This is a genomic window from Tahibacter sp. (assembly GCF_032229445.1).
In the GTDB taxonomy this organism is placed as follows: Bacteria; Pseudomonadota; Gammaproteobacteria; order Xanthomonadales; family Rhodanobacteraceae; genus Tahibacter.
In genome coordinates this window covers 1-57,671 of record NZ_JAVTWC010000039.1, presented here as the reverse complement: position 1 = coordinate 57,671, position 57,671 = coordinate 1, and the positions used below count along the sequence as shown (strand labels likewise).

Annotated in this window: 45 protein-coding genes, 1 tRNA gene and 1 pseudogene (1 of these 47 running past the window's edge); 31 read left to right on the top strand and 16 right to left on the bottom strand. The window is 65.0% G+C overall.

What is annotated here, in order from left to right; all coding sequences use genetic code 11:
• From RUU78_RS08565 to RUU78_RS08555, 3 genes are all read left to right on the top strand, one after another.
• Positions 1-870, top strand: partial view of a serine/threonine-protein kinase gene (locus tag RUU78_RS08565; RefSeq protein WP_313915602.1) — the end only. It extends 1,713 nt beyond the left edge of the window; the window shows 870 of its 2,583 coding nt (coding positions 1,714-2,583); the start codon falls outside the window, past its left edge; it ends in the stop codon at positions 868-870.
• Between the two features lie 92 nt (positions 871-962).
• Positions 963-1,412: a hypothetical protein gene (locus RUU78_RS08560; RefSeq protein WP_313915601.1), complete on the top strand. Its 450-nt coding sequence runs from the start codon at positions 963-965 to the stop codon at positions 1,410-1,412.
• Positions 1,413-1,613: 201 nt separating this feature from the next.
• Positions 1,614-1,970, top strand: coding sequence for a hypothetical protein (locus RUU78_RS08555; RefSeq protein ID WP_313915599.1), 357 nt, complete (start codon positions 1,614-1,616; stop codon positions 1,968-1,970).
• A 130-nt stretch (positions 1,971-2,100) separates the two neighbouring features.
• On the opposite strand, the gene rlmB is transcribed toward RUU78_RS08555, so the two are convergent.
• Positions 2,101-2,847: a 23S rRNA (guanosine(2251)-2'-O)-methyltransferase RlmB gene (rlmB, locus tag RUU78_RS08550; RefSeq protein WP_313915598.1), complete on the bottom strand. Its 747-nt coding sequence runs from the start codon at positions 2,845-2,847 to the stop codon at positions 2,101-2,103.
• Complete coding sequence (rnr, locus tag RUU78_RS08545) at positions 2,844-5,345, bottom strand: ribonuclease R (RefSeq protein ID WP_313915596.1); 2,502 nt, start codon at positions 5,343-5,345, stop codon at positions 2,844-2,846. Before rnr ends, rlmB begins: the two co-directional genes overlap by 4 nt.
• Before the next feature lie 132 nt (positions 5,346-5,477).
• On the opposite strand from rnr, the gene RUU78_RS08540 reads away from it, so the two are divergent.
• A tRNA-Leu gene (locus RUU78_RS08540) sits at positions 5,478-5,562 on the top strand.
• 447 nt (positions 5,563-6,009) lie between these two features.
• Here RUU78_RS08540 and RUU78_RS08535 read toward each other — a convergent pair.
• Positions 6,010-8,259 (bottom strand): hypothetical protein, encoded by a 2,250-nt coding sequence (locus RUU78_RS08535; protein WP_313915594.1) that lies wholly within the window; start codon positions 8,257-8,259, stop codon positions 6,010-6,012.
• An 812-nt stretch (positions 8,260-9,071) separates the two neighbouring features.
• Between RUU78_RS08535 and RUU78_RS08530 the strand changes: the two genes are divergently transcribed.
• The 4 genes from RUU78_RS08530 to RUU78_RS08515 all read left to right on the top strand — a co-directional run bounded on the left by RUU78_RS08530 (position 9,072) and on the right by RUU78_RS08515 (position 11,743).
• Positions 9,072-9,539, top strand: coding sequence for a hypothetical protein (locus tag RUU78_RS08530; protein ID WP_313915592.1), 468 nt, complete (start codon positions 9,072-9,074; stop codon positions 9,537-9,539).
• A 61-nt stretch (positions 9,540-9,600) separates the two neighbouring features.
• On the top strand, positions 9,601-10,617 hold the full coding sequence (locus RUU78_RS08525; protein ID WP_313915590.1) for a sigma-70 family RNA polymerase sigma factor: 1,017 nt from the start codon (positions 9,601-9,603) through the stop codon (positions 10,615-10,617).
• Positions 10,614-10,967 carry a rhodanese-like domain-containing protein gene (locus tag RUU78_RS08520; protein ID WP_313915588.1) on the top strand — a complete coding sequence of 118 codons (354 nt, stop codon included), beginning with the start codon at positions 10,614-10,616 and terminating at the stop codon, positions 10,965-10,967. The genes RUU78_RS08525 and RUU78_RS08520 overlap by 4 nt, the downstream gene beginning before the upstream one ends.
• 398 nt (positions 10,968-11,365) lie before the next feature.
• A complete protein-coding gene (locus RUU78_RS08515) occupies positions 11,366-11,743 on the top strand; it encodes a hypothetical protein (protein WP_313915586.1) in 378 nt (125 codons plus the stop codon).
• Between the two features lie 170 nt (positions 11,744-11,913).
• Here RUU78_RS08515 and RUU78_RS08510 read toward each other — a convergent pair whose 3' ends face one another.
• Positions 11,914-12,582: an SOS response-associated peptidase family protein gene (locus RUU78_RS08510; RefSeq protein ID WP_313915584.1), complete on the bottom strand. Its 669-nt coding sequence runs from the start codon at positions 12,580-12,582 to the stop codon at positions 11,914-11,916.
• A gap of 1,113 nt (positions 12,583-13,695) precedes the next feature.
• Positions 13,696-14,175: an Hsp20 family protein gene (locus RUU78_RS08505; protein WP_313915582.1), complete on the bottom strand. Its 480-nt coding sequence runs from the start codon at positions 14,173-14,175 to the stop codon at positions 13,696-13,698.
• A gap of 457 nt (positions 14,176-14,632) precedes the next feature.
• Between RUU78_RS08505 and RUU78_RS08500 the strand changes: the two genes are divergently transcribed.
• A complete protein-coding gene (locus RUU78_RS08500; RefSeq protein ID WP_313915581.1) occupies positions 14,633-16,069 on the top strand; it encodes a serine hydrolase domain-containing protein in 1,437 nt (478 codons plus the stop codon).
• A gap of 104 nt (positions 16,070-16,173) precedes the next feature.
• Complete coding sequence (locus tag RUU78_RS08495; RefSeq protein ID WP_313915579.1) at positions 16,174-16,449, top strand: hypothetical protein; 276 nt, start codon at positions 16,174-16,176, stop codon at positions 16,447-16,449.
• A 115-nt stretch (positions 16,450-16,564) separates the two neighbouring features.
• Here RUU78_RS08495 and RUU78_RS08490 read toward each other — a convergent pair whose 3' ends face one another.
• Positions 16,565-16,996, bottom strand: coding sequence for a hypothetical protein (locus RUU78_RS08490; protein WP_313915577.1), 432 nt, complete (start codon positions 16,994-16,996; stop codon positions 16,565-16,567).
• A 292-nt stretch (positions 16,997-17,288) separates the two neighbouring features.
• Entirely contained in the window at positions 17,289-18,392 is a 1,104-nt protein-coding gene (locus tag RUU78_RS08485) for a DUF2235 domain-containing protein (RefSeq protein WP_313915575.1), read from the bottom strand.
• 498 nt (positions 18,393-18,890) lie between these two features.
• Between RUU78_RS08485 and RUU78_RS08480 the strand changes: the two genes are divergently transcribed.
• The 4 genes from RUU78_RS08480 to RUU78_RS08465 all read left to right on the top strand — a co-directional run bounded on the left by RUU78_RS08480 (position 18,891) and on the right by RUU78_RS08465 (position 22,266).
• A complete protein-coding gene (locus tag RUU78_RS08480; protein WP_313915573.1) occupies positions 18,891-19,340 on the top strand; it encodes an SRPBCC family protein in 450 nt (149 codons plus the stop codon).
• 637 nt (positions 19,341-19,977) lie between these two features.
• On the top strand, positions 19,978-20,835 hold the full coding sequence (locus RUU78_RS08475) for a PA4780 family RIO1-like protein kinase (protein WP_313915571.1): 858 nt from the start codon (positions 19,978-19,980) through the stop codon (positions 20,833-20,835).
• A gap of 250 nt (positions 20,836-21,085) precedes the next feature.
• Entirely contained in the window at positions 21,086-21,556 is a 471-nt protein-coding gene (locus RUU78_RS08470) for a DUF1456 family protein (protein WP_313915640.1), read from the top strand.
• 134 nt (positions 21,557-21,690) lie between these two features.
• Positions 21,691-22,266, top strand: coding sequence for a nuclear transport factor 2 family protein (locus RUU78_RS08465; RefSeq protein ID WP_313915569.1), 576 nt, complete (start codon positions 21,691-21,693; stop codon positions 22,264-22,266).
• Positions 22,267-22,324: 58 nt separating this feature from the next.
• Here RUU78_RS08465 and RUU78_RS08460 read toward each other — a convergent pair whose 3' ends face one another.
• Positions 22,325-23,923 (bottom strand): SDR family oxidoreductase, encoded by a 1,599-nt coding sequence (locus tag RUU78_RS08460; protein WP_313915568.1) that lies wholly within the window; start codon positions 23,921-23,923, stop codon positions 22,325-22,327.
• A gap of 271 nt (positions 23,924-24,194) precedes the next feature.
• Between RUU78_RS08460 and RUU78_RS08455 the strand changes: the two genes are divergently transcribed.
• The 6 genes from RUU78_RS08455 to RUU78_RS08430 all read left to right on the top strand — a co-directional run bounded on the left by RUU78_RS08455 (position 24,195) and on the right by RUU78_RS08430 (position 29,373).
• Positions 24,195-24,344 (top strand): hypothetical protein, encoded by a 150-nt coding sequence (locus tag RUU78_RS08455; protein WP_313915566.1) that lies wholly within the window; start codon positions 24,195-24,197, stop codon positions 24,342-24,344.
• Positions 24,345-24,486: 142 nt separating this feature from the next.
• Positions 24,487-25,920, top strand: a complete 1,434-nt coding sequence (locus RUU78_RS08450; RefSeq protein ID WP_313915564.1) for a hypothetical protein — start codon at positions 24,487-24,489, stop codon at positions 25,918-25,920.
• A 682-nt stretch (positions 25,921-26,602) separates the two neighbouring features.
• A complete protein-coding gene (locus tag RUU78_RS08445; RefSeq protein ID WP_313915562.1) occupies positions 26,603-27,205 on the top strand; it encodes a helix-turn-helix domain-containing protein in 603 nt (200 codons plus the stop codon).
• On the top strand, positions 27,202-28,029 hold the full coding sequence (locus RUU78_RS08440) for an SRPBCC domain-containing protein (protein WP_313915560.1): 828 nt from the start codon (positions 27,202-27,204) through the stop codon (positions 28,027-28,029). Before RUU78_RS08445 ends, RUU78_RS08440 begins: the two co-directional genes overlap by 4 nt.
• Before the next feature lie 189 nt (positions 28,030-28,218).
• Positions 28,219-28,677, top strand: coding sequence for a DUF3592 domain-containing protein (locus tag RUU78_RS08435; RefSeq protein WP_313915558.1), 459 nt, complete (start codon positions 28,219-28,221; stop codon positions 28,675-28,677).
• 345 nt (positions 28,678-29,022) lie between these two features.
• Positions 29,023-29,373: a hypothetical protein gene (locus RUU78_RS08430; protein WP_313915557.1), complete on the top strand. Its 351-nt coding sequence runs from the start codon at positions 29,023-29,025 to the stop codon at positions 29,371-29,373.
• A 77-nt stretch (positions 29,374-29,450) separates the two neighbouring features.
• On the opposite strand, the gene RUU78_RS08425 is transcribed toward RUU78_RS08430, so the two are convergent.
• Positions 29,451-30,134, bottom strand: a complete 684-nt coding sequence (locus tag RUU78_RS08425) for a response regulator (protein ID WP_313915555.1) — start codon at positions 30,132-30,134, stop codon at positions 29,451-29,453.
• Positions 30,131-31,135 (bottom strand): ATP-binding protein, encoded by a 1,005-nt coding sequence (locus tag RUU78_RS08420; RefSeq protein WP_313915553.1) that lies wholly within the window; start codon positions 31,133-31,135, stop codon positions 30,131-30,133. Before RUU78_RS08420 ends, RUU78_RS08425 begins: the two co-directional genes overlap by 4 nt.
• On the opposite strand from RUU78_RS08420, the gene RUU78_RS08415 reads away from it, so the two are divergent.
• From RUU78_RS08415 to RUU78_RS08405, 3 genes are all read left to right on the top strand, one after another.
• On the top strand, positions 31,100-31,651 hold the full coding sequence (locus RUU78_RS08415) for a hypothetical protein (protein ID WP_313915551.1): 552 nt from the start codon (positions 31,100-31,102) through the stop codon (positions 31,649-31,651). The two genes, RUU78_RS08420 and RUU78_RS08415, sit on opposite strands and share 36 nt — an antisense overlap.
• Positions 31,652-31,820: 169 nt before the next feature.
• A complete protein-coding gene (locus RUU78_RS08410; RefSeq protein WP_313915549.1) occupies positions 31,821-34,544 on the top strand; it encodes a hypothetical protein in 2,724 nt (907 codons plus the stop codon).
• A gap of 96 nt (positions 34,545-34,640) precedes the next feature.
• On the top strand, positions 34,641-35,831 hold the full coding sequence (locus RUU78_RS08405) for a hypothetical protein (RefSeq protein WP_313915547.1): 1,191 nt from the start codon (positions 34,641-34,643) through the stop codon (positions 35,829-35,831).
• Positions 35,832-35,921: 90 nt separating this feature from the next.
• On the opposite strand, the gene RUU78_RS08400 is transcribed toward RUU78_RS08405, so the two are convergent.
• From RUU78_RS08400 to RUU78_RS08380, 5 genes are all read right to left on the bottom strand, one after another.
• On the bottom strand, positions 35,922-36,572 hold the full coding sequence (locus tag RUU78_RS08400; protein ID WP_313915546.1) for a hypothetical protein: 651 nt from the start codon (positions 36,570-36,572) through the stop codon (positions 35,922-35,924).
• A gap of 327 nt (positions 36,573-36,899) precedes the next feature.
• Complete coding sequence (locus tag RUU78_RS08395) at positions 36,900-38,675, bottom strand: hypothetical protein (protein ID WP_313915544.1); 1,776 nt, start codon at positions 38,673-38,675, stop codon at positions 36,900-36,902.
• A 2-nt stretch (positions 38,676-38,677) separates the two neighbouring features.
• Positions 38,678-38,995: a hypothetical protein gene (locus RUU78_RS08390; RefSeq protein ID WP_313915542.1), complete on the bottom strand. Its 318-nt coding sequence runs from the start codon at positions 38,993-38,995 to the stop codon at positions 38,678-38,680.
• A gap of 251 nt (positions 38,996-39,246) precedes the next feature.
• Positions 39,247-40,503: a hypothetical protein gene (locus RUU78_RS08385; protein ID WP_313915540.1), complete on the bottom strand. Its 1,257-nt coding sequence runs from the start codon at positions 40,501-40,503 to the stop codon at positions 39,247-39,249.
• 491 nt (positions 40,504-40,994) lie between these two features.
• Positions 40,995-41,612, bottom strand: a complete 618-nt coding sequence (locus RUU78_RS08380; RefSeq protein WP_313915538.1) for an ECF-type sigma factor — start codon at positions 41,610-41,612, stop codon at positions 40,995-40,997.
• Between the two features lie 565 nt (positions 41,613-42,177).
• Here RUU78_RS08380 and RUU78_RS08375 point away from each other — a divergent pair.
• Positions 42,178-44,481, top strand: a complete 2,304-nt coding sequence (locus RUU78_RS08375) for a right-handed parallel beta-helix repeat-containing protein (RefSeq protein WP_313915536.1) — start codon at positions 42,178-42,180, stop codon at positions 44,479-44,481.
• 251 nt (positions 44,482-44,732) lie between these two features.
• On the opposite strand, the gene RUU78_RS08370 is transcribed toward RUU78_RS08375, so the two are convergent.
• Complete coding sequence (locus RUU78_RS08370) at positions 44,733-46,244, bottom strand: FG-GAP-like repeat-containing protein (RefSeq protein ID WP_313915534.1); 1,512 nt, start codon at positions 46,242-46,244, stop codon at positions 44,733-44,735.
• Positions 46,245-46,413: 169 nt separating this feature from the next.
• Between RUU78_RS08370 and RUU78_RS08365 the strand changes: the two genes are divergently transcribed.
• From RUU78_RS08365 to RUU78_RS08335, 7 genes and pseudogenes are all read left to right on the top strand, one after another.
• A complete protein-coding gene (locus RUU78_RS08365; protein ID WP_313915532.1) occupies positions 46,414-47,901 on the top strand; it encodes an FG-GAP repeat protein in 1,488 nt (495 codons plus the stop codon).
• Between the two features lie 272 nt (positions 47,902-48,173).
• Positions 48,174-51,830, top strand: a complete 3,657-nt coding sequence (locus tag RUU78_RS08360) for a DUF4132 domain-containing protein (protein ID WP_313915530.1) — start codon at positions 48,174-48,176, stop codon at positions 51,828-51,830.
• A gap of 343 nt (positions 51,831-52,173) precedes the next feature.
• Complete coding sequence (locus RUU78_RS08355; protein ID WP_313915528.1) at positions 52,174-52,893, top strand: helix-turn-helix domain-containing protein; 720 nt, start codon at positions 52,174-52,176, stop codon at positions 52,891-52,893.
• Positions 52,894-53,024: 131 nt separating this feature from the next.
• Positions 53,025-55,346 carry a nitric-oxide reductase large subunit gene (locus RUU78_RS08350; RefSeq protein ID WP_313915526.1) on the top strand — a complete coding sequence of 774 codons (2,322 nt, stop codon included), beginning with the start codon at positions 53,025-53,027 and terminating at the stop codon, positions 55,344-55,346.
• A gap of 28 nt (positions 55,347-55,374) precedes the next feature.
• Positions 55,375-55,779, top strand: coding sequence for a SirB2 family protein (locus RUU78_RS08345; protein WP_313915524.1), 405 nt, complete (start codon positions 55,375-55,377; stop codon positions 55,777-55,779).
• A 69-nt stretch (positions 55,780-55,848) separates the two neighbouring features.
• A complete protein-coding gene (locus RUU78_RS08340; RefSeq protein WP_313915522.1) occupies positions 55,849-57,081 on the top strand; it encodes an NnrS family protein in 1,233 nt (410 codons plus the stop codon).
• Between the two features lie 241 nt (positions 57,082-57,322).
• Positions 57,323-57,671, top strand: a pseudogene (locus RUU78_RS08335) (hypothetical protein); the annotation flags it as partial.

Sequence of the window (57,671 nt, the reverse complement as noted above, 5' to 3'; positions counted from 1 at the left end):
GCGCCGGAAGCCATCGCGCATCTGGAGCAGGCCGTGCGCGATACCAGCGGCCGACCGCCCTCGGAGGACGTTGCCAATCTCGCCCGATTGCAGTTGGCCTCGGCGCTGCGCGTTGCCGACCGCAGCCCGGAAGCACTGGCTCTGCTCGATCAGACGCTGGCCTGGCAAAGTGCCGGGCTCGAACCGGATCACCCGCGTCTGACGCTGGTACGCATGTATCGGCTGGACGTGTTGCGCCGGGTGCGCGGCGCCGCCGCCGCCGTGCCCGAAGCGCGCAAAGTGGTCGCGGAAGTCGACCGCATCTACAGTCCGAACAGTACCGTCGCGGCGCAGGTGCGCAACTCGCTTGGGATTTCCCTGTACGAAGCGGGCAAGCGCGAAGAGAGCGTGCAAGCCATCCGCGAATCCCTGACGGCGTGGCGCAACTCGGTTGGCAACGATCACCAGAACACCTTGCGCACGGCATTCAATCTTGCGCAGATGCTGACTGAACTGGGCGACCACGATGCCGAAGCCGACGCGCTCTACCGCGAAATTCTTCAGCGCGGCGAATTGACAACCGAAGAAAGCCGATTGCCGTTAGTGTTCTGGCGCAATCAGTTTGCGCGTTTCCTGATCCAGAGGCAGCGCTCGCGGGAAGCGCTGGAATTGCTGGTCAGTCCGGAGAGCTGGGCGCAGGCCCAGACCGGCAGCGCCAAAGCGAGCCATCGAAGCGCCTATGCGAAACTGCTTGGCGAAGCCGCGACGAATGTCGGCTGCCAGGGTCCCGCAGTACCACCTGAGCTCGCTTCTTTCTGCACACGAGCCAGTGAATTCCTGAGCGCATCCGCGAATTCAACCGCCGGCACAGAACCTGACAATCCCGGCTGAGCCGCCAACTCGATGTTTTCCGAGTACGCTTCTAACGATCGGTCAATCGCGATCGTTTTGTCCCACACACCACAGCCTTAGGGGGGCTACCCATGTTCCGATCCTTCTATTCTTTCGCCTCGTCCGCCTTGGTTGCCGCCGCGTGCCTCAGCAGTGTTCCGGCGAACGCGATCGAGCTTTGCGAAACCCGCTTTCGCACTCTGTGCACCAGCAACTGCTACACCTACTCAGGCCCGATAGTCGAGGGCACGGTCGAGTGTGACAAGCTCAACTTCGTGATTACGCAGGATGCGTTTTCTGCCCCACCGGCCGACCCCATGCTGCAGTGCGACCGCACATCCCAGGGATACGCATGCGAAGCCTGGCCTCAGGGCGAGCAGATCAGCTACGACTGGTACGGCGACGACAACACGGCCATCGTCACGGACATCGTCAATCCGTTCCGCCATTTCAGCTGCAACGCCGGCACGATCAGCGTCGTGGTGACCGGCCCGGGCGGCGGCACCTCGATTGCGTCCAAGACCTTGGCGGCCTGCAACTGAGGCTTTCATCGCCATCGCGTCACCTTTGGTAACAAATTTTTCGCTACTGCATGAGCCCCCAGGGCATTCCTGTCCGAGTAGGAATGATCGGGCTCCGCAACGCCCTGTCGCATCGCAGTCGCCAACGCACCCCTGAGCGTAGCGACTGCGATGCGGTATTTGCGTCGCGAGGCCGTCCATCATCACTTCAGGGGGAAGTGCATGCATCCCGGCCACATTCTGTTGCGCTGCAGTCTCGTCGGACTCGCGCTGATCTTCTCAGGCACCGCCGGTGCCGCAGACCTCTCCTGTACCTCGAGCCACGACGGCTATCGCTGCGAAGCGTGGCCACAGGGCGCGAACTATCGCTACGAATGGCACGTGGCCGGTGGCAGCGTCGCAGAGACCTCCGATGCGGCGCAGCGTCGCGTTAGCTGTCCGCACGGCCACGCCAGCGCGATCGCCGTGAGCATCATCGCCCCGGCCGGCTATGTCGAGACTGCGACCCGACTGCTGCCGGTCTGCACCGACATGCAGGACGCTGCAAGCGTCAGCACGGCACTCGCTTCATCGCTCTGAATTCAACCTCGATCTGACTTCGCACCGCATCGTCGTAACGACACTTCAGCACTCGCCATCACACGAAAGCACATGACGTTGCCGGCGGCACCAGCGCCGGCAACGTTCGTGCAGCAGGGAGTGGTCGCGACTACTGCGGACCGGCGCGCTGGCGCAAGGCCTCGAACAGCGCTACGCCAGTGGCGACCGACACGTTGAGGCTTTCGACCGATCCACGCATGGGAATGCGTACGAGGTAGTCGCACTGCTCGCGCGTGAGCCGTCGCAGTCCCTCACCTTCGCTGCCAATGACCACAGCGATCGGTCCCTTGAGATCGACGCGATAGAAGTCCTGCTCGCCCTCTCCGGCCAGCCCGACCAGCCACACGCCCATATCCTTCAGCGCACGGAGGGTGCGCGCCAGGTTGGTCGCTGCGATGAACGGCACGCGATCGGCGGCGCCCGCGGAGGCGCGACGCACGATGGGCGTGATGCCAACGGCCTTGTCTTTGGTCACGACCACGGCGGTCGCGCCGGCCGCTTCGGCACTGCGCAGGCAGGCGCCGAGATTGTGCGGATCGGTGACGCCGTCGAGCACCAGCACCAGCGCCTCGCGCCCGGCTGCCTCGACCAGTACGGCGAGATCGCTTTCGCTACGTGGCGGCGCTGCGCGGTACTGCGCCACGATGCCCTGGTGGCGAGCACCGCCGGTCATGCGGTCGAGCAGTTCGCGGCTGCGCCCATGTGGCTTGACGCCGAGATCGCGCGCGCGTTCCGACAACTCCTTGAGACGTGCGTTCGCGCTGCCCGTCTCGATAAACAATTCCACAATATTCTTCGGATCGTGGCTCAGCGCCGCTTCGACCGAATTGATGCCTACGAGCAACTCGTGACTCATCGCCGCTTCTTCTCCTGGGATTCGTCCGCGACGAGGCGGAAATCGATCTTGCGGTCTTCGAGACTCGCACGCAGCACCTGGATGCGCACCGCGTCGCCGAGGCGGAACTTCAGGCCGCGGCGTTCGCCGGTCAACAGGTGCCGGATCGGATCGAAATGATAATAGTCGTTCGGCAGTTGCGTGATATGCACCAGCCCCGTGACCTTGGAATCGATCAGCTCGACGAACAGGCCGAACGAGGTCACCCCGGACACGATGCCCTCGAACTCGCTGCCGACGTGCTTTTCCATCCAGGCGCACTTGTAGCGCTCGTCCACGTCGCGCTCGGCCTCTTCGGCACGGCGACCACATTGTGAACAATGGACCGCCATGCTCGCCATGGTCGCCGGCGAGTAGCGATAGTTGGCCGGCTTGCCCTTGGCAATCGCATGGCGGAGCGCGCGGTGCACGAGCAGGTCCGGATAACGCCGGATTGGCGAGGTGAAATGCGCATAGGCGTCGAGTGCCAGGCCGAAATGCCCGCCGCAGTCGGGCTGGTAGGCCGCGAGCGATTGCGAGCGCAGCAGCACCGACTGGATCAGGCTCGCATCCGGCCGCTTCTGGATCTTCTTGATCAGGCCGGCGAAGTCGGCCGGCTCCACGTCCTCGGCCGTCGGCATCTTCAGGTTGAAGTCCTTGAGGAACTCGAGCAGGTCCTGGTATTTGCCCGCCGGCGGCGGTTCATGCACGCGGTACAACGCCGGGATATGCAGCTTGCTGAGGTAGCGCGCGGCCTGCACGTTCGCCGCGATCATGCATTCCTCGATCAGCTTGTGCGCATCGTTACGCGGTTCGGTGCCGAGCTGCACGACCTCGCCCGACGGAGCCAGGCGGAACTTCACTTCGGCACTCTCGAAGTCGATCGCGCCGCGGCGCTTGCGCGCCTTCGCGAGCACTTTGTACAACTGGTAAAGATGCTCGATATGCGGCATCAGACTGCCGATCTGAGCGCGTGCGTCGGGGTCCTTCTCGCCGATTGCCTGCCAGACCTGGTTGTAGGTGAGGCGTGCGTGCGAGCGCATCACGGCCGGATAGAACTTCGACTTGAAGATCTCGCCCTCGGTGTCGACCTGCATGTCGCAGACCATGCACAGGCGTTCCACTTTCGGATTCAGCGAGCAGATGCCGTTGGAGAGGGTCTCCGGCAGCATCGGCACGACGAAGCCGGGGAAATAGACCGACGTGGCGCGCTTATAGGCTTCCTCGTCGAGCGCCGTTTCCGGCTGCACATAATGCGAAACGTCGGCGATAGCGACGACGAGGCGGAAACCACCCGGTACCGGCTCGGCGAAGACCGCGTCGTCGAAGTCGCGCGCGTCTTCGCCGTCAATCGTGACCAGCGGCGTACCACGCAGGTCCTTGCGCCCGGACATGTCCTCGCGGCTGACTTGCGGTTCGACGTCGGCGGCCTCGCGCAGCACGTCGGCCGGCCAGTCGTGCGGAATGTCGTGGCTTGCGATCGCCATCTCCACCGTCAGCGACGGCGTCAGGCGTTCGCCGAGTACGGTCAGCACGCGGCCGATCGGGCCGCGATGCAGTTCCGGCGGCTCGGTGATCTCGGCGACGACGATCTGGCCGGAACGCGCACCGAGTTCCTTGCCCGGCGCAATAAGGATGTCCTGATGTACGCGGCGATCGTCGGGCGCGACGAGCACCAGACCGTCTTTTTCGATGATGCGACCGACCAGCCGCGGCGAGCGCCGCACCAGCACCTCGACGATCGCGCCCTGGCGCCGGCCGCGCCGGTCGACGCCGACGATGCTGCCGAGCACGCGGTCGCCGTGTAGCACCTTGCGCATTTCGTAGGGCGACAAATACAGGTCTTCGCCGCTGGCGTCGGGTTTCAGGAAGCCATAGCCGTCGGGGTTGGCCAGCACCACGCCCGGCACGAGATCGAGTTTCTGTGCGACGCCATAGCCGCCGCGACGGTTCTGGATCAACTGGCCATCGCGCAACATCGCAGCGAGACGTTTCGTTAGCGCGCCAAAATCGCGCTCCTGGGTCAAGGCCAGGCCCTTGGCAATGGCTTCGGCGTTCATGAGCTGGCCCTGCTCGACCAGGAACGCAAGGATTGCTTCGCGACTCGGGATCGGATGTTCGTAGCGCTGCTGCTCGCGCTCGGCGTGCGGATCCGCATCACCCGGCGCGGTCGTGCTCTTGCGGTTCCTCGTGCTGGGCGCGGCACCAACGGGCGCTGCATCTTTGCGCGCACGCTGTACGGATTCGGTGCTGGCCGCCGGCCTGCGCGGCTTGGACGACGCAGTCTTGGGGGGCTGCGCTGCAACCGCAGCTATCGCCGCCATCTTGCGTACCGCGGATGCCTTGGGAGCGGCACCGCCGACGGCAGGTTCTTCGGTGGAGCGCTTGCCGCGGACGGCAGCGGTGTCCGGCATCCAGCCGGGACGCGAGCCCTTCTTGTCGGCGCCGCGCGAAGTCGATGGTGTCCGTGTTTTCTTCATGTGTTCTCTCGTTGAATGGAATCAGCCTCGCCCACCTGCGCAGCGAATGCAAGCAAAGCGTTGACAAGGTCGTCGACGCTCCATATAGTTCGCGGCCTTCGCGGCGCCTAACGGCGCATGCACGAAGCACCTGCCCAGGTGGCGGAATTGGTAGACGCACTAGTTTCAGGTACTAGCGGGGCGACCCGTGGAGGTTCGAGTCCTCTCTTGGGCACCAGATGAAATCCAGAAGGCCCGCCTAGCGCGGGCCTTCTGTCGTTTGCGCGCTGCATCGCGATACCGCGCTCTGCATCCGTGACGCATCGAGGCAGACCTGCCGGCGCTGTCCTGCGGCGGCCGCCTGCTCTCCCTCGTCGCCTATCGCCACTGGCGCGAAAACCAGCCCGAACTCGCGGGCTGCCACGGAAATGACGATAGCCTCGACGAAATCAGGGACACCTCCATGGCGCTGCGCTGTGCCAAGTACCAGCGCTTCATGACCCAGGTCCGCGTGTTGGTAGACAACGTGAACTTGATGCCCGGGGTGCCCTGAGTTTTTTCCGGCACTCATGGGTACCCACGCTATGGGTGCCCGATTTCCCACCCCTCCCGACTTCTCCTCCCCAAAAAGCACGAAGCTCGCGCATGACGCGAGCTTCGCTGGGCCAGCCCGATTGAATGGCGGTTACAGGTCGATGCCGTTGGCAAAGATGACGTCGCCCCCGGTGACGGCAACGACGTTCGAGTATTCCGAGGTGTTGTTGGCGGTGCAGGCCGACAGGATGATGCCGTTATTGCCGAGGAAACACTTCAGCTGCCCCTGCCAGCCGGAGCCGGAGGGCACACTCGTCAACTGTGTGACGTCAGTCGCGGTCATCACTACACGGCGCCCGGCGGAGACGGGCGGCAAGTTGGCAGTGCAACGGCCCGCAGAACACGAGCCGCCGTTGAGAGGCTTGCCGGTGGCATCGGTAGTGACCGTCTGCTCACCCAGGAACACCATCGAGGTTGCCGCGGTGGTCGTGGCAGCATTGATCGAATAGAACTCCAGGCGAAACAGGGCCGGGCCATGGCTGGCCAGTATCCAGCGCACCGTGGTGTTCGGCGTGGTGTTGGCGGGCCCCGCGGCACCGACACACGGTCCGCTGCTGTCGGTGCCCGTGCAGATCCGCGGCGTGTTCTGATCGCGATTGGCGTAATTAGCGGGGAACTCGCTGTGGTCTACGTCGGCGGCATTGGCGTTGTGCTCGAGATCGATATCCACACCCGGCAACGATCTGGCATTGCCGTAGACGCGGTTACGCTGGAACAGATTGGCCCAGCCGCTGGTGTCGCCGCCGCCATTGTAGAGCTTGATGCCATTGCGCTTGTTCGCAACGACCACGTTGCGGTCGGCGGTATTGGAACTACCCACCGATGTCGAGGCGGCCGTTTCGATATGGATGCCATCCACGCCATTGCCCAGGGTCGTGACGTTGGCGAATTTCGGGCTGATGCCTACAAAGTTCTTCAGGACGCTGGTGCTATTGGTACTGCTGCCGCGGATGGTGATTCCGTGGCGTGCGTTCGCCGCGACGATGTTGCCGGTAATGGAGTTGCCGGTGGTGGTGACGATGATGCCGTCGCCTTTGTTGCCGAAGGCGGCGGAGTTGATCGCGGTGCCGGTGGGGAATTCGGCCAATCCGATCGTGTTGTAGATCACCTTCACGCCATTGCTCGCGCCCGTGATCATGATGCCGCCATAGTCGGCCCCCACATCCGGGAAGGCGTTGTTGTTCGCGCCCTTGTTGTCGGAAATCAGATTGACCGGGCCGATCACGAGGGACGTGGAACTCGGATTGAAGCTCGTCGCCGAGGTATCGGGCTTGGAATCGACATAGATGCCGCTCAAGGCGTTGCCGATATGCACCGACTGATTGGCGGCGCTCAGGCCGATCCGGTTGCCCATGATGAAGTTCGGCAGGAATACGGAACCGGCGACGGCGTTGATGCCGTTGCCATTGTTTCCGCTGATGACGTTGCCCGGACCAATCATGTTGCCGAAGGTGGAGCCGACCAGATTGACGCCGTTGCCGCCATTCGCAATCGCGATGTTGCCGGTCAGGTCGGTGCCGATCATGTTGCCGCTGATGAATACCCCGGCGAGGTTCTGACTGAACAGCTCGATACCATCGCCGGCGTTGCCGGCGATGACGTTGCCGGTGATATACACGGGCTGCAGCGAGGCAAGGGTCGTGGCCAACTGGCTCTGGAAGGCGTTGATGGTGGACGCATCCACCGGCTGCACCGGAAATTGCGAGTACAGATTGGACAGGAAACCAGTGCTGGTATCGGGGTAGACCCGCGACGACGAGAGCGAGATTCCATCGCCCGAATTGGGCAGCGCGACCGCACCGGTAACGTTGACGCCGATGTAGTTGCCCGTGAACGTATAGTTGTGGCCGTTGGCGCTGATGCCATTGCCATTGCAGTTGCCGATCACCAGGTTGAAGATCTTCGAACCGGTGGCGCCATCGGCATGACCCAGCGCGGCGGTGCCGGAATCGGTGAGATCCAGGCAGCTACGACCATTGCCGTTGATCGTCACCTTGTTGCCGTTGATGGTGAACGGCGCGCGCAACTGCGGCAGCCCGCCATTGATCACGGTGATCGAGGTGACGCCAACAAAGTTGATGACGTGCGAACCGGAGCGCGTATTGCCGAACATGATCGCGGCGCGCAGTGAGCATTTCGTGGTATCGCCCTGGGTGGCGCACTTGTTGGTGGTTGCCGGATCCTGCACAGCATCGTTGGACACGTTCACGTTGTAGATTTCGGCGCCGGCTTGCACGCTCAGCCCTGCCAGCATCGCACCCACCAGCCACAGCGCCCCGAGGCGCCGCGCGCCGGAGGAAAATCGCTTGCCGCGCGAGCGCGCGGATTGCATCGAGTACATGGTCCCACCCATTGGTTGACATAAACGGAGTTGACGCGGCCGATGTCTGCGCTATCAGCCGGATGCTGTGCATAACGCCCAACGAGAAGAAGACCGAACACTCGGCGATGAAGGCGGGGGCAGGTTCGAATGGCTGGATCAGGACACCCACGATTCGGATTCTTCCGACACCGACGCTGGAACCAGCCCGGCTGATGCGACGGCGCGCAACGTGCCGACCCGACACTGGATCGGATCGACGTGGATGGCGAAGTCGCCAAGCGCATCCAACAGAATGAGCGGACGTCGAATTCCGCGCTTGCCTCCTTTCCCTTCAAGGGGAAGGCCGGGATGGGGATGGGTTCGCCTTGATGCATGCCGTTGACACCATCCCCATCCAACCCTCCGGCCCGTTGGGCGTTCAAGGCAGCCAGAACCTTCAGTTCTTGACGGCTCCCTTTCACCCCTTGAAGGGGACGGCTTAGCGCTCACTGCGCAGACGCCCTCTGGCACTTGATAGGCGCTCTGAGCCCCTGGCTACGCAATCCTCGTATCCTTCGCCGGTATCCCCGGCAACTACGGATCGCCTCATGGCCTCGCCATCACGATATCGGGCCACCGTTTCGAGACTGTGTGGCGTCGGCGTCATGCTGTTCGCGGCTGCGCCGATTTCAGCAAGGGATGTCGCTCCCTGGCGCGACGATTGCCTGGCGCGACTGGAAGTTGCCAACCTTCTGGTGGATCTGAATATCGAGCTGCTCAAACAGCGCAGCGCCACCGTGGTACTCGAATCCTGGTGTCGTGCGCACGCGATGGCGGCTGAGCCACGCATCGTGGCCGATCGCGTGCCGGCCGCTGCCAAGCCCGCGACCGCCGAGCAAATGCAGCGACTGCACGTGAAGGATTCCAGCGAGCTGCGCTATCGGAGCGTGGCGTTGAGATGTGGCAAACACGTGCTCTCGCGCGCCGACAATTGGTACGTGCCGGAGCGGCTCAGCGCCGAGATGAATCGACTACTTGAGACCACCGATGCGCCGCTTGGAAAGGTCGTGGCGGGCCTGCAGCCGACCCGCAGCACGATCGAAGTGCAGACGCTCTGGTCAGCGATGCCCGCCGGCTGGAGTTGTGCGCGATTCGACCCGTCTGCGGAGACGTTTCCCGCGCTGGAAATTCCCTCGGCACTGTTCCAGGTGCGCGCCCTCTTGCGGGGTGCCGATGGCCTGCCGTTTTCCGAGGTGAATGAGGTCTACCAGGGTGCGCTGCTGAATTTCACCGAACCGGCGCGCGAGGGGTCCCGTTAGCCCGCAGTCACATCGCTCGCCCGCGTCCGTCTGTAGCATGGACACCCGAAAGGAGCGCTCCATGACATCCGCCAGCTTTGCGTCCATCGATCGCGATTTCTACGCCGCGCAGGAAGGCGATCACGCCGCGTTCGCGCGCCTCGTCGCCGCCACGCAGCGCATGGTCGCCAGCGTCGCCCTGGCTATCAGCACTGACGTGCAGCAGAGCGAAGAAATCGCCCAGGACGTATTTCTTCTGGCCTGGCAGCGCATGCGCCTGATGAGAGGCCCCGCCAGCTTCCTGCCGTGGCTGCGTCAGGTCTCCCGCCGCCGCGCGATCGATGCTATCCGTTCGGCACGCTACCGCGAACGCACGCTGGACGATTGGGACGAACGTGTCGCGGACGTGGCTGGCGAAGGCGAAGGCATCGCCGAAACGCTGATCGCGCGCCACGACGCGGCGGTTCTGGCGCGAGCCCTCGACGAGATTCCTGCCGACAACCGCGAGGTGCTGCTGCTGTTCTACCGCGAAGGCGAAAGCGGTCGACGTGTCGCCGCCTTGCTCGGCATCAGCGAAGCGGCAGTGCGAAAACGGCTGCAGCGCGCGCGCGAAAATCTGCGCGCGGAAACCCTGCGCCAGCTGGGCGACGCGGCGGACCGCAGCGCGCCGCGCGCCGCGTTTACGCTGCTCGTCAGCGTTACCGTGAATTCGCCCTGCGCGCCCGCGGCCGGCGGAACCGGTGCGTCCGGTCTGACCGCCGCAGGGAAATGGCTGCTCGGACCGCTGGGTGCACTCGCCCTGTCGGTCGGGATCGTTGTCGGGGCCGTGTACTGGGAAATGCGCGGCCACCTGCGCCGCCTTGCCAATGCGCGCGACCGTCGCGCGATGCGCCGCAACGGCTTTGTCTACGCCGCACTGATGGCGACCTACATGATCCTGCTCTGGCATGCGACGCGTTCGGACTGGTCGCAGGAAATGATCCTCATCGCCGGCGGCGGTTTTTCCGTCGCGATCATCGCGCTCGCCCTGCGCCGGGCGAAGCTGCTGGCGAAACCCGCGCCGCAGAGCGGCGTCGCGGCGCAAGGAGACGACGCATGATCGCCTTCCTGATGGGATTGCCTACCATTGCGCCGCGCGCATTGCTGGCACGGATTCAGCAGCGCACCGTATGCGTCTGCGACGTCAACAGCCTGTCGAGCTGGAACGCCGCGCACGTTCCGGGCGCCCGCCGCCTCGACCCGCACGCCTATACCGCCGCCGATCTCGGCGCCGCACCCGGCGCCGGGATCGTGTTCTATTGCTCCGGCCCGCTCTGTCGCAAGGCACCCATCGCCGCACGCCGCGCACAGCAGATGGGCCATACCGATGTCCACGTCATGTCCGCAGGCCTGCGGGGCTGGCTCGATGCGGGCCTCCCCGTCGAGCGCGGGCCGGAAAGCCCGCGATAGACCAGGACACCCACAATTCGGATTCTTCCGCCTGGGTGTCCCGAAGTTGGGGTGTCCCGAATTTGCCGGCGACTGGTTGTCCCGAACTTGCCGTCCCGAACTTGCCGGACTCGTGCGCGCGAGGAAACGCCCCGTTGTGGACGGATCTCGCGACGCACATAGCCAACGGCAGCACCGAAACCCATCGGAGGTGCAGTCAATCCCTCGACGAACCTGGGTAGCGCAAGGGGCAGCAACGACAGCCGGGGCAATCATGGTGTGACGGTCGCGAGCATGGGCGCCAGGCTCCGCGGGATGGAATTGAACTGCGCTGTAACAAGTGCCGCCCGCATCCGAGCCGACGCCGATTCGCCGCACGGCCTGACTCACTCGTTGACCCTCTCGCTCCGGACTATCCGATGAAACGACCGCTACTACTTCTGTTCTGCTTGCTGTTTTCTGCCTGTTCGTGGGCACAGCAGCCAACTACGTTTGTATTCGTGAAAGTGGCGGAGTCCATTCTGCCTATCGCCAGAGGTAACAAATACGAGGACCCGCTCGACGCTGCGCTCAAAGCAGAAGGCCTCGGCGCGGTCACCGGTGGAGGAACTTCTTTGTCTAAAGACAAAGATATCGACTGGGTTGGCGTCGATGTCGAGCTCACCGATGTCACCAAGGGCGTGCCTTTCTTGCGCAAGAAGCTCATCGAGTTTGGTGCGCCAAAAGGCAGTACGTTGGAGTACGAACTCGATGGCAAGAGAATCGAGCTGCCCGTTCACGAAGGCGGCGGCCAGTAGTGGTGTCAGGTTGGCTTCGAGGTTCACACCATCAAGTTAACCCGACCCCGTTTACCGCTGCCATCGCTGACGGGTCAGGTTAACTTCCGCCAGCCACGGCGCCGTTCCGTCGTTCCGGAGGGGTTTCGCGCCGAACGGTCTGCACTGCGTTGCCGATGGACGAATCCCGCCTACCCTTCCGTGTCGACATAGCCCGGGCCATACAGCACTTCGGCGATGTTCGTGTTGCGCCGCACGGTCCGCGCTACCACACGCAGTTGCGGCGGCCGCAGCAATCCCCTCGCCTCGGCCGGTGAGCAGCGCAGCCAGCGCGCGCGATCCTCGACGCGCACCACCACCGGCACGTCCGTGCCGTCGTACGGGTGGACCGACATCGATCGGTAGAACACGCCAAAGGTCGTGATCGCCTTGCCGTCGACCTGCACGCTGTTGCACAGGCCCGCAAAGGTGACGGGCGTTGTCTCGGGCACGAAGGCCAGCACGTCGCACGACCCGGTCGCCGTCCAGCCTGTTGCCGGAATCAGGCAGCGCCGGGGCGGCTCGATCGCGGCCCACAGGTCGCCGGTCACGCTGGACCCCGGCACCAGTTCCGCATCCAGCAACCGATAGCGTGACGCCACCTCGCGGCGTTCGGGGGCGGTGGCCCAGCTCGGCACCAGGCCCCAGACCGCCGGGACGATATCGACGTCCGTCCGGGTGCGCACCAGGATGCGGGCGCGGCGGAACGGGCGCACCACACGGCGCGAGGCGGGCTGCAGGTGCGCAATAACCGCGTCCCAGAGCCGCGTCGACGCGGTCGGGTCGTTGGCGGGCGGCGGGTCGAGCCAGAAGGTGTCCATAGGCGCGGATACGTACATTCGTACGGGTCCGGGATCGTACACCGGCACGGGATCGGTGCCATGTCACAACCCGTAGCGGTGGGGACAGGGCATGGTCTGGCCGGCCAGACCTCGGCGGTACCGGCGTTGTAGGCTCTGGCGCCCCGTGGCTGGCTCACGAGCGCGGCGGAAATCGGTCCGGCCGCAGCGGTGACGCGCCGTCCGCCGGCAGGCGTGCGGGCCGTCATGGCGGGCCTGCCGCCGAGGCGCGGCAGATGCCGCTGAAGGGCTCGCCGCCGCACGTGCCAGGCGGGCGCGCACCGCTGTCTCACCCGACTCCGGCGAAGGACCGTCGGGTGCCGTGCCGGCCAGCCCGATCGACGGGCGAGACCCGCGATCACAGCGCGTCGTGGTCGCTCGCTGCGGCGGTGACTGACTCCCACCCGTCGTTGACTGATCGGTCGTCATGCGCGACGGATTTCGAGTCACGCGTGACTGAAAATCAGCGGACGATGAGTGGCTCGATACTCCACGGAGACTGACAATCAGCCATCGGTGACTGGGGCGCCCATCGTCCATGACTAAAAATCACTCGACGATGACTGGCAGGCGGTCATCGCTGACTGCCCGTCAGTCAGGCGTGAGCGAAAATTACTCGTCGTCGATGGCCCCACCCATCATCGATGACTGAATTTCAGTCTCGCATGACTGAAATTCGGGCATGACGCAGATTAGGACGGGCAGATCGGCAGGCGCTCAGATCAGGCCCCCCACAAATTCGGATTTTCGAGACCTGTCCCCGAACCGTCCGCATGCGCCGTAGCGCCCCGATCGCCATGATCGCCACATGCCACCGCCCGCTCCCACGCTGGTACGACCGGAGCGACGGCCGCTCTCACGGCGTGCAGCGGTACCTGCGGCACGCTTTCGTCTTCGGCACCGCTGACCTGACGTGAAGCAAATGCTGCTTCACTGCCTCGATCATGAAAAATCATCGCGATCGACGGTATCAATCGCGTGGCGCTGAATGAGGCAAACCGGCTGCAACAGGCCTCCGCGCACTGCCAAATGAAAATTGTGTTGCCTCGCAAGAACCCGATGCCGGCGGGGAAAGCCGGCATCGGGTAGCGTCGCTTACGCGACTTTCACGGATTCGATTTGCCGGGCAATTTGGCGCGTATCGCGCGGCTCGTCGCTCCGAATCTCGATGCGCCGGGGTTTCAAGGCCTCAGGCACCTCGCGCTGCAGTTCAATGGTCAACAGGCCATTGGCCAGCGACGCGTGTGCGACTTTCACATGGTCAGCGAGTTCGAAACGGCGCTCGAACTCGCGCTCGGCGATGCCCTTGTGAAGATACGTTCCCTCCGGAGCCTCGCCGCGCTTGGCGCCGGAAACGACCAGCAGGTTCGGACGATCCGACAAGGTCAATTCATCGCGATCGAACCCAGCGACCGCCATGACGATGCGATAGCCGTCCTCGCCTTGCTTGACGATGTCATACGGTGGCCAGTTATCGACTGGCTGGACCCGGGTGGCGGAATCCAGCGCGGCGAATACACGATCAAAGCCGATGCCCGTGCGAAACAGTGGTGAAAAATCGAATGTGGTCCTCATAGCCATATCCTCAGAAGTTCAAGCAACATGGGCATGAAGAAGCGTCATGCTGACGCCCTCACGGCGGACCCGGATGGCGTCCGCAGCCGGCAGATAGGACGCGGCCAAGCGATTTCAAGAGCATAAAATCCTGCCGAATTCAGGAATCGTTTAGGATATCGACTTCCGCCACTAACGGGGCCAGGTTAACTTTCTGCACAAACTCACACGTTAACCGGACCCCGTTTCACTGCGTTTCAGCAGCCGTAATGGGCTGCCGGACCAGCAGAGCGCCCACAGCGTTTCGGACATTTCGCTGGCGGCGTGCCGAATCGTGACCCGCACCAGTCCCCCATGCGGGTCCGGCATCTTCGGCGGGAATGCCCGACGCTGGATGCTCTTTTGCCCGTGCAACACTCGCCCGGCGGACCACGGCGGTCGCGCCGCCCGCTCCCCAATTCCGTTGGAGAAAGTCTGCGTGTTCAGTGGTCTTCGCCTTGCGCTGTTCGGCCTGTTGGTGTGGATTCCGTTCGCTGCCGGCGCTGTGTCGGACGAGCTGGCCGCCCGGCTCACGCGCCAGATGCACATCAACGAGCAGCGCTATGGCATCGCCGGCCAGGCCGTCGAAGTCGTGCACAACGGAAAGGTCATGTTCCGGGGTGCCAGGGGCCAGGTCGACATCGACGGCGCCACGCGCTCGACGACCGACCACATATTTCCGGCGTACTCGGTGAGCAAGCTGTTCGTCAGCACGCTGGTCATGCAGTTGGTCGAACAAGGCAAGGTCGATCTCGACCGTCCCGCCAGCGCCTATTTCCCCGGCCTGCCACCGCGCTGGAACATGATCACGGTGCGCCAGCTGCTCAATCACAGTTCCGGCCTGCCTGAGTATTTCGACGAAACGCAGATGACCGGCACGGCCCAGGCCAATGCCTCGTTCCAGCGCACGCTGCAAGCGGTCTACGCCGCGCTGGCCGACACGCCGTTGCTGTTCGCGAGCGGCGCCGACACGCGCTACACCCAGACCAACTACCTCGTGCTGACGCAGTTGCTGGAAGCGCGCTACGGCAAGCCCTATGCGGAAATTGTCACCGAGCGGATCGTCGGCGAGCTCGGGCTAAAACACACCTTTCTGGGCCGCGACACGGTGCCCAGACAAGGCGTCGTCACGGCCTATCTCGGCAACAACGGCGCGCTTGAGAAACAACCCGATATCGCCTGGCCCGACTATGCGCTGGGCCATGCCGCGCTGTATTCGAACGCTGGGGATCTCTCCACCTTCCTGCAGGCCGTGGCCGACGGTGCATTCGTCAATCAATCCACACTGCTGCAACTGTGGCAGCCGCAGAGCCTGTCCAAGGGCCAGCGAGGCTGGTTCGCTACGGGCTGGGAGGTCGGTGAAAGCGGCGCATATCGCATGGTCGGCCACGACGGCGGTGCGCGGGTGCGTGTGCGCATCCTGTTCAAGGATTCGCTGGCCGGCGATGTCTACACCCTGGTCTATCTGACCAGCGGCAGTCGTCGCAACGTCTGGACCAGAACGCTGCTGGACAGCCTCATGGCCACCGTAGCCCCCGATCAGTTCCGCAACGAAGCCCTGTCCGAGAAACTCATCGGTTTCGCGCTGCAAGCTCCCGACGACACGACAACGCAGACGTTCGCCGAAACCCTGCGCAACCGCGGCGGCTTCGACCAGAAGCACCTCGAACAGGCCGTCAACAACAGCGGATACGCCATCCGCTCCAACCTCGGCGTCGACGTCGCCCTGCCTGTCTTCACGCTCAACACCGTGCTGTTCCCGCAGTCGGCCAACACCTGGGACATCCTGGCGGAAGCGTACGAGGCCAAGGGTGACAAGGACAAAGCGAAAGCGCTGCGCCTGAAGATGAACACGGGACGCGATGCAGCGCCGTAAAGCGGCGACGGACATACCCTTCGTCGCGGGCAATCGCGCTCACCCTCGTCAAATCAGGTCGCCGGGCACCTTGAACGAACGCGACTTCCCCGCTGCGGGATGCCTTGCGCTCGCGCCGCTATCCCGACGCAACATTTTCGACGTCGACGGACAGCAGCACGGTGTCGTTCGACAACGGTGAGGTCATCTCCCGCTGGGGTGAATTCAGCTGGAAAGCCACAGAGATCAGCGCGGACAAGGCTTGCTTTGCGCCCGTCAATGCACGGGGTTCGTTCTGCTGGCAGCGCACGGGAGCCATGGTGGAGGTGACCCAGCGCTGGAAAGGCGACGATGGCAAGGACCAGTCCTACACACTGAAACTGACGCGGGTCGATGACTGACGGGGCCGTAACCGGCCAGGTTGGCTTCCTGCACAATGTCGATGAGTTGACCTGGCCGCGTTTTGCGCCATTGACCACTGCGTAGCCGTTGCGCGCTGCGCTCCGGTTGTCGGCACTACGGCCCTTTGATCACTTTGCCGCAGGGATCGAGAATCCAGAGCCCCTCGTTGAGCTGAATCCTGGCGGCCTTGATGAGCCCGTCCTTGCCGACGGCGAAATTCACGACGCAGCGGTATTCGGTTGTCGTGTCGCTGTCGAGGAATGCGCCTTTCTTGCCGAAAAGCTTGCTGCCGGAGTCGGACGGGCCTACGGAATGCAGTCCCGTGAAGCTCATCAGCGTGCTCCCGGAAGGCAATTCGTTGGTGGTGTTCGGGCTGCCGTAGGCGACCATGAGTTCATCGACGTTGCGCCCGATCCACAGGGCAAGCGTGGCTTCGTATTCCTGCTGCCTTTTGCTCGGCTTGCGCGTCTGCGCATCGGCGGGACCGACGCAGGCCAGTGCGATTGCGAGGACGCAGATGCGTCCGAATGCGGAATGCCGTTTCATCTCTGGTCCCCTAGGCCCAACTCCCCGGATCGGGATGCGGCCGCACGCGGCTGGTCTACCGTGCGGCCAGCGGCATTGTTGCCGCCTCCGGTCACGGCACCACTGCCGCGTAGGCGCGCAATCTCTCAGCCGCTTCGCGCCGTACTCCTGCTCGCCCCGGTTGTGTCGGCGGCTGCGAGCCCCCGCGGGTAGAAGGCGGTTCACTGTGGCAAACGGGCCAGGTGGGACTGCCATAGCGATGCGGCCGATCGGGACGTTCTCATGTCCGACCGATTCTCCCGGCAGATTTCCGCTAATCGTCCTGCGGGTCGATCAGCAATGGTCGGGGCGTGTACTTGCGAAGTTTGACGCTGTTGTGAACCACTGAGCCGGCTGGCACGGTGCGCGCGCGACCCGCGTGACACTGCCAGCGGTGCTGCCAGCCACCCTCGCCGTCCGGGCGCCAGCGCGGGATCGGCAACCATTCGAGCAGGTGCCAGGCCTTCTGCCGCTGCAGCTCATCGTGCATGGTGGCCTCGACGTTGGTCGCCACCACATCGGCCGTGGTCGTCGCCTTCGCGTTGTCGTCGCCGGCAAGCAGGCGCGCTGAGATCTTGGGGCGAAACGTCAGCTGGGCCTGTTCTGCGTGATCGCGCATCCAGGCCAACGGAATCAGCGAAAGGCCATGCTCGCCGGCCGGGTAGCCCCCGCCAATGTCGGCGTGCACACCCGCGAACCAGACTTGGCGCAGGTCCGTGGTTCGGGCTGGCGGTGAATCAGTTGGTACAGACTCCCGCCACAAATTCTGCACGAACATGACGCGGTGCTCGTCCAGGGCCACCGCGTGGCGCACCGTTTCAACCCGGTCGTTTGCAAAGGTGTAGTCGAACCTCATGGGCCGCCACGGCGAGCCGACGGCGCTGACCGTGTCGAACAGACCGAGGAAGCGAATGGACGGCACAAAGCGGCCGTAGGCGTTGCGGAACTCGTTGGCGGCTTCGCGATTGCCATGTCGGGCGTAGGTACCCCAGGCAAAGTCGACCATTTCCTGCAGGCCCGGCTGCAACAGCCCGACCTTGCGCAGCATGCCGGCCAGGACACGTATGGCGTAGGCGCCACGGCTGAAACCAAATCCGTAAATTTCGTCTCCAGGACGGTATTCGCTCATGAGATAGCGGTAGGCGGAGCAGACGTGGCGACGCAACATCACCGCGGAAACGGAGTCCAGCAGCATCAATGCGCGCCTTCCCCAGGGCGTGCTCATTGACGTTGGCTCGACCGTTCCCACACCGGGCTGGTAGTAGACGATCTGCTCTGCGCTACGCTCGAGCATGCGGTTCAGGCGCTGCACGTTGGTCATGCCGGCGCCCGGCGCGTTGTTCGTCCCATCAATGCAGATGACGATCCTGCGGCTCATGCGTTGCTCCCCGTGAGGATTTGGAACGACAGCGAGAGAACGGCTGCACCGACGCCGCGCGGCGCGTCTTGCGCCAACCTCGACAGGCATCGGTTACCGCAGCTACTGCCATCGCGGCGAACGACCTCTCACTGCGCCATCGTGCGACGCAGCACGCGCGCGGCGATCGTTGCCGATGCCTAGCGACAATAGAGGTTTTTTCCACTCATCCCGATGTCGATTCTCTTCGGAACGTCGGCCAGTTGCGAACCAGTAGCAATGCTCTGCTGCGTATCGCGGGTGCGAATGGGTGCGAATGGGGACACCCATTTTTCGGTGGGATACGACTGATGCTACCTTCAGCGTCTGGGCGGCTGTTTGAGCAGTTCGCTCAAGCCGAGCCGCTGTGCAGCCTCGTGCAGTTCTACCTGATTCCGCTTGCCGAAGGCCGCACAGCGGCCCGGCTTACTCAGGCGGCAGGCGCTACCGCCTGGCGTCCCCAGCTTGCCCGGAGACACGATGGGAACTATTGCGAGTCGATCAGATGTCAGGAACAAGCTCATTCCGGCAAGTCCTACCAAAGTGTTTGCGGCGATGCGCGACCCGGCACGAGTCGCCCGATGGTGGGGACCCGCAGGGTTCACCAGTACGATCCACACGTACGAATTCACGCCGGGTGGCAGCTGGCTCCTGACGATGCACGGGCCCGATGGAAAGGACTATCCGAACGAAAGCCGCTTCACGCGTATCGTTCCGGACCGGCTGTTCGAGATCGAGCACCTGAACGGCCATCACTTCGTGCTTACCATCGAACTTCAGCCACACGTGCAAGGGACTGACGTGACGTGGTGCCAGACGTTTGACACCGCCGAGTACTACAGGCAGCTGGCCGAGTTCGTCGCCATGGCCAACGAGCAGAATCTCGAGCGACTGGCCGCCGAAGTCGCGCGAGGCGAGCATGCCGCCTGATCCTTCGCTTGAGCGGACCTCGATCGGCCTCGTCTGCGAGACGCTTGTGGTGATCGCCGCTCCTCGCAGGCCGAGTCGCGTCTGGCCCGTTCCGCGCAGAGATCGTCCGTCGTAGTTTTCGTTTCTCTCCGCGCAGCATCCGTCGAAGGCTATGTCCATGTCACCGCATTCGCGTCATCGTTGGCGGCTTCTGCACATGCCACCGCTCTGCTCGCTCATCGAAAAATGGGGGCGATAAATGGGGACACCCACCGTTCGGATTCTTCCGACATCGCCCCCGCCACTGAACACGTCGGCGTAGCGCCTCCGCACGAGTTCGCGTAGGCAGCAAGCTCGTCGGGCGTTCCTGACGGAAAGGTTTCCCGAAAGAAGTCGACGAACGCTGCTACGCGTGTGCTCAGACGACGACGCGACGGGTAGAGCAGCCATAGCTCGATGTCGGGGCCGTCGACCTCTCCCCAAAGCACCAGGGTTCCTTTCGCCAGATCGCGGCTCGCCAGCGACAGGGGCAGCCGTGCGACACCAACGCCCGCGCACGGCATCGCGGACCATGATCATCGGGGACAGGCCAAGCCTGGGCTCGACCTCCAGGGTGACTTTGCCAGACGAATTGTCTCCGGCCCCTTAGAATAGCGCGATGAAAACCCCTACCGCGCTGCAGGCGCTGATCGACGACGGTGTCATAGACGAGGTGTTGCGTCCGCTCAAGAGCGGAAAGGAGGCTGCGGTGTACGTGGTCCGCAGCGGCGACGATGTCCGTTGCGCGAAGGTGTACAAGGACATGGCCCAGCGCAGCTTCCAGCAGCGTGTTCAGTATCAGGAAGGCCGCAAGGCGCGCGGCAGCCGCGAGGCCCGGGCGATCGGCAAGGCGACCAAGTACGGTCGCAAGCAGCAGGAAACCGCCTGGAAGAACGCCGAAGTCGATGCGTTGTACCTGCTGCGAGAAGCCGGCGTCCGCGTGCCTGAGCCATATGGCTACTACCACGGTGTGCTGGTGATGGAGCTGGTGACCGACGCCGAAGGGTTCTCGGCGCCAAGGTTGGGCGAGGTCGAGTTGACGGCCGAGCAGGCGCGGGAATTCCATGCGGTGCTGGTGCGGCAGATCGTGCGCATGCTCTGCTGTGGCCTGATCCACGGCGATCTGTCGCAGTACAACGTGCTGGTGGGGCCGGACGGCCCGATCGTGATCGATTTTCCCCAGGTGGTCAGTGCTGCCGGCAACAACGCCGCCCGCCAGATGTTGCTACGCGACACCAACAATCTCACCGCCAGCCTGGGGCGGTGGGCGCCGGAACTGCTCGACACCTGGTACGGCGAGGAAATGTGGGCGCTGTTCGAGGCAGGCAATCTCCTGCCCGAGACGGCACTGACCGGCAAGTTCGTTCATGACGAGCGCACGGTCAACGTGGATAGCGTCCGAGAGGCCATCGAAAACGCCCGTCAGGAGGCGCTGATCCGCCAGCAGGGGCGCGAGGCGGCGGCGACGGATGATTGAACGCCTTCCCATGCCTTGTCTGCAGCTGAGCGTTGCTCCGCTTGTCAGGAGCGCGCAGACATTTCGAATGAAGTTGTTGCCTGACAGTCTGCTGAAACACCGGCAATCGCCGTTCTTCATAGGCCGTGAGGACGTCCCGACAGGTGTCGGATGTGCGAGCTGGAAAACTCCTGGAGGGGGGATTTTCAGAAACCTGCCAAGAACCGATATACGGTCCACCGATGCACGTGTTTTCAACCACCGGCCCGCCATGATCAACAACGACATACTGCGCAGCATCCGCTACATGCTTGACCTGGGCGACCACAAGGTCGTCGAAATCGCGAAACTGGTCGACCCGGCTTTCCCGCTCGAGAAGACCGAAGTGCTGGCATTTCTGCGCAGAGAAGATGATCCCGAGTACGTCGTATGCAGTGACGACATACTCGCGCACTTTCTCGACGGACTGGTTATCCATTTCCGGGGGCGCAACGAAAGCCTGCCATCACGGCCGGTGGAAAAGCGCATCACCAACAATCTCGTACTGAAGAAATTGCGTGTTGCCTTCGAAATGAAGGATGTCGATATGCAGGATGCCTTCGCCGCAGCGGGGTTTCCGCTGTCGAAACCGGAGATGACCGCGCTGTTCCGTCAACCTGGCCACCACAACTACCGTGCCTGTGGCGACCAGCTGCTGCGCAATTTTCTCAAGGGCCTGACCCTGCGCGTGCGCGGCGACTGAGCAGGCGGGTCAAAACTTCTCGCTCACCGGCAGGTAGCTCCATTCGCTGACCGGCATCCTGGCCAGCGAGACCTTTCCGATACGCAGGCGCCGTATCGCCACCACCTGTAGGCCTACCTGCGCAGACCCCGGATTTGGACACCCACGATTCGGACTCTTCCGACTGGCCCTTTGCTTGCCGCGACCGCACCGGCGTTTCTCTGCTACAAACGCGCATCGCTCACGCTTTTTTGTGCGTGACCGCCCTGCCCGCTGCCGATGAGCGCGCGAGCGAGCCGGCAAAGAAGAATCACCGCAACCCCAGGAGGCAAGACCGCATGACCCCTGACCCGATCGCCCGCTGGCATCGCCTCGTGAACGAACGCGACGCCGCCGGACTGGATGCACTGCTGGCCGAGGACGCGGTATTCCATTCGCCGGTGGTGCACACGCCCCAGGTCGGCAAGTCGGTCACCCGGGCGTACCTTGCCGCCGCGCTCGCCGTGTTCGGCAATGACTCGTTCCGCTATCGGCGCGAACTGCACGGCGAATACGACGCGGTGCTGGAGTTCGAACTCGAACTCGACGGCATCGCCATCAATGGCGTTGACATGATCCGCTGGAATGCCGAGGGACGCATCACGGAGTTCAAGGTGATGCTGCGCCCGCTCAAGGCGGTCACGCTGATTCACGAGAAAATGGCGGCCATGCTGCAGGCGGTGCGGCGCTGACGACGTCACGTCGTGAGTCGCACGCTCGCGGCAGAGAGTGCGACCACCGCACACCGGACTACCAGTCCGTCGGCCGGTAGTCCTTCAGGAATTGTCCCCACACGTGTTCGCCGGTGTTGATGCCGGCGATGATCGGGTCGACGATGCGCGCGGCGCCATCGACGATATCCAGCGGCGGATGGAAGCGCTCCTCGATCGTCTTGCGTGCGGCGATCTCGACGGGATCCTCGTCGGTCACCCAGCCAGTGTCCACGCTGTTCATGTGGATACCGTCGTTGTGGTAATCCGTTGCCGCGGTGCGCGTCATCATGTTGAGCGCGGCCTTGGCCATGTTCGTGTGCGGATGGCGGGTCGTCTTGAAGTTGCGGTAGAACTGGCCCTCGACGGCGGACACGTTGACGATGTGCTTGTCGCGCCCGGGTGTGCGCAGCATCAGCGGTTTGAGCCGCGCGTTGATGATGAACGGGGCAACGGCATTGATCAGCTGCACCTCGAGCAATTCCACCGATGGCACTTCGTCCATCTGCAGGCGCCAGGAATTGCGCCCTCGCAGGTCGATCTGTTGCAGGTCCTGATCCAGTCGCCCTTCCGGGAACAGATGCGACTGTGCGATGAACTCGTCCGGCAATAAGGGGACTTGGGACAGCCGTGCGGAGTCCAGTACAGCCGCTTCCGGATTCTGTAGCGACGGTGGCGTGCCGGCCGTCGCGGCAGCGCCCGTGTCGCTGGCGCCTTTGCCATGCTCAGGCAGGATGCGGTAGCTGCGCAGACCGGCGTAGCTGCCCAACAGCTTGCGCACATTGTCCGGCGAGTCCTGCACGGCGGCAGTCTCGCCGGCCATCATGTGCGCGTAGAACCCGGGCGGGCGGCGCACGGTCTGGCAGGCGTTGTTGATGATGAAATCCAGCCGCTCGCGCGTCGTGAGCACGTGCTGGCAGAACGCCTCCACGCTGGGCGTGTGGCGCAGGTCGAGGCCGAAGATCTCCAGGCGATGCCCCCACTGCGCGAAGTCCGGCTCCTGCGCGTAGCGTGCCGCCGAATCGCGCGGAAACCGCGTGGTCACGATGAGCTCGGCGCCGGCCCGCAGCAACTTGAGTCCTGCCTGGTAACCGATCTTGACGCGGCCGCCGGTCAGCAACGCAACGCGTCCGCGCAGGTCGGCCAACTCGGTGCGTTTGGAAAAATTGAACGGTGCGCAGGTGGGGCACAGCTGGTCGTAGAAATGGTGGATCAGCGAGTACTTCTGTTTGCACACGTAGCAGTGCTGCGGCTCGATCGCCTCGCGCGGTTCGGCTGCATCGTCGTGAACGTCCTGCGGCACGAAAGCGTCCGGCGGAAACACGTTCGGCGTCGTGAATACCGGCCTGCGCCGCAGCACGCGGATGCCGGTTTCGTGCAGCACGGCATCGTCGCTGCGAATCTGCGCTTTGCCGCGTTCACGTGCGGCGGCCTTGCGCCGCTGCCGGCGTGCGACCGGATCGGGAAGGAAGATCTGTCCTGCGACTGCGTGCAGGCGCCGCTGATCGTCTGCCGGCAGTCGATTCACCAGCGTGCTGTCGGCCGCCAGCTGTTCAAGCACGGTCATCGCCGCGCGTACGCGCTCCAGCAAAGCGAGGTCGTCGATGCCAGCAGCGAGATTTTGTGCAGTCGTAGTCACAACGTGTGATCCATGGTGGGTGAGGCGCAGGCGCGCGTCGCGGGCTGGGTGGCATGCCGTGACTCGCGAGCCGTAACCGGGACAGGGGTCGAATCCGACAGCAGAGTCCGGCTGACGAACTGGACAAGACCCTGAAGTTTACCGGCTCATCGCGGAATCGTGTGGGTGATTCGGGCATCCAGTAGTTGCTGTCACGTCGTCAATCAAGCCATCTTTCGGCTGCGGAAGGTCGGCGGATTCCTGCTCTGACTGTGTGCTGGGGGATTCCCTGATGAAGACGGGCCGTAACCTGCGCGAGTTGTTCTCCTTTCCTGGCTTCGTGTCAGCGGCGACGCTCAAGGGCGTGTGCGGTGATCCGAAGGCGCGGGTCGTGACCTTGCGGCGCCGAAAAAAACGGCGATGTGTTTCCAGCGCGACCTGAATTAGGACACCCAGAATTCGTTTCCGGGATTCCCGAATGGGGACACCCACAATCCGTACGCCAATCCGTCCCGTGTCAACCGAATTGCGCGGCGCGCGTTCGCCTAGGGTGGCGACTGGATCTTCCCGGCGAGGCAACGACGATGACGATGCGCAAAGGCGAGTGGCGGTGGGCTTACCGGTCGTGCCTTGGCCTGGGGGCAGCGGCACTGGTCGCCGCCTCCCCGGCAGGGGCGCTCGGCAGCTTGGGTATTCCCGATACCATTTCAGGGTACCCGACCAACGTTGGTTTCCTGATCATCGGCCACAGCACCAGCGGGCAAGGGCAGTACCCGGCCAAGCTGATCGCCAGTCTGAACGACGCGGCACATGTCGAGGACGCGCGCCACTATGTGCAGTTCAGCGCCATCACGCCGAGCGATGGCGGGATGTTGTGGTCGCTGCTGTCGGTAAGTCCCGGCGACACGCGCTACGAGCGTGTTACTGCTTCAGCCGGCGCCGGCGAGACATCGTCGCCACAATGGTGCGAGAGCGCCGACGCGCAGCGCTGGTCGTGCCGCCGCGCCAAGATCGATCACCTGCTCGACGGCAGTTTTCCGCTGCCGGCAACTGGCACCTGCAACAATTCGTCGATCACCGCAAGCTGCGCGCAGCCCGCTTCGGCACCGTGTACCTGGTACGACCGCACGCTGCCGCTGAATCAGAATCCGGTGACGCAGATGCTGCCGCCGACCGCCTGCTGGCAGCGGATGGACTACCGCATCGCATTGATCCAGGACACGTCCAATCGCAGCTGGCCGATCGACGACTACGATGCCAGTGGTGCGGTGGACGGCAATGACGTCTGGGATTCGACGCGCGTTCCGCGCGCACGGGCCCTGCCCTGCCCGGCGTCCTCAGGTGTCGTCAGCGGTCGGGTGGACTGGAACTGCGATGGCGCGATCGGCGCGGAAGACGGTGTGCTGGCGGTATACGCTGGGTGGTTGCGTAAGCTCTCCGATGAGCTGCTGGACGACGGGCGCTACGGAGCGGCGGCGCTGGATGCCGTGTTGATCACGCAGAAACCCGTCGAGATGGGGCAATGCTCGCTATGGCCCAGTTCCGAAGGACCCATCTGCGCCGGCGACCGCCATGCGTTGCGAACGCCGACGCAGATCGCCTCGACACCGGGTCGTCCCATGGATCACTACTACGTGCCCACCGCGTTCTGGGAGCATCGGGTGATCGAATTCCTGTTCGCCGAGCCGGGGCTCGATCCGCGTATTCTGCCGGCCAGTCCCGGAGACGCTCGCCGAATGTGGAACCGCAGTGCCGCCTGCTATGCGCTGGGCCAGAGCGACACCGACTGGCATATCCCCGCGAAAGTCGCCGGGCGCCCGACGACCATCGCCTCCGACGACAGCGAAATCGATACCGGCGGCGCGGCCACTAGCGCCACCGTCGGCTGCATGGTCGCCGACCATATCCATCACAACGACAACGGCGGCTGGATGATGGCCGACGTCTGGTACCAGGGACTCAGCGGGCCACTCTGGTCGCAGGCGGAAGACCTGATCTTCGCGGATGCCTTCGAATAGGCCTGTGGCCGCCAGAAAACCGGGACGAACGCAGAACAACGCAGCGTGCGTGGGCGCTGACCGTCGTCGTTTACAGCATCCGGCATCAGCGGCAACAGAGCGGCATCAGGACATCCACAACTCGGATTCTTCCAACACCTCCCCCAGAACCGCGCGCTCGCGCGATGGCGCCGCGCTGGCCATTCTGGCCACAAGACCACCGCCCGCTCCCACTTCATTACGCGGGTAGCGGCGGTTGCTATCACTGCGTGCCGATGGATTGGGATGCCGATGGATTGGGACGATGGATTGGGACACCCACAATTCGTGCCGCACGCTGCCGTTCACCACCGCTGCCCAGTCCAGTTGCCCGGTGAGCTACCGCTTCGCACCGGCTGGCGTCGGACCAGTGCGGCAGGTCTTCGGCGTTCTTGCCACTGCCCCCGGCGCTGACCTGCGCCATGTCACCAGGCATTTATAAACAAATAGCACAATTTCACGTTATCTTTTTTACATGGTAGCGTTAACCCAGAATGTACCGCGGGGGATAACCCCCAATCGAACTGAGCTGGCTCCGCTCCCGTAGCATTGCCAGCCACGAGTTTCAGCTGTCGAAGGCGCGCAAGGCGCCCGGTGTGATGACGCCGGCAGAAGCCTTGGTTCGCCATTGACAGTAATTATTGTCAAGGCTACCGTCCGGCGCATGCTCGATATCCACGTCATCGATGATCCGGTGGTCGCCGCGGCAGCCCTGGAGCCCACGCGCAGCCGGCTCCTGTCCGAACTGGCCTCACCCGCCTCGGCAGCATCCCTGGCCGCACGGGTCGGCCTGGCGCGGCAGAAGGTCAACTACCACCTGAAGGCGCTGGAGGCGCATGGGCTGGTGCGGCTGGCCGACGAACGCAAGTGGGGCGGGCTGACGGAACGGTTGCTTGTCGCGACGGCCGCATCGTACGTGGTTTCTCCGAACGCCCTGGGGCCCATCGCCGTTGATCCGAAGCGGGACGTCGACCGGCTGTCCGCGAGTTATCTCATTGCCCTGGGTGCACGGATCATTCGCGACGTGAGCGACCTCGTTCGTCGCGCGCAAAAGGCCAACAAACGCCTGGCCACCCTGGCGGTGGATGCCGAGGTTTGCTTCCGCTCACCGACGGAGCGCGCCGCGTTCAGCAAAGAACTCACCGAAGCCATCGCGACTCTCGTCGCGAAATATCACGACGACACCGCCCCCGGCGGCCGCCCGCATCGCCTGGTGGTCGTGGCGCACCCCCTGCCGCAAACATCCGAGACCAAGGAATCCTCATGAGCGTGAAGCAAGAAGCCAACGGCCGCCGATCGATCCAGACAGAATTCGACGTTCCCGGCACGCCGGAGGACGTCTGGCAGGCCATCGCCACCGGGCCGGGCATTTCGGCGTGGTTCGTGCCGGCAGTGTTCGAGGAGCGCGACGGCACGCCCATCGCCGTGACGTACCAGTTCGGCCCGGGCGCGGAAATCCGTGGCGCGGTGACGGCATGGGATCCGCCGCGGACCTATACGGCCGAGCAGATCGAAGGCTGGGGCGGCGCGCCGCCCATGGCCACCGAATGGAGCGTCGAAGCGCGCGCGGGCGGCCTGTGCCGCGTGCGCATCGTTCACAGCCTGTTTGCCAGCACGGACGCGTGGGACGAGCAGCTGCAGGGCGCCGAGTCCGGGTGGTCGGGGTTCCTGGCGATCCTGCGCATCTACATCGCAAACTTCGCCGGCCAGTCTTCCGCGCTGACTCAGCTGAGGAGTTCCGCGGCCTGCACGGATGCCGAGATCTGGGCAGCGCTGCTGGATGCCACGGGACTGCAAGGCATCCGTGTCGGACAGCACGTCGCGTCGCCGGCAGGCGTCCCGCCATTCAGCGGCATCGTCGAATACGTCACCGGGAGCCCGTACGACGCGCTGATACGGATCGATGAACCTGCGCCGGGTGTTCTGGCCCTCGGCGTCGCCGGCATGCCCGGCGGCCCGAGCATGGTCGGGGTAAACCTGTATTTTTATGACGATCAGGCGGCTGACACACTCGCCCGCGAGGCACCGGTATGGCAGGCGTGGCTGCACGAACGCTTTCCGCTGACGGCTGAACCGGACGATAGCGTGTAAAGCTAAGGACACCAGGTTCGCTTTCTGTATTCTGGAAAACATGCGGGAAGCAAACCTGGCTCCGTTCCGGTGCCGACGCCCTCGACGCGACGACTTCTGGCGCGCGGGATCGCTGGTGTGTTCGGATTTTCTTCGGTCACAGGCAGCCTGTGCTCGCGTGGTTCGAATCAGATCGGAAACACTCGACCTATGATGAACACAGTCTCGCTTCTCATGGCCCTGGTCTTGTGCGGCGGAGGCATCTTCATGTCTGTGCTGTTTGGGCAGCGTGTCCGGCTTCGTGTCGCGATGGCAGGTTGGCCCCGCATCCGAGGAATCGTGCGCGAGCATCAGGTTCACGCCCACCGCAATCTTCACGGGACCGGCCACCATCGGCCGATCGTAGTCGTCGAATGCGCGTCCGCTGGGCGGAAATGGATCGTGCGATGCGATTCGCCGACACGAATCGGGTTTGCTACCAGGCAAACCGCGCTGTCCAGCATGGGCGACTTTGCGATTGGGAGAAGCGTAGAGATCTACATCGATCCAAAGAATCCTCAGCGGGCGTTTCTCGGCCCCCCCGAGATTTCAGCGCTGCTCCTGCTTTCGCTGGGATCGCTTCTTCTGCTGGCCGTGGGCGTAGGCGTCCTGAAAGGAACACGGATGTAGCACGGCGGCATTCGAAGCACTGGTTCACGACACTGCGCGCAAGCCCGGTGTCCCAAGCGAGTAAGCGAAGCCCAACCTGGAATGCGCTGACGGCGCGGCACAGGTCCGGGAGACGGCGGCGAGGCGCGGCCCTCGCCGCCGTCTCAGATCAGTGGCGCAGATCCGAAAGATATGCGGCCCCCTCCGCTGTGAAAACAGCATCGGGCGCCGCAAGGACGGACTTCTCCTCAATTCCTCCATGCGCGGTGCAATCTGGGACGTCATCCTGCGTCCCTGCACCCAGGCAATGTGGCCACGTGGAGCGAGGAGAAGCGCATGCAGTACCGTCATCTGGTTTTCATGCTCATGAACGCGATCGCGATATCGAGCGCGATGGGACAGGCACCGGATCACGGCGGGCGGCGCCCGCCCCCGCCTGCCGACATGGCGCGCGAGCTTGGCCTCGATGCCGCGCAGGCGCCGCAGTTCGTGCAGATCATGGAAGATCAGCGCGCCAAACGCCGCGCGCTGCAGGCACAGGCGGATGCCGACCGCGCAGGGATGCGGCAGCAGATGGACGCATTGCACGAGGAGACCCGCACGCGCCTGCGCAGCGTGCTGAGTGCCGAGCAACTGGCACGGTTCGAGCAGCTTCGGCCCCGACCACCGGGACCGCCGCCGCGCGAACGCCACGGCATGTCAACGGACCGGCGCTGACGCCGGGTTGGCCATTCCGCCGCGCGCATCCGCGCCACGCCAGGCGGCAACGCGGTTCGCGCAACGGCCGCGCGAGTTCAGGCAGTTTCGTCGAATTTGTATCCGATGCCATAAATTGACTGGATCGGATCATAGCCACCGGCTGCGTCGGCAATCTTGCGGCGCAGATTCTTCACATGACTGTCGATGGTGCGGTCGCTGACCACGCGATGGTCGACATAGATCACATCTAGCAACTGGTTGCGCGAGTGCACGCGGCCGGGATGCGCGATCAGCACCTGCAGCAGGCGGAACTCCACCGGCGTCAGCGGAAGCCGCGCGCCGCGCACGCGCGCCTCGAAGCGATCGGGCTGCAGTTCGATCTCGGGCTTGGGCGCGACTGCGCCTTGCCAGAGGTGTGCACGCCGCAACTGCGCGCGTACTCGGGCGACGACCTCGCGCGGGCTGAACGGTTTGCACACATAGTCGTCCGCGCCAAGCTCCAGCCCCAGCAGGCGGTCGATCTCCTCGATCCGCGCGGTCAGCATGATCACCGGAATGGTCGAAAACGCGCGCAGTTCGCGGCAGACGCTGAATCCGTCGAGGCCGGGCAGCATCAGGTCGAGCAGGACCAGGTCCGGCGTGTTCTGCCGAATCCACGCGACCGCGACATCGCCTCGGTCCAGATGATCGACGCTGAATCCGTCGGCGACCAGATAGTCGCGCAGCAGCGCCGCAAGCTTGGGTTCGTCCTCGACGATCAGGATGCGCGCGCCGCTCATGCGGAGATCCCGCGACGCGGCAGGTGCACGGTGATGCGCAATCCGCCCAGCGGCGAACGCGCGGCAACGATGCTGCCCGCATGCGCCGTCACTATACTTTTACATATTGCCAACCCCAACCCGGCGCCACCGCTGCTGCGGCTGCGCGAGGAGTCGCCGCGGAACAGCCGTTCGAACAGACGCGGCAGATCGGCCTCGGCGACGCCCGGCGGCGTGTCGTCGACATGGATCTGCCAGGCTTTCGGCAGGCGCTGTGCCTGCACGCGCACGCGCCCCCCCGCATCGCTGTAGTGCGCGGCGTTCGCGAACAGGTTGTCCCAGAGCTGGGACAGCCGCTGCGCGTCGCCCTCGATGTGCATCGCCTCGTCCGGCAGCTGCAGTTCGAGCTCCAGGCCGCGTTCGCGCAACAGCGCGGCATGGCCCGCGGCCGCTTCACGCAACAGCTCGCCGAGGTCGAGCGTCGCTAGCCGATACGCCAGCGCGCCGACGTCGGCGAGCGCGAGCTGGTACAGATCGTCGATCAGCGCGCCGAGACGCTCGGTCTCCACGCGCAACGATGCGATCGCTGCCGGTGTATACGGACGAATGCCGTCTTCCAGCGCGTGGATCTCGCCACGCAAAATGGCCAGCGGCGTGCGCAGTTCGTGCGAGATATCCGCGATCCATTGCCGCCGCGCCTGACTCGCCTGTTCCAGTGCCAGCGCCAGGCGATTGAAATCGTGCGCGAGTGCGCCGATTTCACCGCCACCGGCCGCCACGCGCGCGGTGAAGTCGCCGGCGGCGAGCCGCCGCGCACCCTCGGTGACCTTCTGCAACGGGCTCAGTACGCGCGCGCCGAGCGCAACCGACGCCAGCAGCGCGAGCACCAGTGCGACACCGCCGGCACCGGCGGCGATCCAGGTCTGGTGCCGCACGAACGTGACATCCTCCTCGCCGCGCAAGCGCGGAAGCGGCGTCAGCTTCAGATGACCGACGACTCGTCCGTCGACGTCGATCGGCACGTCGAAGTCGGCGTGTTCGAGCACGCCGCCACCACCCACGTGCCTGCCCTGGAGATCCAGCAGGATCAGGCGCGCCGGCAAATCCATGCCACCCGGCCGGCGCGGCGGCGGGCGGTCCGCAGGCGACAGCGGGCGAACCGGACGACGCAGCAGGACATCGTCCTGCGGCGTGGGCCGCTCTTCTGCGCGCGGCGGCGAATCAGCGGCGCGTGGTGGTGGGACTTCTTCGCCGGGAGGCCTGTCGTCGTCGCCCGGCATAACGCCTTCGCGTTCCAGGCCAGCGCCGACCAGCGCCAGCCAGACGCGTGGACGCTGTCGAAGCGCATCCCAGCTGCCGACGTCGCGGTAGTGTCGGGCAAGTACTCCCGCGACCGCCGTCGCACGTTGCCGGTCCAGGGCACTCAGATAATCGACCAGGCCGCGCCGGAAGGCCTGCTGCTGCACCAGCAGCACACCACCCAGCGCCGCAACGACAAGGAGGGCGTTGAGCAGGAACAGCTGATGCCAGAGTCGTAGGCGCACGTCCGCACAGTAATGGCAGATGCCGCGGCGCGAAACCCGGCCGGCCCAAGTTCCGCGATTTCTTCACGATTCCGCAGGACCCGGCAATCTCCACAGTATCTGCGCATTCCCTTCCATTTCGCAGCCCAGTGTCCGCAGCAGACGAATCGGGCGGAGTGAAGACATGGGGATGCGCACGAAGTACGGGCTGCTGGTGTTGGTGTTGGTGCTGGCGATGGCGGCGGACACGGCGATGGCGCAAAACCGGGTCGTCGGCTGGGAAAGCGCGCAGGTCCACCCGCTGGAACTGACGCCCGACGGCAGCCGCCTGCTCGCGGTCAACACGGCCGACCAGCGCCTGGAGGTATTCAGCGTGGCCGCCGACGACGGAAGCCTGACTCCGCTGGCGTCGATCACGGTCGGCATCGAGCCCGTCAGCGTGCGCGCACGCGGCAACGCCGAGGCCTGGGTCGTCAACGCCCTGTCGGACAACATCAGCGTGGTCGATCTGGCAACCCTGCGCGTGACCCGCACCCTCGACGTGGGCGATGAACCCGGCGATGTGGTTTTCGCCGGTAATCCACAACGCGCCTTTGTCAGCATCGCCGAAGCGAACCAGGTCAAACGCTACGACCCGGCCGACCTCAGCGCCGCGCCGACCATCGTGGCATTGCAGGGACGGCGACCGCGTGCGCTGGCGCTGGCACCGGACGGAAGCCAGGTCCATGTCGCGTTCTTCGAATCCGGCAACGCCACGAGCATCGTGGATATTCCCACCGTGTCCAATCCGGCCGGCCCCTACGCCGGCCGGAACCCGCCGCCGAACAGCGGCGCGGCCTTCGATCCGCCGCAACTGGCCGCCAATGGCACGGCCCCGCGCGTCGCCCAGATCGTGCGCCGCAACGCGGCCGGTCAGTGGCTGGACGACAACAACCGCAACTGGTCGAACCTCGTCGGCTGGAACGTGCTCGACCACGACATTGCCACGATCGCTACAGACAGCCTCGCCGTGAGCTACACCGATCGCCTGATGACGACCGTGATGGCGCTCGGCGTGAAACCCGATGGTCGCGTGGCCGCCGTCGGCACCGAGGCACTTAACCAGATGCGCTTCGAACCCAAGGTGCAAAGCATCTTCGTGCGCGTACAGATCGGCTCGTTCGATCCGGCCAACGCGGCGCTGACCCAGGTCGCCGACCTCAACCCGCATCTGGACTACACGCTTCGCAGCGCGCCGGCCGAAGTGCGCGAACAATCGCTCGGCGACCCGCGCGGCATCGTATGGCACCCGTCTGACGGGCGCGCGTTCGTCTCTGGCATGGGCTCGAACAACGTCATCGTGACCGACGCCTCGGGCGCGCGCTCGGCGCGCATCGATGTCGGCCAGGGTCCGACCGGGCTTGCGTTGAACGCGAGTGGCTCGCGCCTGTACGTGCTCAATCGCTTCGATGCGACGATCTCGCGCATCGACACGGCCGCACCGGGCGAGGTCGGCCGCACCGCGTTCTTCGATCCCACACCCGAGGCGATCCGGCAGGGCCGGCCACTGCTGTACGACACGCACGCGAACAGCGGCCTGGGCCAGATCGCCTGCGCCAGTTGCCACGTCGACGCAAAATCCGACTTCCTCGCCTGGGATCTGGGCGATCCGCAGGGCGCGCTCAAGGCGGTCAACCTGACCTGCCTGCCGGGACAGAGCTGCGGGGTTTGGCATCCGATGAAGGGACCGATGCTGACCCAGAGCCTGCAGGGCATCGTCGACGCCGGCGCCATGCACTGGCGCGGCGACCGGGAAAACGTGTCGGCGTTCTCGCACGCGTTCGTCGGCTTGCAAGGCCGCGACAGCGAGCCGAGCGCTGCGGACATGGGCAAGCTGCAGAACTTCCTCGCTCTCGTGGCCTATCCGCCGAATCCCAATCACGCAGCCGACGGCAGCCTGCCGGCCAGCGTTGCCGTCACCGGGGGCAACGGCAACCCGGCCAACGGCAGGAACATCTTCCAGAACCAGCCTACGCTCGGCGGCGGTCCCTGCACGGTCTGCCATGCGTTGCCGCTGGGCACCCGGAATATCGTCGATAATCCACAATTACCTTTGGCGCCACAGCCGATGAAGGCGGTGCAGCTGCGTGGACTGTGGGACAAGGTCGGCTGGTCCAAGACCAGCCAGACCAATCTGCGCGGCTTCGGTTTCAACAGCGATTCCGAATTCGACTCGCTCAGCGCGCTGTTGCAGGTGGGCTTCAACTTCGGGCCGCCGGCGACGGCGGCACAGGCGCGCCGCGACGTCGAGGCCTTCATGCTGACGTTCGACACGGAAACGTTCGCTACGGTCGGCAGGCAGATCACGTTCAACGGCGCCAACAACGCCGATCCCGCGCTGACCGCGCGCTTGAACGTCTACCTCGCCCAGGCCGACGCCGGATCGGTCGGAGTGATTGCGCACAGTGCAACCCGCGGCTACGTGTATGCGACCCAGGCGATCATGCTGACCGATCGGGAGAACGCGCCGACGACACCGGCCGCGTTGCGCGCCGCTGCCACCGCTGCCGAACCGGTCACCTTCACCGTGGTGCCGAGCGGCACGCACTACCGCATGGGCGTGGATCGCGACGGCGACGGCTACTTCGATCGCGACGAGCGCGACCACGCGGCGCAGCCGGACGATGCCAGCTCGACGCCCACCGGGTTCTGCCGCGCTGACTTCAATGCAGATCACCTTCTCGACGCGACCGATCTCGCCGCATTCACTACGGCGTACAACGCAGGCAGCGTGCGCGCCAACTACGACCATTCACTGTCGGCAAACGGACTGCCGACGATCACGTCGGCCGATCTGGCAAGGTACCAGAGTGACTACAACGCAGGCTGCCCGCTGGTAGACCGGCTGTTCGTCAGCACGTTTGAGTAGGCCCGCAGCCCGAATTCCCGCGCGCCCGATCCATGCCGTTGCGACCGAAAAGCGTCGCGCGGCATCCTTGGCCGAAACCTCGCGAGTATCGTGCCGATGAGTGGTCGCTCCCTGTCTGGACTCCTGCTGTTCCTGCTGCTGTTGCCCTGGCGTGTCGTCGCGTCGGAGGCGGCGCCGACACGCGTGATCGTGCTGGGCGTTGATCACTCCACTCAGCTGGTTGCGCGCGGTGACCAGCCCGCCGCGCTGGAAGCTTTTCTCGATCGCGCCAAACCCGACGCGATCTGCGTGGAGCGCACGCCGGACGCGTTCGCTCGCAACGACTTCCACGAGTTCACCTACGAAGTGCAGGGTGTCGTGCTGCCGTACGCGCGGCGTACCGGTGTCGAACTGTGCCCGGTCGACTGGGAACCGTCCCGCGAAGACCAGTTGCTGGGCTTCGGCATCGACCTGGACGCGATACCCGAAGCGCGTCCGGCGCAGGGATTCCACCAGTTCCTGTCGTTTCCGCAGGCTGCGACGCTGCAGCGCGGGCTGCTGCACGCGGACAATCCCGACAACGTCGCCAAAGTGACGCAATGGGCGGCGCAGCCCGCCGCAACGACAGCCAACGACCTGCCGCGCCGCCTTTATCTGTACCGGACGTTCATGCAGGCCAAGCGTCTGGCGCAGGCGGCCAAGGCGCATCCCGCCGGCACTGTCCTGCTCGTCGTCGGCGAATTCCACAAGCGCGACATCGAGGCGATTCTCGCCAGCGATCCTGCGATCGTGCTCGTCCAGCCCTCCGCCATCGGCGAACCCGACGCCGACGAAGTGCGCAATCATCAGCGGCGCGAGTACCGGCTTGCGATCGCCACGTTCAATCTGCTCGGTGTGCAGGCAAAAACCGGCAATGTGGACTTCGCGTGGCTGCGCGAGGAGATCACGCAACTGCAGGCCGAAGACGACACGCCGGAAGTGCAGTTGCTGGCGACCCGCCTCGATCTGCTGGAAGGCCGCATCGACGCGCGCCAGGCCATTGCCCGCTACGAGCGCATCGCCCGGATGGACAGCGACCCGGCATTCACCTGGAATGGGGTCAAGGACCGCGCGCGCGTCGACTCGTATTTCGATCCGTTTGGCAATCTCGGCGTGCGCCGGCGCGCCTTGATCGAATCGGCGCGGGAATGGTACCGCTCGGGCAAATCGGCCAAGGGCGATGCGCTGCTGGCACCTGTCCTCAAGGACCTTACGGCGCGCCAGCGCGCGCAGGTGGAGAATTACTGGCGGCGTGAGTTGGCGACGTGATGACGATCGTTTTCACGTCGTGTGCTCTGAGAAGCCCGCCAGCTCGGCCCTGTACAGTCTCCGGTGGAAACCCGCAATCGGAGGCGCTCCTCAAGCGATCTTCGCGAGAACATCGGCGCCCTTCATGCGCCGGACTTCGATGACATGACGAGCGATGTCCGGGACCGAATGCTCGACGACGATCTCGACCACTTCCTTGATCGGCGCGCCATTGGGTCGAACGGGATAGTCGGCGATCGACTGGAACACGCCAGCTCCTCGGCGATGGGGCATAGGCCAGGTGTTTCCGGAATTCATCGGGCAAAGGCGCACCCGCTGCGCATGCTGGCGGACCAGAGTTTCCGATTCGACGGTCAGGACATCATGTTCCTTGTGCCGATAGTCGCGAGCATTCAACAGCGTCAGGAGGCGGTGCTCCTGTGCCCAGAAGAACACCTTCGAGTTGATCAGCGCATACCATTCAGCGGGCGATGTGCCATCGCTGAGCGCACGCTCAAGGCGTTCCGGCGGCATCGGCTTTTGATCGCGGAGGACAATGCGATCTGCCCCGCCCTGCGATACAGCCATCATCGTCGTGCGCTGCCGCGTCTCATACGCCGCACGCGCGGCACCGGTTACCGCGAACAGGTCAAGCGTCGCCGAGGTGGAAAGCAGGCCGCGCCGGCGGATGCTATCCCACGTACCTTGCTCGGCCATGTGGTAGATGCGCGGGTACCGGGTGATGAGTTGCTCAATGTTCATCGGTCTATTTCCTGATTCGTTGCACGCGGCGCGAGCTCAGATGGGTGTCCCGAATTCCTCCCGAATTCCTACAAGTGAGATCAGAGCGCTGCCCAATTCCGACGTCGAATCCTGGCCAACCTGTTGAGTGCCCGCATCTTCCGATCCAAATAGCGTTGTGCTGCCTCCAGTAGTTCACGCAGCTCCGAAATCTTCACTGTCATGGACTACCCCAACGACGACGCAGGCTCACCTTCTGCGTTCCAGAAAACACGCGGAAAGTGAACCTGCCGCCCTGCCCGGTCAGGGCGCGAGCGCGCCTGACCGGTGCCGCACTACCACGAAGCCTCAGCGACGCACCGGTGCGACAAACAGCGTCGATGGATCGCTGGTGATTTTCTGCAACGAAAGACCGGTGCTACCGGCGGTCGCGGGAGTGGACTGGTTGCCGCTGTTGCCGCCGGCGCCTCCGGAAGCGCCACCGCCACCGCCCCAGCCGGTGTTCGGGCTTGTGTTGGTGCCAATGCCGGCGGCACCGCCGGCGACGTTGATCGTGCCAGCGGTGATCGACGGCGCGAGCAGGTTGACGACGCCGCCGCCACCGCCGCCGGACGCGGCGCTGCCGGTCGCGATGTTCAGTGCATCGGCACCCTTGCCGCCGTTGGCGCGGATCGTGCCGCTGTTGGCGATCGACGTTTTCGACGCCAGGATGATGACGCCGCCGCCACCGCCGCCACCGCCGCTGCTGGCCGACGCAATGACGGGCGTACCCAGCGCACCGTCGGCGACGATCGAGCCAGTGGCCGCAATCGTGATCGAGCCCGACGCGACGATGACGACAGTGCCGCCGCCGCCCGCCGGTGTCGAGGTGTTGTTGGCCCGGTACGGCCCTACGGCGCCGCCGACGGGGCCGGGCAGGACGACAAGACGAGCGAACAACGGATTCGTCGCCGTTCCGCCGAGCGCCAGGCTGTTGTTGCCGAGTCCGGCTTCCGAGTTGGCGATGCCGATGCCGGCCAACGCATTCTTCGCGACCGCGATCTGGCCATTGATGACGACATTGCCCGTTGCCCGGATGACGAGACCGCTGGGCACGGTCAGCGTGCCGTTGACGGTGAGGTTGGTGAACTGCAGCGTGCTCGCGGGCGGCGAGCTGGTCCAGTCGACCGTGGCAAAGGTGCCGGCGCCGTCGGAACCGTCGCCGTAGAGATTCGCCATGCCGGCCGCGCCCTGCGGTCCTTGGGGTCCTTGGGGTCCCTGCGCTCCCTGTGCGCCTTGCGCTCCCTGCGGCCCCGTCGCGCCGGCCGCGCCGGTATTGCCGGTCGCTCCCGCGGATCCCTGGGGCCCGGTCGCACCCTGCGGCCCCGCCACACCTTGCGGACCTTGCGGACCTTGCGCCCCGGTCGCGCCGACAGGTCCCTGCGGTCCGGTCGGCCCGGCCGCACCCTGCGCACCCGCTGCCCCCGTGCCACCGGTCGCTCCCGCGGGTCCGGTTGCGCCCTGTGGCCCTGCAACGCCTTGCGCGCCCTGCGGGCCGGTGACGCCGATGGGTCCCTGCGGTCCTGTCGAACCCTGCGCACCGGCTGCACCGGTGACACCTTGCGCGCCTTGCGGGCCGGTCACGCCGATCGGCCCCTGCGTTCCGGTCGGACCGATAGCGCCCTGCGCACCCGTTGCGCCCGTGACGCCCTGCGCACCGGCGGGGCCGGTTGCGCCGGTAGGCCCGGGATTCAGCGAGTACTGTGCGACCGGCGTCGCCGCTATCGGCTGGCGGCCGGCGAGGATTTCCTGGTTCGCGATCGTGGTGCCGACCTTGATCTCGAGCCAATACTGCGTGCCGTTGAACACCGCACCGAAATCGAGGTCGGTCGTGAACAGGCCGTCGACGACCGCGATCGACTGCTGGATCGGCGTACTACCGACGACCTGCAGGCCGCCGGTTGCGGCGTCGTAGAGCGTGAATGTGAAGACGTAAGTGCCGTTGGCGAGGCCGCCGCTCGCGTTGAGCCGGCCCTGGTAGGTGAACGCGGACGACTGCGGCGCCAACGGCGCGGCGAGAACATCGTGCGATGCACAGCAGAACAGCGCCGCGGCGAGCAGCGCGGACAGATGACGTTTCTTCATGGTCAGCACGCCTCCAGGCCGCTGAAGAACAGCTGGTCGGGATGTTCGACGGCGACTGCAGGCCAGAAACCTGCATTCACCGAAAACGTCGCTGCGCTCGAATAGCCCGGTGCGGACTGGCCGACGCTGCCGTTCAACCGGTAGCAGGCATTGCGCAGTGAACCGCCGCCAGCGCTGATGCGATGAATGTCGATGCTGTAGGTCGGAGTGCCGGCAAGGCCGTCCGACGATGACGAAACGATCAGCGCCATTGCGAGCGCGACGAGCGCAAATGCGCCGGGGCGCGATCGGGACCGATCGCGCGTAGTCTGGATATTCATCGAATGCCCCCTGTGGATGCGACGACGGAGACTACACGGGGGCTATCAACTTAGACACCCGCATCCGGGTTCTTCGATACCACGTAGGTAATCCGTCGCACGCGTAAGGCGATGCATCGGGTGCGGGCCTTCTGGCCCGCACTCGCCACCACCGTGTACCGAAAGCGAAACGCAGCGGCGGCAGCTATCACCGCGGGTATTGCACGACCGACCGTCGAGGCAAGTGTCGGCGTCAGAACCGTGCTGCTGCGTCAGCGGTCCGCTTCCCACCCGTCCGCGAAGATGCGGTCGTCGGGCCAGGTGTCGTAGACATGGACGACGCCACGGTCCTCCACTTCATCAGGCGGCGTGCCTTCGTACTGTGCACCCACCGCGATCCAGCGCCGGCCGAAATCCAGCGCGGCGCCGAAGCTGTCGCCCGGTGAGCCGTCGGTGGGCGTGAAGTGATCCTGCTCAGTCCACCCGCCGGCGGAATCGTTGAAGCGGTAGACCGCTCCGTTGCGGTCGGGCGCGGGGATATTGCCCGAACCCGGGTGGCGCGCGATCAGCGCACGGCCGTCACGCAGGCGTACGCGGTAGCCGAAATGATCGCCGTCGTCGCTTCCGGTGCTGACGCCGACGCCGTCGGACGCGATCAGGCGCGCCTGCTGCGTCCAGGTCGTGCCCGTGCGCGTGAACACATAGGCGGCGCCGCGATTGGGCGACGTGCCGACATCGGCCAGGCGCGCGCCGATCAGCGCGGTGTCGCCGTCGAGGTCGACCGAGAAGCCGAAGATATCCGCCGCGGCGCCGTCGCCCGCGACCAGCCGCGCCTGCTGCGACCAGATCCCCGCCGAGTCGCGCGTGTATACGTAGGCGGCGCCCTGGTCGTCGTTGCTACCGATCGTGCGGAAATGGGCGCCGACCAGCATGGTGTCGCCGTCGATCGCAATGGCGTTGCCGAACTGGGTATGCGACACCGGATCACCCGGGGTCAGCCGCGCCTGCAACTGCCACTGGTCCTGCGGCGTGCGCGTGAATACATAGGCTGCGCCGGTGCGTGCGTTTTCCGTCGGCGCGCCAGCGACCACGGTATCGCCGTCCAGCGCCACGCTGTTGCCGAACAGGTGACAACCCCAGGGCGGGTCGATGCAGGAGGGGATGGGATCCGACGGCCCCAGCCGGGCCTTCTGCTGCCAGATTCCGGTGATGGCGTCGCGGTCGAAGACATACAGTGCGCCGATGATCTGGGCACCGATGCTGTGCACTTCGCGCGACGCACCGGCGACCAGCCGATTGCCCTGCAGCGCGACGGTGCCGAACCAGGCCTCGGCGACGGGGACATCCGGCGAGACGGCGGCAGCGTGTTGCCAGCTACCGCCCTGGTATTCGAATACGTGGACGGTGCCCGCACGGGCCAGGCCACCGACGGTGACGAACGGCGCGCCGACCGCCAGCCGCGCACCCGAGAGCGCGAGGGAATTGCCGAACAGCGAACCGGATTCCTGCTGCGGCGCCGTCAGCAGCACGGGCGCATCCGATAGGCCGCCGGCCACCGCCCCCGTCATCGCACCGAAACAAAAAAACAAAGATATCCCTACACCTCTGAAGTCCATGCACATGTTCATTCCTCGCTACCGATGGCGACAACGCCACACTACTGTTGTCGCATCGCACGAGTTCTCTCACGCGGATCGAACAGGAGCCGCTACTTCACGGAAGCACAAGCCGCAGCGCCGCGGCAATTGGCTGGGCACCGGGCCCACCGGTTCGATCCGCAACAACTGCGCGCCCGGCCGCACGAAAGCGACAGCCACTACCGCCACAGGCACCCGCATGCGCAACGCACAGCGATCCTCAAACGGGCGGCGCATGGCATTCCAGCGCCTCTCCATGTTCTGCCGGAATCGTCCCGGCGCTTCCGGGTGTCCTGAATTCCCTTCCTGAATTCCCTTGAATTTCCGGGTGCCCTGAATTTCCGCCCGAATTCGTTCCTGATTTTCCGGCGCCCGCGAGCGGGTCAGCGCAGACTGAGCTCGGCATGCAGAAACGCGCGCGCGAAGTTCCAGTCCCGGGTGATGGTGCGCCGGTTCAAGCCGAGGTGTTCCGCGGTCTGTTCGGCGGAAAGACCGGCGAAATAGCGCAATTCGACAACCTTCGCGGCACGCACGTCGCAGATGGCGAGTTTGTCGAGCGCATCGTTCAAAGCCACTACGTCCAAGGCGAGCTCGTACGCGGCCGACTCGTGGTGTTCCGGCACGGTCACGCGGATCCAGTCACCGCCGGACTTCTGCGCCAAGCGGTGCCGGGCGCGATCGACCAGGATGTTGCGCATCGCACCGGCGGCATAGGCGAAAAAATTCCGCGGCCCGCCCAGCGCCAGCATTTCCTGGCGCGACATCCGCTCGTACAGCTCGTGGACGAGTTCCGTGGCACCGAGCGTGACGCCCTGATCGCGCGAGATCTGCCGGCTTGCGATCGACTTCAGCCGGTCATAGACCTGCTGGAAGACCGCGTCCTCGCTCGGAGGTACCGCCGGATGTTCGACCGACGCAGCGCCGGGCGGAAAATTCAACGCTGTCGACATAAGGGTCAGCGTGGCATGGCGCGCGATGCAGACGCAACCCGGACCGGCCATTGCAGTCGCTATCGCAACGTTTTTGTAACATCCGATATTACTACTTATGTATACGCCAGCCGTTGTGGCCCCGACTGCAGCGGACGTGGAGTGAACACGGCATTCCGGCCTCTAGACGCCGGCGCCCCAGGGATGCCCGCCTGGTTTCGTGACCGCCCGAGGCTGCTCGTCCGCAAGCAGGACGCCGCCTTGCTGCGCTGACCGTGCCGACCTCACGCCGCATGTCCCGGATTTCCGTGAAACCGCGTCCCCGGGATCAGCGCAGATCGACCACGGCGAATTTCGATGCGGCACACGGCAATGTTGCTCCCGCTCCACACATCGACGCCGGCCATTGTCGCGGCGACGACCAGAAGCCGAGCCACGGCACGCGAGACGTCCACTCCGCGGCGCCGGGCAATAGCGTCGCGGGAACCAGGTCTAACGACGCGGATTCGGGGGCCGCCGCCGCGGAACGCTCTACGCGAGCGCACGCACCGCGTGCGCTTCTCACGCGGACGACCGAACGAAAGCGTGTCGGCCTCTCCACCCACAGTTCTTCCGATAGCCTCCAAAGGAATGTTTCATGTCTCAGAGAAATACAGCTTCGCTCAATCGCAGCGCCACAGACCGGCGAGTACGCCTGCTCGCCTGCACACTGCTGGCTGCACTTTGCAACCCGGCGAGTGCGATCGATCCGGTCCCGACACCGGAACCCAATGACTGCATCGAAGACGTGACTGCCACGCTGTCGGCCTCGCCGCCGGAAGTACAGCTCGGCAACTCGTCCACGGTCTCCTGGCAAGTGAACTATCCGTCGTATTGCCCCGTCAGCGTGCGATTCGGGACCAGCCTTATCGACGAGCGACTGGTGACCCGCACCGGATCGCAGGTCGTGACGCCGACCAACATTCCGGGAAAGAGCTGGTACCTGCGCGCTTCGTACCAAGGCCAAGAGAGAACGCTGGCGTGGGTCACGGTGCGTGCAACGGGGCTGCCGCTACCGAGCGAATCAACCGTCCACATCAGCGGCAGTTCGGCGTTGTGGCGTGATCTGCTCAAGCGCGCATTGGAGGCCGGTGGCAAGACCGTCATCCTTGCCCCGGACGTGGATATGGACATGACCGGAATGACCGTACAGATCGCCGCGAATACCACGCTCACCAGCAATCCCACGCCGGGCCTGCCAAATCCCGTACGCAATGCCAGCCATCTCGGACCGCGGCTATGGACGCGCGACCGCCCCAAGCCGCTGCTGCTCGTACGCTGCTACGAGCCCGCGCTCGCCGACGCGAACGTGCGCCTGGAGGGATTCCGGCTACAGGGTCCGCATTGGAATTCGGAATCGGGCGACGACAACCTCGAGCGCGGCATCATGGTCCAGTCGTGCCGGAATGTGGAAATAAGCAATATGGAAATTTCCGGCTGGAGCGGGCAAGGCGTCTACGTCGCCAACGCGCTGGGCACCATCACCAGCACCGATCACGTCAGGGTGCACGACAACTTCTTCCACCACAACCAGCACGTCGGCGGCAACGGCTACGGCGTGGTGTCCAAGGACGGCGCACACGTTCTGATCGAACGCAACCTGTTCGACCACAACCGCCATGCCATTGCCGCCGGTGGTGGATACGACCCGGGTAGCTGGTATACCGCACGCCACAATCTGGTGCTCAAGGGGGGCGGCTACCATGACTCCTACCCCGTCTACGGCACCTGGTGGACCCACCAGTTCGACGTGCACGGCACCACCGACTGTGGTCCCCTGTTCTTCAATGCGGGCCTGAGCTGCGGCGAAGCGGGCGTCTACTACGAGTACACTGACAACGCATTCCAGTACACCCGCGGCAACGCAATCAAGATCCGCGGCAACCCGCTGGTCAGTCCACGTGCACTGCGCAATGTGTTCGCGCACGACGATCAGGGTGACGCCATCGCGCAGAACGGGTGGAACTATCAGAGCGCGATCACCACGCCATTGATAAAGCAGGACAATCGCTTCGGCGTGAATACGTTTGCCCAGTACGGGGTCTGCGATTTCGACGGCAACGGCGTTGACGATCTTTTCCTCGCGACCGGTGCGAACTGGTGGTGGTCCAGCGGCGGAAAAATGCAATGGACCTACCTCAAGGCCGCGACCGAGCGTCTCGACAGGGTCGGCCTCGGCGACTTCGACGGCGACGGCAAGTGCGACGTGGTGACCGGAAATCCAGTGCAGATCTCGCGCGGCGGCCGTGGCGACTGGGAAGTCATCCCCGAGGCCGCGGGCATGGACTTTGCGAGCCTGCGCTTCGGCGATTTCAACGGCGATGGCCGCAGCGACTTCTTTCGCCGCGACGCCGCGGGCAGCTGGTTCATCCTGTCGCCCGGCGTGTATCCGTGGACCGAGATCAATAATTCCGTCGTTCCGTTGAGCGGCCTGCGCTTCGGCCATTTCAACGGCGATCGCATCGTCGACGTGATTGCGGTCAGCGGCGGCAAGTGGTCGGTTTCCTACGGCGGACGGACCGGCTGGCAGCAGCTCAATCGCGTTCGCGGCGAATCGCTCGACGGCATTTTGATCGGCGATGTCAACGGCAACGGTCGGGACGACATGGTGCGCTATCGCTGGATGCGCAATCAGTCGCCGATTCCCGGCGGCGTGCCCGGAGGCGACATGGGCATCTGGGAAGTGACCTATGACGGCAACGGCACCAACTGGATTCGGCTGAATACCTATACGGCACCGACGAACGCGTTCGCGCCTACCAGCATGCCCGGATTCATCGGCCGCTTCGGCGGCACGCAACAGGCGGCCAAGCTGCTGACGATCCCGGATTCGGATCGCTTCGGACATGCGCTCGATCCGTTGACCGGCCAGTTCCAGGTGCACAGCCTCTACGCCTACTGATATCTGGCGTCATTCCACCAGCGAAGGACCGGCGCAGGGATGCGCCGGTTCTTTCTTTCATGGAACGTAGAAGGTCAGGACACCGATGATCCGGACCCGTCTGTAGGGCGGCGACCCGGGTCTTGTGCATCTGGCTTCGAAGACCTGCTGCATGAATCGAGGGCTCGAGCGCAAGGGGAGTTCAAGGTGAAAGCGGGACCGCGGCTGTTTCACCGAGTCGGTAGCGGTCTGGTCACGCACACGCCTCGCGATCACTGAAGTCCGTTGCGGAAAATGAAGTCGCTGCCGTACAGCACCTCGACGGCGCCCCGATCGGCGAAACCCTCGATGTCGTAGTACGGCACGCCGATCGCGAGATCGCGACGGCCGTCGTCGTTGAAATCGCCACCGGCCATCGCCGCACCGAAGAGATCGACCGTGACCGGCGGTCCGATCGCAAGACCCGCACTGCGCGTGAAGCGCTGCGCCCGGGACGGCTCGAGTCCGGATGAGGAACCCGGAATCACGTTGACCGAGCCCGCCTTGATCAAGCCACCCACGGTGTCGAAACTCGCGCCGATCGCGAGGCTGCCACGTCCCGGGAAGATATTGAACGGGTCGTCGTTGAAGCGTCCGGCCGCGAGCGAGACGCCGAAGCGCTCATCACCGACGACGTTTCCGGGCAGCGAGGCCGGCGTGATGCGCTGGTCGCCATCGGTCTGCAGCCCCGTCGCCGCCGAGCCGTACAGCACATGCACCGCATCGTCGCCCGTCGCGATCGCGAGGTCGGACGAAGATCCCGAGTCGAACGCACCGGATGCCAGGGTGCGACCGAATCCCATGTTGTCGGCGCAGGTCCCTTGCACACCGAGCACGCCCGGCCGGAACTGACGCGTGCCGGTGTTCACGATGCCGCTGGCGCTGCCGAGCATCATGACCACGGCGCCCGACGAATCCGTGCCGTTCGGACACCGTGCACGGGGCGCGCCGATGGCGAGGTCAGCGTAGCCGTCCTCGTTGAAATCGCCACTCGCGAGCGTGGCGCCGTAGAGTTCGACGATCGTCGGCGGCACCGTGAGCCCGTCGCTGTTGCGCGTGATGAGCTGGTCGCGCGCCCCTGTGATGCCGGCCGATGAACCGTAGGCAATCAGTACCGCGCCGGCGTCCTGGACGCTGCCCACGTCCTCGCCGTCCGCACCCACCGCGAGATCGGCGTAGCCATCGTTGTCGAAGTCGCCGACGGCCAGCGACGAGCCCAGCGCATCACCGCTCTCGGCGACGCCCAAGTAGCCGTTCGAGCCCTGCTCGATCGTGGTCTGTATCACCCAGTTGCCGCCGGTGTAGCGCAGCACGAGCACGCGCCCGGCGTTGCCGGCGGTGCCGTCGAACTCCTCGTCGCCGATGACCAGTTCGTCGTCGCTGTCGTTGTCGAAGTCGCCGGCGGCGAGCACGGGCCTGAACAGCTGGGACGAAAGGGGAACTACCGTCTCGGTGAACCGGCTGGCGGGCAACACGCCGCCCACGCTCCATTCCCTGCCCAGGAACACGCGTACCTCGCTGGCTGCCTGCGCAGCGACCGCCAGATCGCGGACTCCGTCGTCGTTGAAGTCCCCGGCCGCCATCGCCGTGCCGAAATTCACCGACGTCGCCGGCGCCGGGTTGATCAGGACGGTGTCGTCGACCGGGCCCAGTCGATACACCGATGCGGTAGCCAGCGTCGGGACCGCGCCAGACAACGCCAGGAACAGGCTCCAGCACAGGTTCGTCGTGGTAATCCGTTTCATCGAAGCATCCCCAGTCAAAGACAATCGTCGTTCACGGCAGATCGCGGCTACGGGGGCCAGGAAGCCTCATCTCAGTCCTGGTCGTGCGATTCGAACACGGCCCGCAACTGGCCCCTCTGGTCGCGTTCCCGCGTTCCGTCGGGCAATGGGTTCATCGAGAGAAATCGTCATGTCGCGTCTTGCCGCTTGCCTGGTCGTATCGCTGCTGCCCTTCAGTACCGCGCGCGCCGACTACGCGCTGGGGCCGATCGGCAACACGACCCTGAACAACACGATCTCCGGCACCACCCAATACGGCTACGGAACGACCAGCGGCGATGTCGACGGCGACGGCGTCGACGACCTGATCGTCGCCCCGAACGGCGGCACCGCGTTGCGCATCCTGCGCGGCGTCGACTGGGACGTCGGCACGACCGGCAGTCCTATCAAGTTCTTCGCCAGCACGTTCCAGCCCGGCGTCGGTTTTCGCGCCAACACCCTCACCACCGGGGACTTCGACGGCGACGGCCGCGACGAGATCGCGTTCGGCAATCCGTCGTACAGCGCGTCGTTCCCGTCCGGCGGTCGTGCCTATGTCGCGCGCCGCGACAACGCCGGCGCGTGGGATGTGGTCACCACGATCCAGCAGGGCAACAACGGCTATCCCGGTGTGCACGAGGCCGGCGACGGCTTCGGCAATGCACTCGCCGCCGGCGATTTCGACAACGACGGCTACGACGATCTCGCGATCGGCGCACTCGGCGAAGCGGTCGGCACGGTCGACGAGGCCGGTGCCGTGATGATCGAGTACGGCACCGCCGCCGGTATCACGTCGGCGCGCGGCACACTCGTCACACGCAACAGCGACGGCCTCACCTTCGATCCGCTCGAAGGCGACCGCTTCGGCCATGCGCTCGCCAGTGGCGACTTCGACGCCGACGGCTACGACGATCTCGCGATAGGCACGACGGGCGCGCGCTGTACCGACGGTACGACCAAGAGCGGCGCGGTCATCATCATGTACGGCAGCGCCGGCGGCATCGTGACAACCCGCTCACGCATCTTCCGGCCCGGTGTCGGCGGGATGCTCGGCAGCTGCACGGGTGGAACGCTGTTCGGCATAGAACTTCGGGCCGCGCCGTTCGACGGCGGTCTGACCTCGGACCTGGCAATCGGCACGTTGGCCAATGCGGTGCACGTCGTCTACGCGGGCGACTCCGGCGGCCTCGCGACCGCCGGCAATCAGCGCTTCACGCCGGCGGACGTCCCCGGTACATCCGCGAATTCGCGCTTCGGCTCGAAGCTCGGATCGGGTCGCCTGCGCCGCAGCACGACCGGCCTCGTCTTCGGCCGCACCAGCCTGGTCATCGGCGCACCCGACGACACGGTGGACGGACTCAGCGGAGCCGGCTCAGTGGCGATCCTGCACGCGGCCGGCAGCGGGCTGACCTCGAACGGCGCCGAGCGCTGGATACGCAGCGCCAGACGCGACATAGGCGCGCCCGCGATCGACGACGGCTACGGCGGTTCGCTGACGACCGGCGACTACAACGACGACGGCGCCACGGACCTGGCGATCGGCGTGCCGTACTTCGACGACGGCGCCGCCGCCGACGACGGCGCGGTCGAGGTGCTGTACGGCAGCGAGTTGATTTTCCGCGATGGTTTTCAACCGTAGCGACGCTGAGCAGAACGAAAGGTTGAACCTGACTCCACTCGTTCGTTCGCCATCCGCGCCCAGTTGAAATATCCGGCGTGACTTGGCTGTGACGACTTCCGCGCGATTACCCACGCGCGGAACCGCCGTGTCGTCGACATCCCCCGCTCATCGCCCCGTCGACCCAGTCAACCTGACTCCGCTTGTTGCACTTTCGCGTGGGCAACCTGATCGCGCTGTTCCTGTTCGAATTACCATCGCGCGATCAGCCCGCAGGGGGCATAGGGGGATCCATGACGACAGCACTGCAGGAACGGCCCGGCAACGAGCCGGCGATGACGTCCGCCGAATGGCCGGCCGCACTCACCGCCTTGCTCGCTCCGGCCGCCGGTGCCGATGGGCAACTGACCGAGGCTGTCTCGCTGGCGGATATCGCGCGGTTTATCGCCGATGGCGAGCCGGTTGGCTTGCCGGCCACGCTGGGCCATCACGCCGCACTGTCGAAGCTGCTGCTCGACAACAGTGCCAACACCTGGCCACGCCACCTGGAAGCGGCCTATGCGCAGGTCGGGGCCGTCGACCCGGCGCTGATGGTTCGCTGGGGCGAGATCGTCGCCGCCACGCTGGAAAACCCGCATTACTGGCGGGGCGCGCTGCAGGTGCCGCCGCGCGCGCGCTGGGCCGAAGCGCTGCTGCACCAGATGATCGGCTGGGCGCGTCTCTGGCCCGAGCGGCCGCTGTACCCGCACGTGACCTCGGCCATGTTCGAAAACGCGCTCGCCGCCGATGGCCTGCCGCCGTCCACGCTGGTGGTCGCCGCGTTCGCGACGCCGCTGGAGCATCACCGCCAGACCGAAGGCTGCGCCCGCTCGGTCGGTGCGCTGTGCGATTTCGGCGCAGCCTTGCTGCGCTATGCGGATCTCGTCCTGCCGCACCTCGCACCGGCCGATGCGGCCCAGCGCGTGCATGTGCTCACGCTGCTGGCTCCCTTGACCGCCGAAACCCTGAAGCCCTTTGCCGCGCCGCTGGCCGAACTGGCGTGCGCATCGAGCAAGCAGGTGAGCAGCCTGGCACAAAGCCTGGCCTGGCGGGTCATCGACGATGCCCTGCCCGTTCTGCGCGCGATTGCGCGCAGCGCGAAGCCTGACCAGCGCCTGCAGTCGCTGCGCTTCCTCGACGATATCGCGCGCCGGCGCAACGATGCGGGATTGCGCGACTATGCGCGTGATACCGCGCGCGCCGACAAGGCCGCATCCATACAACAGCTGCTGGCGGAATGGGATGTGCGGGAAGCCGCAGCGCAAGGCCCCGTCAACGCCTATACCGTTCCCGTCATCACGTGGACCGTACCGGGCAGTGCGGGGCTCGACGCGCTGTTGGACGATTTCTGGCGTGAAGTCGACGACGCCGTCGAAACGGCCAATGCGCGTGTCGTGAACGAGAACCATCGCGCGCCGGTGATCACGGCGCAGACGCGCCAGCAGCTGCGCGATTATCTCGCGGCGGCGGAGCCAGCCCCGACCACGTATTTCACGCTGCACCACAGTGCCGAGAAAGCCGCCTCCACCGCGCTGGAACGGCTTGCGGGCCGTGATGGCGCATCGCTGGTGCTGCTGCTCAAGCTGTGTCACTTCCTGGGGCTGCTGGTCAATCCGTCGGGCTGGCTGAGGTACCAGGCGACGGGGGCGGTCGAGACGTTGCGCCGCAAGACCGGCCAGCCGGCCATGCTGGAATACGCGCTCGCGCTGACTGCCATGGGCCTGCCCACGGACAAGCTGCTGTATGCGTTCGGCGGCGTGCGCGAGCGCATTCGACCCGGCGACCGCAGTGCCGAGGATCTGTGGCCGTTCTTCGCGCACTATCTGAACGCGGTGTCGCACGAGCTGAAGTGGAAAGTGCAGAACCACCCGACCACGGATCACAGCGCGCGCTTCCGCGCGCTGGGGCTGTTGCCGCAGGTGCCGCCGGAGCTGGCCGCGTGGCTGCTCGAGGTGGCGCTGACCGGCCCGAAGATGCAGCGCGGCCCCGCGCGCGATGCGCTGGCCCGGCTGCCGCAGCGTGACGGCCATATCATCGCGGCGCTGTCCGACGGCAAGGCGGATGTACGCGCCGCGGCCGCGGCGTGGATACGCGACCTGGGACTGGAAGCCGCGGTGCCCGCGCTGGAAAAAGCCGCGAAGGCGGAAAAGCAGGACGCGGCCAAGGGGGCGTTGCTGGAAACACTGATCGCCCTGGGCCGCAGCACCGCGCCGTTCGTCGATCGCAAGGCCCTGGCCAAGGAAGCGGAGAAGGCCTGGACCAAGGGCACCGGCAAGGATCTCGAGTGGTTCGACTGGGATGCGTTGCCGCAGATCACCTGGGCGGATACGGCGCAGGCAGTCGACCCGGTGCTCATTCGCGGCATGGTCGTCCAGGCGGTCAAGCAGAAGACGCCGGAACCGCATGCCCTGCTGCGGCAATATTGCGCGATGTTCGAGCCGCGTAGCCGCGAGGTACTTGGCCAGCACCTGCTCGAGGCCTGGATCGGCGAGGACACCCGGCCGATCAGCGGGGAACTCGCCCGGCGTTCCGCGCAGAAAAGCGCACGGGATACGCACCAGTTCATGGCGCAGTACCCGCAGTACAACGCCAACAATCCGCGAAAAAACTATACTGTTGAACAGTTATACTACGCGCTGCTGCCAAAGTACCTCAAGCAGCCCGAGGGAACCGCGATTGCCAGCAAGGGCATCCTCGCGCTGGCCGCAGCCTGCGCGGGCGAGCGTGCCGTGCCGGTCGTCGCGCGCTATCTGAAGGACCACTACGGCACGCGCGCCGCGCACTGCAAGGCACTGGTCGCGATGCTCGCGTGGATCCCGCATCCGACGGCCGTGCAGATGTTGCTCGCGGTCGGCAATCGTTTCCGCACCAAGGGCATCCAGGAAGAGGCGGCACACCAGGTCGAGGCACTGGCCGAGCGCAGGGGCTGGACGGTGGCCGAACTGGCCGACCGCACGATTCCGGCGGCGGGCTTCGACGAAACCGGCACGTTGACCCTGAGCTACGGCGATCGCGCCTTTGTCGCGCGACTGCTGCCGGACTTCACGATCCAGCTACAGGACGAGAACGGCAAGAAGCTCGCCGCCCTGCCCGACCCGCGCAAGGACGACGACGAAGTCCTCGCCAAGGAATCGAAGAAGAGCTGGTCGGACGCGAAAAAGACGCTCAAGACAACGCTGGCGCAGCAGACCGACCGCTTCCACGAAGCGCTTTGCACGCAGCGCGAATGGCCGTTCGAGGACTGGAACCGCTATCTGCTGCAGCATCCGATCGCGCGCCATCTGGTGGAGTCCCTGGTATGGGCCGTGGTCGACGGCGGCGAGGTCCGGGCAACCTTCCGCCCACTCGGAGACGGCTCACTCACGGATGTCGACGACAATCCGATAACCGTCGCCGATACCGCAAAGGTGCGCATTGCGCACGAATTCACTGTGCAGGCGGAACTGGCCGCGCTCTGGCAGCGGCATCTGAGCGACTACAAGGTCATGCCGCTGTTCCCGCTGTTCGGCCGCGGCGTCTACCGCCTGCCGGCCGAGCGGCAACACGCCCCGGAACTGAAGGATTTCGAGGGCTATGTATTGCCCAACTTCACCCTGCGCAGCCGCGCGCAGAAACTGGGCTATGCGCGGGCGAGCAACGGCGAAAGCTGGTTCAGCGAGTACTGCAGGACGTTCCGTGCGCTCGGCATCACCGCGGTGATCGAATTCACGGGCAGCACCTTCCCGGAAGAAAACAAGCCGGTCGCGCTGCTCAGCCTGAAGTTCGTGCGGGTCGAAGCGGACCACCAGGAAAGCCTCACGTTGGGCGAGGTTCCCGGTCTGCTGCTGTCGGAGTGCTACCAGGATCTGCGTCAGCTCGCCGCCGAGAGCAAAGGCTTCGATCCGGAATGGGCGGAGAAATGCCGGGTGTGAAGCATCCTGCTGTGCACGATCGCAGGCACGCCGGTCGACGCGCAGCTCCTGCTTGGCCATCGCCGGCGTGCAGCCACCCGGCGTCAGCCTGCTCGGCCTGGTCTTGATGCAGAGCAGATCCCGCTCCGCCTGTGAGCGCTGCCGCAATGGCATTCCGCCACCGGCGACGGAGACAGGAGAGCCCCCGTATCGTCTTTCGTGAGTATCATCGACGTATGCTTCAACACCCACGTTCATGGCGCCGCCATCCACGCGCCGCCCCACTTTCCCTATCCGACACGGACGGGTCCCGCGACACGAGGACCACCCCGCTGTGAAGACCGGAGGCCCCGCCCGCAAACGCATGCCCCCTGCCGACGACGAGGACGCCGTGAAATTCTGCAGTACCTGCGCGTTCTCCAGTGCGTGCCTTTCGCAAGGGTTCGACAAGTCGCAGCTCAGCGAGCTGCACGTGCTGGTGATGCATGTTGGCCCATTCGCGCCGGGCGAACACATCTTTCGTGAAGGCGATCCGTTCAATGCGATAGCGGCGGTCCGTGCCGGCACCGTCAAGACCTATGTCGTCGACAGCCACGGGCGCGAACAGGTGCAGGGTTTTTTCTTGCCCGGCGAAGTGATCGGCCTGAATGCGATTCACGCCGCGCGCTATCCGGCCAACGCGATCGCGCTCGACACGGTGACGCTGTGCCGCTTCTCGTTCCCGCAGATGTCGCTGCTTGCCACACGACTGCCGGGATTGCAGCAACACCTGTTTCGGCTGCTGAGTCACGACATCGGCAAGGCCTCCTTGCTGGCCGGCGATTTCACGGCCGACGAACGCATGGCGGCTTTTCTCATCGCGTTGTCGCGACGCTACGCCGCCCGGGGGTATTCGGGCAGCCACTTCAACCTGACCATGGCCCGCACGGACATCGCCAACTACCTGCGCCTCGCCTCGGAGACAGTCAGTCGTGTTCTGCGTCGGTTCCAGGACGAAGGACTGCTATGCATCGAGCGCCGCGAGGTTCAGCTGCTCGACCGGATGCGGCTGGAACAGATGGCCCGCGTGGTGCTGCGCGACTGAATACGCGGCCGTGCTTCGTCCCCTACCGATCGTCCCGCCCGCCCGCTTGCCGATGCAACGCCGCTTGACCTAGGTCAGAGCCAAACCAGCCCCGTCGCCGCAGAGTCAGTGCGAATTGTCCGGAGGCTTTCATGAGCAATACTCGCAAGCTTTGGCTGGTGCTGGCCACGTTGCTCGTGGTTTCGTTCTCGGTGCTTCTCTGGGCCGGCGGCGAGATCTTCAGGGCCGCCCCGCCCATGCCTGAAAAAGTCGTCACCACCGGCGGCGATGTCCTGTATTCACGCAGCGACATCGAGACCGGCCGCCAGGTCTGGCAGTCGATAGGCGGCATGCAGCTGGGCTCCATCTGGGGTCACGGCGGCTACGTCGCACCGGACTGGAGTGCCGACTGGCTGCATCGCGAGGCCATGGCGATGCTCGACGGATGGGCTCGCCGCGAAGGTGCTGCCACCTACGACTCACTGGGTGCGGAACAACAGGCGAGCCTGCGTGGCCGCCTGCGCAGCGCGATGCGTACCAATACCTACGACCGGCAGACGGGGACGATCACGGTGTCGGTCGAGCGCGCCGAGGCGATGTCGAATGTCGCCGCCCACTATGTCAGCCTCTTCGGCAACGATCCGGCCACCGCTTCGCTGCGCGAGGCGTATGCCATGCGCAACGACACCGTCGATACGCTCGAGCACCGGCGCGCACTGACGGGATTCTTCTGGTGGACGGCGTGGGCCGCGGGCACGGAGCGCCTGCCGGATGAAGGGCTGTCGCTTGCCGTGGAACGCACCGGCACCGCGTCCAGGCGCGTCACCTATACCAACAACTGGCCGGCCGAACCGCTGATCGAGAACACTCCGCCGCCAGCGCTGTGGGTGTGGTCGGCATTCAGCGTGCTTTTCCTGCTCGCCGGCATCGCCGCGCTGGGCTGGCATCACGCGGTGAGCCATGGGCGGGGCGAAAAACCGCATGCACTTCCGACATCGGATCCGTTTGCCGACGTGCGCATCACGCCGTCGATGCGTGCGTCCGCCAAATATTTCTGGCTCGTACTCGCGCTGTTCCTCGTGCAAATCCTGCTGGGCGCGGTGACGGCGCACTATCAGGTCGAAGGCCAGGACGCCTACGGTTTCGCTTTGTCGCAGTATTTGCCGTACTCGCTCTCGCGCACATGGCATACCCAGCTGGCGGTGCTGTGGATTGCCGTCGCGTGGCTGGGAACCGGCCTCTACATTGCACCGGCACTGTCAGGCCATGAACCGCGGTTTCAACGCATCGGTGTCAATTTCCTGTTCATCAGTCTGCTGATCATCGTGGTCGGTTCGTTCACCGGGCAATGGTTCGCCGTGATGCAGAAGCTGGGGCTCGAGCACAACTTCTGGTTCGGTCATCAGGGTTGGGAATATGCCGACATGGGGCGTTTCTGGCAGTGGTACCTGTTCATTGGCCTGGGACTTTGGCTGTCGCTGGTGGGCCGCGCACTGTGGCCGGTGTTGCGTGGTCCGCAAACCGACACCCAGTCGATCATTGGCCTGATGTTCCTTTCGACGGTCGCCATCGGCCTGTTCTTTGGCGCGGCGCTCATGTGGGGCGAGCACACGCATATCTCCGAGGTCGAGTACTGGCGCTGGTGGCTGGTGCACCTGTGGGTCGAAGGTTTCTTCGAGGTGTTCGCCACCGCGGTGATGGCGCTGATCTTCACCCGGCTGGGCCTCGTGCCCGCATCCACGGCGACGGTCGCCGTTCTGTTCGCCACCATCATTTTCATGGCCGGCGGCGTGCTCGGCACTTTGCACCATCTCTACTTCGTCGGCACACCCATCGCCGTGGTGGCGCTGGGCGCGAGCTTCAGTGCCCTGGAAGTCGTGCCGCTGGCCTATATCGGATTCGAGGCCTATCACACCTGGAAACTCGGGCAATCCACGCCGTGGATGGAACGCTACCGCTGGCCCATCCTGTTCTTCATCGCGGTGTCGTTCTGGAACTTGATCGGTGCCGGCCTGTTCGGCTTCCTGATCAATCCACCTCTGTCGCTTTACTACATGCAGGGCCTCAACCTCACGCCGTTGCACGGTCATACCGCATTGTTCGGCGTCTACGGCATGCTCGGCATTGCGCTGGCGCTGTTCTGCCTGCGCGGCCTGCGTGGACAGATGCACTGGAATACGCGAGCGCTGAAACTCGCGTTCTGGGCGCTCAACATCGGTCTGGCGCTGATGGCATTGCTCACCCTGCTGCCTATCGGCACGATGCAGTTGCTGGCGGCAATCGAGCACGGCTACGCCTATTCGCGGTCGGCCGAGTTCATGCAACGACCGATCATCGATCTGCTGGTGTGGATGCGCGTACCGGGCGATACCGTATTCAGCATAGGCGCCGTCGCGCTCGCCTGGTTCGTGCTCAGGCTCTGGGTGGCGCCGCGGCGCGAAACCTTGCCGCCGGCCGACAGCGAGCACGAATAATGCAGCCAGCGGTCGGCAGGCTCCCGTCATGATCGAGTTCTATCCGCAGATAAAGTCGGTCCATGTCCTTGCAGTGATGGCCAGCGGCGGGCTCTTCCTGCTGCGCGGCGTGCTGGCGCAGAGCGGTCATGGTGCATGGGCGCGCTACGCGCCCGTGCGCTACCTGAGCTATGCCATCGATACCGTGCTGCTGACGGCAGCACTGATGCTCGTCACCTTGCTGCCGTCGGCAGTGTTCGGCAACGGCTGGCTCGCCGCCAAACTGGGACTGCTCGTGGTCTACATCGCTCTGGGTATGGTGGCGTTGCGCGAGGCATCGCCTCCCCGGCGCCGCTCGCTGTGCTTCGTCGCGGCGCTGGCGGCGTATGGATTGATGGTCTCGATTGCGCGTGCGCACCATCCACTCGGGGTCTTCCTGTACTGGGTTTCCTGACTGCTGCAATGCAGGTGGCGCCTGACCTGGGTCAAGGCATGAGCAGCGCATCCAGGCGACCCTGAGAACATGGACATCCTGCGCAATTCATCGACCTATCTACCCTCCGTCGGTCAGCTGGCGGCGGCACCGCATCGACTGTTGTTTCTGGTCGGCGCCCTGAATGTGCTGGCGGCCATGGCATGGTGGGCGGTGTGGCTGGTCGACGCGCGTTGGAACGTCTTCGGATTTGCGCCTCCGCCTGTTCATCCGGGCTGGGCGCATGCATTCGTGATGCAGTACCAGGTATTGCCGCCTTTCATTTTTGGTTTCCTGCTGACCGTATTTCCGCGCTGGATGTCGCTGACGGAACTCACCCGCTGGCACTATCTGCCGGTCGGTGCCGGTCTGCTCAGTGGTCAGCTGGCATTTCTCACCGGCCTCGCAGGTTTCCCGGTGCTGATCCATACCGGCGTGATCGCCACGCTGGCCGGCTGGCTGGCGGCGTTGGCCATACTGATGCACCTGCTATGGCAGGACCGGGGCCGAACCTGGCATGCCGTCTCCTGCGTGCTGGCACTGACGCTGGGCCTGGCCGGTCTGGGACTGTTCGTGTTCTACCTGCACAGCGGTGATGCACGCCTGCTGTTCGCTTCGATCAAGATCGGCAGCTTTGGCCTGCTGCTGCCGATCTACGTCACTGTCGCGCACCGCATGTTTCCCTTCTTCGCGGGCAACCTGTGCGTGGGATACGTGGTCTGGCGACCGCTGTGGTTTCTGGGCGCGTTCTGGGCACTGGCCCTGGCGCATCTGGCGCTGGAACTGCGGCATGCGTATGCGTGGCTGTGGCTCGCCGATGTTCCCTTGCTGGCGCTGTGCAGCCTGTGGCTGTGGCGCACATGGCCACGCGGCAATATTCCTCCACTTTTGCGCGTATTGTTCCTGGGCTACGCGTGGCTGCCGCTGGCGCTGGCGCTCTACGCGTTGCAAAGCATCCGATACCTGCTGGACGGCCACTTCATCCTGGGCCGCGGACCCGCGCATGCGCTGTTCATCGGCTTCTTCGGCAGCCTGCTCGTCGCCATGGTGACCCGCGTCACGCAAGGGCATTCAGGACGACCTCTCGAGCTGGGGCGTGTGGCCGCGTTCGCTTTCGTCCTCATCCAGGTGGTTGCTGCGGTGCGCGTCGCCGCCGAAGTCCTACCCGATGCGCCCTTATGGCAGGCACTCGCGGCCGCCGGTTGGGTGATCGCGTTCCTGCCATGGGTGTTACGCTCCGCCTGGATCTACCTGACACCGCGCTCCGACGGGCGGGCCGGTTGAGCACGCCAATCCAGCAACCCCGCCAGCGACCTGCGCGACCGGCGTGGGCCGTTCTATCCATGCGCACTGCCGATCGGTTCGAATTCGACAATACGGCGCAGCGACCTGTGCTCCGCGCCGACCTCGGCCCAAATTTTTCTTCCGCAGCAACTGCGCACCGCTTGAGCTGGATCAAGGCAGATTTCCGCACCTGTGCCGAAGCTGTACCAAACGTCATCTGTTGCAGATAGAGGAAAATGTCATGAATGCGATCTTTCCCGTCTTCACGCTCCTGCTGTGCGGAATGTTCACGCTGGCCGGATGTTCCCGCGGAACCTCTGCTGAGCCGCCCACGCCGGGCAACGCATCCGCTGTGGCGGGTGCCGCTGCGGATACCGGCGGGTCCCGCAAAGGTGATTTCGGCCCACCGCAAGGAGAGCCGATCAAAGCCGTCCTGACTTCCCCGCCCAACGTACCGCCGCCGACGGGCCGCTCCGCGCCGGCCAAGGTCATCGTGGAACTGGAAGTCATCGAAAAGGAACTGCCGATCGCCGAGGGAACCACGTATACATTCTGGACATTCGGCGGCACCGTTCCCGGCAGTTTCATCC

Coding starts and splice junctions, on each gene's coding strand:
- RUU78_RS08480 (WP_313915573.1), top strand. CDS start 18,891: ATGGGAACTATTGCGAGTCGATCAGATGTCAGGAACAAGCTCATTCCG.
- RUU78_RS08555 (WP_313915599.1), top strand. CDS start 1,614: ATGCATCCCGGCCACATTCTGTTGCGCTGCAGTCTCGTCGGACTCGCG.
- RUU78_RS08370 (WP_313915534.1), bottom strand. CDS start 46,244: ATGAAACGGATTACCACGACGAACCTGTGCTGGAGCCTGTTCCTGGCG.
- RUU78_RS08520 (WP_313915588.1), top strand. CDS start 10,614: ATGATCGCCTTCCTGATGGGATTGCCTACCATTGCGCCGCGCGCATTG.
- RUU78_RS08375 (WP_313915536.1), top strand. CDS start 42,178: ATGTCTCAGAGAAATACAGCTTCGCTCAATCGCAGCGCCACAGACCGG.
- RUU78_RS08410 (WP_313915549.1), top strand. CDS start 31,821: ATGGGGATGCGCACGAAGTACGGGCTGCTGGTGTTGGTGTTGGTGCTG.
- RUU78_RS08380 (WP_313915538.1), bottom strand. CDS start 41,612: ATGGCCGGTCCGGGTTGCGTCTGCATCGCGCGCCATGCCACGCTGACC.
- RUU78_RS08415 (WP_313915551.1), top strand. CDS start 31,100: ATGACCGACGACTCGTCCGTCGACGTCGATCGGCACGTCGAAGTCGGC.
- RUU78_RS08510 (WP_313915584.1), bottom strand. CDS start 12,582: ATGGACACCTTCTGGCTCGACCCGCCGCCCGCCAACGACCCGACCGCG.
- RUU78_RS08440 (WP_313915560.1), top strand. CDS start 27,202: ATGAGCGTGAAGCAAGAAGCCAACGGCCGCCGATCGATCCAGACAGAA.
- RUU78_RS08405 (WP_313915547.1), top strand. CDS start 34,641: ATGAGTGGTCGCTCCCTGTCTGGACTCCTGCTGTTCCTGCTGCTGTTG.
- rlmB (WP_313915598.1), bottom strand. CDS start 2,847: ATGAGTCACGAGTTGCTCGTAGGCATCAATTCGGTCGAAGCGGCGCTG.
- RUU78_RS08485 (WP_313915575.1), bottom strand. CDS start 18,392: ATGAGCCGCAGGATCGTCATCTGCATTGATGGGACGAACAACGCGCCG.
- RUU78_RS08340 (WP_313915522.1), top strand. CDS start 55,849: ATGGACATCCTGCGCAATTCATCGACCTATCTACCCTCCGTCGGTCAG.
- RUU78_RS08365 (WP_313915532.1), top strand. CDS start 46,414: ATGTCGCGTCTTGCCGCTTGCCTGGTCGTATCGCTGCTGCCCTTCAGT.
- RUU78_RS08395 (WP_313915544.1), bottom strand. CDS start 38,675: ATGAAGAAACGTCATCTGTCCGCGCTGCTCGCCGCGGCGCTGTTCTGC.
- RUU78_RS08525 (WP_313915590.1), top strand. CDS start 9,601: ATGACATCCGCCAGCTTTGCGTCCATCGATCGCGATTTCTACGCCGCG.
- RUU78_RS08455 (WP_313915566.1), top strand. CDS start 24,195: ATGAAGACGGGCCGTAACCTGCGCGAGTTGTTCTCCTTTCCTGGCTTC.
- RUU78_RS08355 (WP_313915528.1), top strand. CDS start 52,174: ATGCCCCCTGCCGACGACGAGGACGCCGTGAAATTCTGCAGTACCTGC.
- RUU78_RS08515 (WP_313915586.1), top strand. CDS start 11,366: ATGAAACGACCGCTACTACTTCTGTTCTGCTTGCTGTTTTCTGCCTGT.
- RUU78_RS08390 (WP_313915542.1), bottom strand. CDS start 38,995: ATGAATATCCAGACTACGCGCGATCGGTCCCGATCGCGCCCCGGCGCA.
- RUU78_RS08475 (WP_313915571.1), top strand. CDS start 19,978: ATGAAAACCCCTACCGCGCTGCAGGCGCTGATCGACGACGGTGTCATA.
- RUU78_RS08430 (WP_313915557.1), top strand. CDS start 29,023: ATGAACGCGATCGCGATATCGAGCGCGATGGGACAGGCACCGGATCAC.
- RUU78_RS08450 (WP_313915564.1), top strand. CDS start 24,487: ATGACGATGCGCAAAGGCGAGTGGCGGTGGGCTTACCGGTCGTGCCTT.
- RUU78_RS08470 (WP_313915640.1), top strand. CDS start 21,086: ATGATCAACAACGACATACTGCGCAGCATCCGCTACATGCTTGACCTG.
- RUU78_RS08425 (WP_313915555.1), bottom strand. CDS start 30,134: ATGAGCGGCGCGCGCATCCTGATCGTCGAGGACGAACCCAAGCTTGCG.
- RUU78_RS08435 (WP_313915558.1), top strand. CDS start 28,219: ATGATGAACACAGTCTCGCTTCTCATGGCCCTGGTCTTGTGCGGCGGA.
- RUU78_RS08350 (WP_313915526.1), top strand. CDS start 53,025: ATGAGCAATACTCGCAAGCTTTGGCTGGTGCTGGCCACGTTGCTCGTG.
- RUU78_RS08535 (WP_313915594.1), bottom strand. CDS start 8,259: ATGTACTCGATGCAATCCGCGCGCTCGCGCGGCAAGCGATTTTCCTCC.
- RUU78_RS08560 (WP_313915601.1), top strand. CDS start 963: ATGTTCCGATCCTTCTATTCTTTCGCCTCGTCCGCCTTGGTTGCCGCC.
- RUU78_RS08505 (WP_313915582.1), bottom strand. CDS start 14,175: ATGAGGACCACATTCGATTTTTCACCACTGTTTCGCACGGGCATCGGC.
- RUU78_RS08360 (WP_313915530.1), top strand. CDS start 48,174: ATGACGACAGCACTGCAGGAACGGCCCGGCAACGAGCCGGCGATGACG.
- rnr (WP_313915596.1), bottom strand. CDS start 5,345: ATGAAGAAAACACGGACACCATCGACTTCGCGCGGCGCCGACAAGAAG.
- RUU78_RS08490 (WP_313915577.1), bottom strand. CDS start 16,996: ATGAAACGGCATTCCGCATTCGGACGCATCTGCGTCCTCGCAATCGCA.
- RUU78_RS08345 (WP_313915524.1), top strand. CDS start 55,375: ATGATCGAGTTCTATCCGCAGATAAAGTCGGTCCATGTCCTTGCAGTG.
- RUU78_RS08445 (WP_313915562.1), top strand. CDS start 26,603: ATGCTCGATATCCACGTCATCGATGATCCGGTGGTCGCCGCGGCAGCC.
- RUU78_RS08400 (WP_313915546.1), bottom strand. CDS start 36,572: ATGAACATTGAGCAACTCATCACCCGGTACCCGCGCATCTACCACATG.